General features: G+C 65.3%; 44 protein-coding genes and 5 tRNA genes (1 of these 49 running past the window's edge). 4 read left to right on the top strand and 45 right to left on the bottom strand.

The window, feature by feature from the left end:
• The 3 genes in view from GO707_RS08920 to rpe are tightly spaced (at most 17 nt apart) and all read right to left on the bottom strand, a layout consistent with a single transcriptional unit that may run on beyond the window.
• Positions 1 to 351, bottom strand: the 5' portion of a protein-coding gene (locus GO707_RS08920) for a histidinol-phosphatase HisJ family protein (protein WP_157012834.1). The gene continues 465 nt to the left of window position 1, outside the view; the window shows 351 of its 816 coding nt (coding positions 1-351); the start codon lies at positions 349 to 351; its stop codon lies off the left edge, out of view.
• 9 nt (positions 352 to 360) lie between these two features.
• Positions 361 to 1,659, bottom strand: a complete 1,299-nt coding sequence (locus GO707_RS08915) for a cysteine desulfurase family protein (protein ID WP_306506391.1) — start codon at positions 1,657 to 1,659, stop codon at positions 361 to 363.
• Between the two features lie 17 nt (positions 1,660 to 1,676).
• Positions 1,677 to 2,387 (bottom strand): ribulose-phosphate 3-epimerase, encoded by a 711-nt coding sequence (gene rpe / locus GO707_RS08910; protein WP_157012833.1) that lies wholly within the window; start codon positions 2,385 to 2,387, stop codon positions 1,677 to 1,679.
• Between the two features lie 185 nt (positions 2,388 to 2,572).
• On the opposite strand from rpe, the gene GO707_RS08905 reads away from it, so the two are divergent.
• Complete coding sequence (locus GO707_RS08905) at positions 2,573 to 3,040, top strand: methylated-DNA--[protein]-cysteine S-methyltransferase (RefSeq protein WP_161128437.1); 468 nt, start codon at positions 2,573 to 2,575, stop codon at positions 3,038 to 3,040.
• Between the two features lie 60 nt (positions 3,041 to 3,100).
• Here the strand turns inward: GO707_RS08905 and GO707_RS08900 are convergent, their stop codons facing one another.
• The 29 genes from GO707_RS08900 to GO707_RS08760 form a co-directional block, all read right to left on the bottom strand.
• The gene (locus tag GO707_RS08900) at positions 3,101 to 4,417 is read right to left on the bottom strand and encodes an ABC transporter substrate-binding protein (RefSeq protein ID WP_157012831.1); all 1,317 of its coding nucleotides are present in this window, start codon (positions 4,415 to 4,417) and stop codon (positions 3,101 to 3,103) included.
• Positions 4,414 to 6,972: a hybrid sensor histidine kinase/response regulator gene (locus GO707_RS08895; RefSeq protein ID WP_157012830.1), complete on the bottom strand. Its 2,559-nt coding sequence runs from the start codon at positions 6,970 to 6,972 to the stop codon at positions 4,414 to 4,416. The genes GO707_RS08900 and GO707_RS08895 overlap by 4 nt, the downstream gene beginning before the upstream one ends.
• A 617-nt stretch (positions 6,973 to 7,589) precedes the next feature.
• Positions 7,590 to 8,588, bottom strand: coding sequence for an NAD(P)H-dependent glycerol-3-phosphate dehydrogenase (locus GO707_RS08890; protein ID WP_157012829.1), 999 nt, complete (start codon positions 8,586 to 8,588; stop codon positions 7,590 to 7,592).
• A gap of 171 nt (positions 8,589 to 8,759) precedes the next feature.
• Positions 8,760 to 9,464, bottom strand: a complete 705-nt coding sequence (gene plsY / locus GO707_RS08885) for a glycerol-3-phosphate 1-O-acyltransferase PlsY (protein ID WP_237974047.1) — start codon at positions 9,462 to 9,464, stop codon at positions 8,760 to 8,762.
• Positions 9,465 to 9,467: 3 nt separating this feature from the next.
• A complete protein-coding gene (gene der / locus GO707_RS08880) occupies positions 9,468 to 10,781 on the bottom strand; it encodes a ribosome biogenesis GTPase Der (RefSeq protein ID WP_157012828.1) in 1,314 nt (437 codons plus the stop codon).
• Between the two features lie 18 nt (positions 10,782 to 10,799).
• Positions 10,800 to 12,260 carry a DUF512 domain-containing protein gene (locus GO707_RS08875; protein ID WP_157012827.1) on the bottom strand — a complete coding sequence of 487 codons (1,461 nt, stop codon included), beginning with the start codon at positions 12,258 to 12,260 and terminating at the stop codon, positions 10,800 to 10,802.
• A 2-nt stretch (positions 12,261 to 12,262) separates the two neighbouring features.
• Positions 12,263 to 13,159 (bottom strand): 4-hydroxy-3-methylbut-2-enyl diphosphate reductase, encoded by an 897-nt coding sequence (ispH, locus tag GO707_RS08870; protein ID WP_161127448.1) that lies wholly within the window; start codon positions 13,157 to 13,159, stop codon positions 12,263 to 12,265.
• Positions 13,160 to 13,161: 2 nt separating this feature from the next.
• Positions 13,162 to 14,031, bottom strand: a complete 870-nt coding sequence (locus GO707_RS08865) for a lysophospholipid acyltransferase family protein (protein ID WP_157012826.1) — start codon at positions 14,029 to 14,031, stop codon at positions 13,162 to 13,164.
• The gene (gene cmk / locus GO707_RS08860) at positions 14,031 to 14,702 is read right to left on the bottom strand and encodes a (d)CMP kinase (RefSeq protein WP_161127447.1); all 672 of its coding nucleotides are present in this window, start codon (positions 14,700 to 14,702) and stop codon (positions 14,031 to 14,033) included. Before cmk ends, GO707_RS08865 begins: the two co-directional genes overlap by 1 nt.
• Positions 14,702 to 16,039 (bottom strand): 3-phosphoshikimate 1-carboxyvinyltransferase, encoded by a 1,338-nt coding sequence (gene aroA, locus GO707_RS08855; RefSeq protein WP_157012824.1) that lies wholly within the window; start codon positions 16,037 to 16,039, stop codon positions 14,702 to 14,704. Before aroA ends, cmk begins: the two co-directional genes overlap by 1 nt.
• Positions 16,029 to 17,204, bottom strand: a complete 1,176-nt coding sequence (locus GO707_RS08850) for a prephenate dehydrogenase (RefSeq protein ID WP_157012823.1) — start codon at positions 17,202 to 17,204, stop codon at positions 16,029 to 16,031. The genes aroA and GO707_RS08850 overlap by 11 nt, the downstream gene beginning before the upstream one ends.
• 445 nt (positions 17,205 to 17,649) lie before the next feature.
• A complete protein-coding gene (locus tag GO707_RS08845; RefSeq protein ID WP_157012822.1) occupies positions 17,650 to 19,068 on the bottom strand; it encodes an ABC transporter substrate-binding protein in 1,419 nt (472 codons plus the stop codon).
• The gene (locus tag GO707_RS08840) at positions 19,065 to 21,329 is read right to left on the bottom strand and encodes a hybrid sensor histidine kinase/response regulator (RefSeq protein ID WP_157012821.1); all 2,265 of its coding nucleotides are present in this window, start codon (positions 21,327 to 21,329) and stop codon (positions 19,065 to 19,067) included. Before GO707_RS08840 ends, GO707_RS08845 begins: the two co-directional genes overlap by 4 nt.
• 180 nt (positions 21,330 to 21,509) lie before the next feature.
• A complete protein-coding gene (locus tag GO707_RS08835) occupies positions 21,510 to 22,454 on the bottom strand; it encodes a ketopantoate reductase family protein (protein ID WP_157012820.1) in 945 nt (314 codons plus the stop codon).
• A gap of 189 nt (positions 22,455 to 22,643) precedes the next feature.
• Positions 22,644 to 23,042, bottom strand: a complete 399-nt coding sequence (panD, locus tag GO707_RS08830; protein ID WP_157012819.1) for an aspartate 1-decarboxylase — start codon at positions 23,040 to 23,042, stop codon at positions 22,644 to 22,646.
• Between the two features lie 3 nt (positions 23,043 to 23,045).
• Positions 23,046 to 23,897, bottom strand: a complete 852-nt coding sequence (panC, locus tag GO707_RS08825; protein ID WP_114549692.1) for a pantoate--beta-alanine ligase — start codon at positions 23,895 to 23,897, stop codon at positions 23,046 to 23,048.
• Positions 23,898 to 23,907: 10 nt separating this feature from the next.
• Complete coding sequence (gene panB / locus GO707_RS08820) at positions 23,908 to 24,732, bottom strand: 3-methyl-2-oxobutanoate hydroxymethyltransferase (RefSeq protein ID WP_022739666.1); 825 nt, start codon at positions 24,730 to 24,732, stop codon at positions 23,908 to 23,910.
• Between the two features lie 290 nt (positions 24,733 to 25,022).
• On the bottom strand, positions 25,023 to 25,850 hold the full coding sequence (locus GO707_RS08815) for a pseudouridine synthase (RefSeq protein WP_157012818.1): 828 nt from the start codon (positions 25,848 to 25,850) through the stop codon (positions 25,023 to 25,025).
• A 10-nt stretch (positions 25,851 to 25,860) separates the two neighbouring features.
• Positions 25,861 to 26,841, bottom strand: a complete 981-nt coding sequence (scpB, locus tag GO707_RS08810) for an SMC-Scp complex subunit ScpB (RefSeq protein ID WP_198161063.1) — start codon at positions 26,839 to 26,841, stop codon at positions 25,861 to 25,863.
• Positions 26,842 to 26,847: 6 nt separating this feature from the next.
• The gene (locus GO707_RS08805; RefSeq protein WP_022739663.1) at positions 26,848 to 27,639 is read right to left on the bottom strand and encodes a segregation and condensation protein A; all 792 of its coding nucleotides are present in this window, start codon (positions 27,637 to 27,639) and stop codon (positions 26,848 to 26,850) included.
• 15 nt (positions 27,640 to 27,654) lie between these two features.
• Entirely contained in the window at positions 27,655 to 28,335 is a 681-nt protein-coding gene (locus GO707_RS08800) for a site-2 protease family protein (protein WP_157012817.1), read from the bottom strand.
• A gap of 141 nt (positions 28,336 to 28,476) precedes the next feature.
• On the bottom strand, positions 28,477 to 30,384 hold the full coding sequence (locus tag GO707_RS08795) for a flavocytochrome c (RefSeq protein ID WP_232325747.1): 1,908 nt from the start codon (positions 30,382 to 30,384) through the stop codon (positions 28,477 to 28,479).
• Positions 30,385 to 30,638: 254 nt separating this feature from the next.
• Positions 30,639 to 32,096 carry a helix-turn-helix domain-containing protein gene (locus GO707_RS08790; RefSeq protein ID WP_306506396.1) on the bottom strand — a complete coding sequence of 486 codons (1,458 nt, stop codon included), beginning with the start codon at positions 32,094 to 32,096 and terminating at the stop codon, positions 30,639 to 30,641.
• Positions 32,097 to 32,169: 73 nt separating this feature from the next.
• Positions 32,170 to 33,966 carry a cation:proton antiporter gene (locus GO707_RS08785; RefSeq protein ID WP_157012815.1) on the bottom strand — a complete coding sequence of 599 codons (1,797 nt, stop codon included), beginning with the start codon at positions 33,964 to 33,966 and terminating at the stop codon, positions 32,170 to 32,172.
• Entirely contained in the window at positions 33,967 to 34,428 is a 462-nt protein-coding gene (locus GO707_RS08780; protein WP_157012814.1) for a tRNA (cytidine(34)-2'-O)-methyltransferase, read from the bottom strand.
• A 158-nt stretch (positions 34,429 to 34,586) separates the two neighbouring features.
• A complete protein-coding gene (locus GO707_RS08775) occupies positions 34,587 to 36,779 on the bottom strand; it encodes an ABC-F family ATP-binding cassette domain-containing protein (RefSeq protein WP_157012813.1) in 2,193 nt (730 codons plus the stop codon).
• A gap of 156 nt (positions 36,780 to 36,935) precedes the next feature.
• The gene (locus tag GO707_RS08770; RefSeq protein WP_157012812.1) at positions 36,936 to 37,397 is read right to left on the bottom strand and encodes an NUDIX domain-containing protein; all 462 of its coding nucleotides are present in this window, start codon (positions 37,395 to 37,397) and stop codon (positions 36,936 to 36,938) included.
• 440 nt (positions 37,398 to 37,837) lie between these two features.
• Positions 37,838 to 39,112: a chloride channel protein gene (locus GO707_RS08765; protein WP_227070169.1), complete on the bottom strand. Its 1,275-nt coding sequence runs from the start codon at positions 39,110 to 39,112 to the stop codon at positions 37,838 to 37,840.
• 73 nt (positions 39,113 to 39,185) lie between these two features.
• Positions 39,186 to 39,260 (bottom strand) — tRNA-Val (locus GO707_RS08760).
• Between the two features lie 195 nt (positions 39,261 to 39,455).
• On the opposite strand from GO707_RS08760, the gene trpS reads away from it, so the two are divergent.
• Entirely contained in the window at positions 39,456 to 40,514 is a 1,059-nt protein-coding gene (trpS, locus tag GO707_RS08755; protein ID WP_157012811.1) for a tryptophan--tRNA ligase, read from the top strand.
• Between the two features lie 68 nt (positions 40,515 to 40,582).
• Here the strand turns inward: trpS and GO707_RS08750 are convergent, their stop codons facing one another.
• The 5 genes from GO707_RS08750 to GO707_RS08730 all read right to left on the bottom strand — a co-directional run bounded on the left by GO707_RS08750 (position 40,583) and on the right by GO707_RS08730 (position 45,655).
• Positions 40,583 to 42,625 (bottom strand): Na+/H+ antiporter, encoded by a 2,043-nt coding sequence (locus GO707_RS08750; RefSeq protein WP_335878776.1) that lies wholly within the window; start codon positions 42,623 to 42,625, stop codon positions 40,583 to 40,585.
• A gap of 60 nt (positions 42,626 to 42,685) precedes the next feature.
• Entirely contained in the window at positions 42,686 to 44,344 is a 1,659-nt protein-coding gene (locus tag GO707_RS08745) for an NYN domain-containing protein (protein WP_157012810.1), read from the bottom strand.
• Positions 44,345 to 44,554: 210 nt separating this feature from the next.
• Positions 44,555 to 44,630 (bottom strand) — tRNA-Lys (locus GO707_RS08740).
• Between the two features lie 78 nt (positions 44,631 to 44,708).
• Positions 44,709 to 44,785: transfer RNA gene (locus GO707_RS08735), tRNA-His, on the bottom strand.
• A 156-nt stretch (positions 44,786 to 44,941) separates the two neighbouring features.
• The gene (locus tag GO707_RS08730; protein ID WP_114539687.1) at positions 44,942 to 45,655 is read right to left on the bottom strand and encodes a tRNA threonylcarbamoyladenosine dehydratase; all 714 of its coding nucleotides are present in this window, start codon (positions 45,653 to 45,655) and stop codon (positions 44,942 to 44,944) included.
• A 269-nt stretch (positions 45,656 to 45,924) separates the two neighbouring features.
• Between GO707_RS08730 and GO707_RS08725 the strand changes: the two genes are divergently transcribed.
• Entirely contained in the window at positions 45,925 to 47,058 is a 1,134-nt protein-coding gene (locus tag GO707_RS08725; protein ID WP_114539686.1) for a DNA/RNA non-specific endonuclease, read from the top strand.
• Positions 47,059 to 47,201: 143 nt separating this feature from the next.
• On the opposite strand, the gene GO707_RS08720 is transcribed toward GO707_RS08725, so the two are convergent.
• From GO707_RS08720 to GO707_RS08695, 6 genes are all read right to left on the bottom strand, one after another.
• Positions 47,202 to 47,276, bottom strand: a tRNA-Ile gene (locus tag GO707_RS08720).
• Between the two features lie 45 nt (positions 47,277 to 47,321).
• The gene (gene argS, locus GO707_RS08715) at positions 47,322 to 49,049 is read right to left on the bottom strand and encodes an arginine--tRNA ligase (RefSeq protein ID WP_157012809.1); all 1,728 of its coding nucleotides are present in this window, start codon (positions 49,047 to 49,049) and stop codon (positions 47,322 to 47,324) included.
• 212 nt (positions 49,050 to 49,261) lie between these two features.
• Complete coding sequence (locus tag GO707_RS08710) at positions 49,262 to 50,866, bottom strand: YfcC family protein (RefSeq protein ID WP_157012808.1); 1,605 nt, start codon at positions 50,864 to 50,866, stop codon at positions 49,262 to 49,264.
• Between the two features lie 117 nt (positions 50,867 to 50,983).
• On the bottom strand, positions 50,984 to 51,979 hold the full coding sequence (argF, locus tag GO707_RS08705) for an ornithine carbamoyltransferase (RefSeq protein ID WP_114539683.1): 996 nt from the start codon (positions 51,977 to 51,979) through the stop codon (positions 50,984 to 50,986).
• Positions 51,980 to 52,077: 98 nt separating this feature from the next.
• Complete coding sequence (arcA, locus tag GO707_RS08700) at positions 52,078 to 53,301, bottom strand: arginine deiminase (protein WP_114539682.1); 1,224 nt, start codon at positions 53,299 to 53,301, stop codon at positions 52,078 to 52,080.
• Between the two features lie 308 nt (positions 53,302 to 53,609).
• Positions 53,610 to 53,686, bottom strand: a tRNA-Pro gene (locus GO707_RS08695).
• A gap of 255 nt (positions 53,687 to 53,941) precedes the next feature.
• Here GO707_RS08695 and GO707_RS08690 point away from each other — a divergent pair.
• Complete coding sequence (locus GO707_RS08690; protein ID WP_114539681.1) at positions 53,942 to 55,141, top strand: DUF3810 domain-containing protein; 1,200 nt, start codon at positions 53,942 to 53,944, stop codon at positions 55,139 to 55,141.
• Here the strand turns inward: GO707_RS08690 and cimA are convergent.
• Together cimA and GO707_RS08680 are read right to left on the bottom strand one after the other, a co-directional pair.
• Positions 55,138 to 56,733, bottom strand: coding sequence for a citramalate synthase (gene cimA / locus GO707_RS08685; RefSeq protein ID WP_114539680.1), 1,596 nt, complete (start codon positions 56,731 to 56,733; stop codon positions 55,138 to 55,140). The genes GO707_RS08690 and cimA overlap by 4 nt on opposite strands.
• A gap of 104 nt (positions 56,734 to 56,837) precedes the next feature.
• Positions 56,838 to 57,353 carry a GNAT family N-acetyltransferase gene (locus GO707_RS08680; RefSeq protein WP_181869692.1) on the bottom strand — a complete coding sequence of 172 codons (516 nt, stop codon included), beginning with the start codon at positions 57,351 to 57,353 and terminating at the stop codon, positions 56,838 to 56,840.
• Positions 57,354 to 57,671: the final 318 nt, after the last annotated feature.

Here is a 57,671-nt window from a genome sequence, read left to right as displayed (position 1 = left end):
CCAGCCGTCGATGAAGTGCACCGAAAGAAGGCGGAAGCGGAAGGGGGCCAGGGCCTCCTCGGTGAGCTGGCGGTCCTCCAAGGCGCCGAGGTAGTCCATCTCGGTGCCGGTGACGAATTCGATCTGCGGGTGCCGGGCGCGGGCCTCGTCGATCTCGGCCAGGTAGGCATTCACCATCTGCGGCCTCATGGAGAGGTACTCGTCCGGGTCGAAGGCCGCAGAGAGCGGGAAGTGCTCGGTGAAGGCGAGGGTGGTGAGGCCGGCGGCCGCGGCGGCGTCGGCGTACTCGGCGATGCTTCCGGTGCCGTGGCCGGAATAGACGCAATGGCAATGGGTGTTTACGAGTTCCATACTCTTCCTTTACCAGTTTAGTACCTTCTTTAATGCCTTCTCGAAGGCCGCTATATCGGCCTCGGTGGTGTATCTTCCCATGGAGATGCGCAGGGCGTTGTAGGACGTATCTCCGGTGACGCCCATGGCGCGCAGGACGTGGCTCGGCTCCAGGGAGTGGCTGGAGCAGGCGCTGCCGCCGGCGACGCAGATGCCGAGCTGGTCGAAGCGCAGTACCATGGTCTCGCTCTCCCACTCATCGGCCAGGCCGTGGACGATGTTGGGGAGAAAGTCGCGGCTGCCCGCATCCACCTCCACCGTGGGCTGGATGCCGCCGATGGAGCCCATGGCCGCATAGAGGCGGTCGCGCAGGGCGCGCAGGCGGGCGGACTCCTCCGGCTCGGCTTCCTGGGCCGCCTCCAGGGCGGCGACGAAGCCGGTGACGCCGGCGACGTTCTGGGTGCCGCTGCGGCGACCGGATTCCTGACCGCCGCCCAAAAGGTAGGGGGCGAAGGGAGTGCGGGCCTTCAGGTACAGGGCGCCCACGCCCTTGGGGCCGCCGATCTTGTGGGCCGAGAAGGAAGCCGCATCCACGCCGAGCTTCTGCACATCGAGCGGCATCTTGCCCAGGGCCTGCACGGCATCGGTGTGGAAGAGGGCGCCGCGCTCGTGGGCCAGCGCCGCCAGCTCGCGGATGGGCTGGATGGCGCCCACCTCGGAATTCGCCGCTTGCACTGAGACGAGCACCGTGTCGTCGGTGAGCGCCTCGGCCAGCGACGAGGCCTCGATGAAGCCCTGGCGGTTGGGGCGCAGGTAGGTGACGAGCACGCCCTCGCCCTCGAGGCGCCGGCAGGGCGCGAGCACGGCATCGTGCTCGATGGCGGAGGTGATGACGTGCAGGGCGCGGTCCTTCTGGCCGGTAAGGCGCCGCTGCTCGGCAGCCGCCTGCACAAGGCCGAGGATGGCCGCGTCGTCGGCCTCGGTGGCGCCGGAGGTGAAGACGATCTCATCGGGGCGCCGGGCGCCCAGGGCCCGGGCCGCGCGGCGCCGGGCGCTTTCCAGAAGGTCGAAGGCGGCGCGCCCCACCCCGTACAGGGCGTTGGCATTGGCATTCACGGCCAAGTTCGCAGGCCCGGGCACCTGGAAGGGCGCCATGGCACCGGCCGCCTCGGCGCACAGGGGGGCGGTGGCGGCGTAGTCCAGGTAGATGAAGCCCGCCGCCGGCTCGGGCAGGGTGGCGTCCTCGGCATCGGCGCGCCCCTCGGCCATGGCCACATCGGCCGCCAATTCGCGCTCGACGGCCGCAAGGTTTTCCTCGGTGTTGCTCATCGCGCTTCTTCTTCCTCTTAATTCCATTGGCCACGGGCCAAGGCAGCCTCGCGGGCCTCATCGGCCGCGCCCTTCACGGCGCCAATGGCCGCCCGCGGGTCGTCGGCCTTGAACACGGCGTTGCCGCAGACGAGCACATCAGCCCCGGCGGCGGCCACAAGCGGCGCCGTGGCCAGACCGATGCCGCCATCCACCTGGATGAGCAGCTCCTCGTTGCCGGCCGCCCGCGCCATCTGCACCACCTCGGCCACCTTCAAATCGGACCCCGCGATGTAGCTTTGCCCGGAAAAGCCCGGCTCCACCGACATGACGAGCGCCATGTCCAGCTCGGCGATGACCGGCGAAAGCGCGCTCACGGGCGTCTTGGGCTTTAAGGCCGCCGCCGCCAGAAGGCCCGCCTCGTGGATCTGGGCGATGGCCCGCGCCAGATCGGCCTCGTCCAGCGCCTCCACGTGCACGTTCAAAAGGTCGGCGCCGGCGTCAATGAACCAGGGCAGCTCGTCCAGCGGATTGTCGATCATGAGGTGCACGTCGCACAGAAGGTTCGTGGCGGGCTTGAGCTGCTTCAAGAGCGGCACACCCATGGTGAGGTTCGGCACGAAGTGGCCATCCATGACGTCGATATGGACGAAGGCGGCGCCGCCCTCCTCGATCATGCGAATGTCCTGCCCGAGGTTCATGAAATCGGCGGACAAGATAGACGGGGCGATTTTCACAGGTTGGTACATAGGACGCATCCTCATCTCGCGGCTTTCCGATGGCGACATTCTACCGCGACGACGGTGCTCCGACGGCCTATAATGGCCATCAGCGGCAAACCTGCACGGAGCGGCCCGACGCCCACGGCCGGCCCCGCAGATGCGCCCGCGCCCCGATGGGGCGCCGACGCCTTCCGACGAGAGCGAGGACACCCATGCCCAGCACGACTCGCAGCACCTTCTTCACCTATCCGACGAAGTTCGGGCCCGTCACCATCGCCGCCGACGGCACCGCCGTAACCGCCGTCAGCTTCGGCGAGCAGAACCTCCCCGGCGACCGGCAGCCCACAGCGCTCACCACCGAGGCCGCCAACCAGATCATGGCCTACCTCGCCGGCCAGCGATCGGCGTTCACCGTTCCCATGCGCCCCGAGGGCAGCGCCTTCCAGCAGGAGGTATGGAAGGCCGCGGCGAACATCCCCTACGGGCACACGACCACGGCCCGCGCCCTCGCCGAGACCCTGGGCCGCCCCGGCTCCTTCCGCTCCGTCGGAGCCGCCCTGCGCGCCTGCCCCACTCCCCTGCTCGTACCAACGCACCGCATCGTCACCGCCACCGGCAAGCCCACCGACGACATCAACGCCGCCCTCCTGAAACTAGAGCAGCAGCCTCTCACCAGGTAGCGCTCCCAGGCGCCGGGGCAAGCCGAGACCCCGTAGCGTCCGAGAGCGCGGACAGGTCGATCAGGCCGCCGCGTCCTGCAGGGCGTCCAGCTTCGCCATGCACTCGTCAACGGTCGCCCCACCGAGCAAATCGCGCACGATGAGGCACACATTGCCCCACTGTTCCACGTCCATACCCGCGTTCGAGGCGAGCACGTAGGTATCGGCCTGCACCAAATCGTTCAAGGGGCGAAGCGGCTCGGCGCAATCCACTTCCACGTTCTTCGAAGGCGAGATAACGCGGTTGGTCTCGGCGTACAGCTGCAGGGCCTCGTCCGAGCAGATGACGTCCACCACCTTGAGAGCCTCGTCGCGGTGCTCGGCCCGCTCGCCCACGGCGCATCCGGTCATGGAGAGCACGGGCATCTGGCCGCGCGCGCTCGGGAAGCCGATAACCTCCATATCGAATGAGGGGCTGCCGTAGGCGGTATCGGTGTTGGCCGCGCCCCAGTAGGCCATGACGATGGGGCACGTTCCCGCCATGAAGTCCTCGCCCTCGCCGGCCCCCTCGAAGGCCTCGCTCACCAGCGCGTTCTCGGCGTCGACGTAGCCGAGGCCGATCAGCGTCTTCAAGAACTCGAATCCGGGGCGCATGTAGTCGCTGTAACGGGTCTCGCCGGCGTTGAGAGCCTGCACCTCGGCGGCCACATCTCCTCCGTTGTACAGATCGGCGTAGGCCTGGGCGAAAACGAAGGTCTCCAGCCACCAGCGGTTGGCGCCGACGGGCGTCTCATAGCCCTTCTCTTTGAGAACCCGGCAGCATTCCAGAAACTCCTCGGGCGTGTTCGGCAGCGAAAGCTCGCATTCGTCGAAGATATCCTTGTTCACGAACAGGCCGTAGGCCACCACCTCTTGGGGAATGGCCACGAGCTTGCCGTCGACCGTGTTGGCCGTGCGCACCACCTCCCGCAGGTTCTGGGCGCAGGAAAGCCCCGACAAGTCGGCGAGGTGCCCCTCCGACCCGAGGGTCACGATGGTGTCGGTGTTCAGCAGGTACAGATCGTCCGAATTATTGCGGGCCCGCTCCAGGCACACCTCGTCGTAGGTCTTGTCCTGGTAGTTCTCGGCCGTGTAGGTGTGATAGGCCAGCGTGAGCCCGAGCCGCTCCTCCGCCATGGCGATCGTCAGGTCGCTGGCCGTGCGGGCCGTGTTCTCGGTGTCGGGGCTGATCTTCTCCATGGGGCTGAAGAAGTTCACCGTCCTCTCCTCGTCGACATCCTGCACGGCCAAATTCTCCGCCGGCGCCGAGGTGCTGCAGGCTCCGAGCACCAGAGCGCCGACGAGCGCGACGACTGCCACGGCCCCCTTGCGGACGCGCTTGCTCGCGATAGGTCTCATGATCGTCCTTTCTCGACGAAGCGGTCGACGGCGCGCCGCAGCTCGTCTATCTCCAAGGGCTTCGCCACATGGGCGTTCATGCCGGCGGCCAGCGCCGCCTTCTCGTCTTCCACGAAGGCATCGGCGGTCATGGCGAAGATGGGAATAGTCGCCGCATCCGCCCGCGCGAGCGCCCGGATGGCCTGGGCGGCCGCATGCCCGTTCATGACTGGCATCTGCACGTCCATGAGGATGGCGTCGAACTCGCCGGGCTCGCAGCGCTCGAAGCGCTCGACGGCCAGCTTGCCGTTCTCGACGATCTCCACCGTGGCGCCCTCCATCTCCAGCAGATCCGTGAGGATGCCGGCGTTGAGGAAATTGTCCTCGGCGGCGAGGAAGTGCTTGCCGGAAAGTACCTGGGCCAGATCGTCGTCCTCGTCAGTGCCCACGCCGCGCACGGTCTCGATCTTCTGCTTCAGCATGGAGGGGAAGAAGGGCTTGGTCAGCACCGCCGCGCCTTGCGGCAGCACCACATCGTCGTCTTGGTCGAAGGTGTGCTCGAGCATGAACAGAAGCGGCGTCTCCGCGCTCGCCCGCAGGTCGTCGGCCGCGCGCACGGCGGCGTCATTAAGCCACGGGACGCCGACGAGCACCACGTCGTAGCTGCCGCGCGCCTCCACCAGCTTGCGAGCCGCATCGGCACTGGCCGCCCCGTCCACTTCCACGCCCGTGCCCTCCATGAACTCGGCGATGGCCCCGTGCGCCGCAGGCGAGGCGTCCGCCACGAGCATGCCCTTGATGCCGGCGCGCTCCCAGAAGTATCCGGCAGCCTGCTCCTCGGGGATGCGCAGCTCCAGATCGACCCGGAACAACGACCCCTTCCCCACCTCGCTTTCCACCTCGATGGTACCGCCCATGAGGTCGACGAGGCTCTTGGTGATGGACATGCCGAGCCCCGTGCCCTGCACTTTGTTGGTGGTGGAGTTCTCGGCGCGCGTGAACGAGTCGAAGATGGTCTTAAGGAACTCCGGCGTCATGCCGTAGCCATCGTCCTCAACCTCGATGCGCAGATGCTCCAGTGCGTTGGAATGCGCCGGAAGCCCGATGAAGCGCAGCCAGATGCGACCGCCCTCCGGGGTGTACTTCACGGCATTCGACAGCAAGTTCAGCAGAATTTGGTTGAGGTGCGTCTCGTCGCCGATGAGGCGCTCGTGGCGGACAGAGCGGATCTCCGCGCAGAACGTCTGCCCCTTGTCCCGGGCCATGGGCGCGATGATGGATTCCGCCGCCGCCAGAGAGTCGCCCAAATCGAACTCCGCCAAGGTGAGCGACGCTTTGCCGCTCTCGATCTTCGAGATGTCCAGCACGTCGTTGATGAGGTCGAGCAGATGGCGCCCCGAGGCCATGATCTTGCCGGCGCAGTCGCGCACCTTCGCGGGGTTGTCGGCCTCCTTCTCGATGATGGTGGTGAAGCCAAGCACGGCGTTCATAGGGGTGCGGATGTCGTGGGACATGTTGGCAAGGAAGGCCGACTTCGACTCGTTGGCCACCTCGGCCGCCCGAAGCGCCTGGGCGAGCTGCTCGGCGTGCAGCGCGCGTTCCTCCTCCCGTGCCCGCTGGGCCCGGGCCTGCTTGCGCCGGTTGAAGCCGTAGAGGATGACGCACAGGCAGAAGGCCGCAATCGTGATGGAAGCCACCATGACCAGAGCGACGTTCACCGCCTGGGCCTCGCGCTGGATGGCCTCCATGGGCACATAGCCCACCAGATAGGTGGTGCCATCTCCGATGGACCACAAATAGCACAGGGCCTCAGTGCCCTTCACCTTATGGGCGAACATGATGTTCTCGCGGTTCGCGATGCCGTCTTCCACCATGGCGAGAATGGCCGGGTCAGTGATGTTGTTGGCCCGGTAGAAGTCCTCCAGATTCACATGCCCCGCATCACGCTCGCCCATGCCCTCGGGCTTCAGCACGAAGCGCTCCGTGGCGGCGTCCATGAGATAGAGCACGGCCCGCTGGCCGTAGAAGCCCTGGGGCAGCGACTGGTCGATGGCATCGAAGGTGTACTCGGTGTACAGCTCGGCGATGGGGACGCCGTCGCGCTCGATGGGACACTTCACCGTGTAAGCCCAGCTGCCCTCGGCGTTCACATAGGCCTGGGAGACGGGCAGCCCCCCGATGGCTCCCCCGCCGCTGAAATCGAGCGACGCCGGATCGAAGGGGGCGCCGTCGTTGGAGACGCCGACGTCGGCCCCCTGGGGCACGACGGAGATGAGCGCGGCGGCATCGCTTTTGCCCAAGCGCTCCACAGCGGCGGCCGGATCGCCCGCAGCGGCCAGCTCGGTGGCCAAAAGCCGTTGGAACTGCGCCTCGCTGTCCTGAATGGCCTCCACCGTGCTTTCCATGAGGTTCAAGTTCTCGTTGAGGTTCAGAATGGCGGCATCGGCCATGTCGTCGGAGGTCTTCTTCGAGACGGCCCAGATAGAGGCCCCCATGACCGCAAAGATGAGCACGATGACCAAGGTCAGGCGCGCGAAGCCCTTCCGATCCCGGACGGCGTTCTCGGTCGTCTTCATAGCGGCGGCGCACCCTTCCCCTTCGAAATTTGCTTGCTTAACAGTACGTCATCAGAGGGGAAACTGCAAGGCGAAAACGGCATACGACAAGGGGAAAACGAGGCGCGGCCGCAAAGAGATGCCCATAAAAAAGCTCCTCCGGCAGGGGAACCGGAGGAGCTTTGCTCAGTACGCACGGAGGAGAAGGGGATAACGTGCGCATGGAAATCGTTTCCGCCGCGAGGGTTTTGAGAGAGGAGAGAGGAGGGTTCACGCAGGAGACGGTGCGACGGAAAGCTCGAATTGGTTGTCAAGGACCTCGCGGTACGGGCGCCCGGTTGCCCGGATTTCCGCCCTTCCGCTCGGCTGATGACAACAATAAGGCCTTCCCGTCCTCGTGAAAGCGGGAAGGCCCGACGGTTGCGACCATGTATGCACCCCGTTTACCTGGCGAAATCTTAAGGCAATCGCTCGTATTTTACGAAGCAAACCCGAGATTCGGGGCGGGGGTGCCGCGCGCAGTTCGGTCTATGGCAAACGGAAAGGCCCGAACCCCCAGACGAGAAGTGCCATAGACCGCTGTTTGAGCACGGCACCCCCGTCCCGGCGTTAAAGGCCGGACAACCTGAAAGATCGCTCTAGTAGAACTCGCTCTTCAGCGGCCGATCGATGAGGGCGGCCGCGGCCTCGCGCGGGTTCACCCCTTCCCACACGACGCTGCGCACCGTATCAGTCAGAGGCAAATCGACCCCGTAGCGGGCCTCGAGCGTGGCCAGGGTCTTGCAGGCGATGGCCCCTTCCACCACCATGTGGGTCTGCGCCGTGAAATCGTCCAGGGTAAGGCCGCGGGCCACGTACTGCTCGCCGAACCGCCGGTTGCGCGAGTGCTGCGACATGCAGGTGACCACCATGTCGCCGGCGCCCCCGAGCCCCATGCAGGTGAGTGCCTCTCCCCCGGCGGCCACCACCATGCGGCTCATCTCGGCGAGACCGCGGGTGATCAGCATCGCCGCAGTGTTGTCGCCGAAGCCCATGCCGTAGGAGATGCCCACGGCAATGGCGATGACGTTCTTGAAGGCGGCGCACAGCTCCACCCCGACCGGGTCGTCGGAGGTGTAGGTGCGGAAGAACCGCGTGGCGAACAGGTCGCGGAAGAACAGCGCCGTCCCCTCGTCGGCCGACGCCACCACCGCGGCCGACGGCTTGCGACAAATAACCTCCTCGGCATGGGTGGGGCCCGACAGCACCGCCATGCGCCCGGCGTTCCCCAGCTCGGCGGCGAAGGTATCGATGGGAAGCAGGCCCGTCTTTTCCTCCACGCCCTTCGAGCAGATGACGATGGGGGTCGCAGGCGCAATGAGCTCTCGCAGGTCGGCGGCCACCGAGCGCAGGGCGGCCGAGGGCGTCACGATGACCACGGCCTCAGCGCCCTCGCAGGCACACGCGTAGTCGGCGGTGGCGCGGATGGCGGAAGGAAGGCGGTAGTCCGAGAGGTACCGAGGGTTGCGGTGCTCCTCGTTGATGGCACGGGCCACCTCGGGCGTGCGGGCCCAGAGCACCACCTCGTGGCCTGCTTCCGCCAGCACGAGCGCCAACGCCGTTCCCCAGCTGCCGGCCCCAATCACTGCTACGCGCATATCAATCCTCTCTCTTGGTCGCAACTCCCCCAGAGCGGAGCTACGCGGTATTCTGATTCGCTCAGACAGTCCTCGCTTTGTGAAACAGGACATTGAGTCCTGTTTCAGTCGCTGCGGAACTCGCTCGGTCAGAACACCCCGTATCTCCGCTTCGCTCAACCATGGTTGATGCTAGGCTGCTTTCTTACCACCTATCTTGTTCTCCGTGCCCGCGCGCAGGCGGGCGATGTTGGCGCGGTGGGCCCAGATGACGACGCAGGCCGTGGCAGCGATGATGAGCCAAGGTACCCACTGGCCCCAGTAGAAGTATAGGGCGAGCAGCGGGCAGATGGCCGCCGCGGCGATGGAGCCCACGGACACGCAGCGGGTGATGGCGATGCCGAGGGCGAACGCGGCGATCTCGATGAAAAAACCCACCGGACCGAATACGAACCACAGGCAAGCGGCGGCCACCGCGATACCCTTGCCGCCCTTGAACTTGAGCCAGGGGCTGAAGATGTGGCCGAGCGTGCAGCCCGCGAAAGCGAGGGCCAAAGCGAGGCCCACCGGATTCAAAGCCGGATTGCCGAAGATGCCGAGAAGCAGCTGGCCGTCGGGAGTGACGGCGTCCACCGGCACCGCAGCTATGGCCGGGGCGAACACAAAGGCCGCGAGCCAGCCGGACAAAAGCCCCTTCCCGAAATCGAGCACGAACACGAGCGCACCCCCGACCTTCCCCATGGCCCTGAAGGCGTTGGTGGTGCCGATGTTTCCCGATCCCTCGTCGCGGATGTCCTTGTGAAAGGCCAGCTTCGAGACGATGACGCCCCAGGGGATGGAGCCCAGCAAAAACGAGACGATGAACGACAGGGTCAGATACGTGATGACGGTGTCCACGGGTTAGTCCTTCTTCTTGAACTTGAGGCGGATGGGGGTGCCCTCCAAGGGGAAGGCCTCGCGCATGCGGTTCTCAAGGTAGCGCTCGTAGTTGTCGTCCACGACATCGGGGCGATTCACGAAGAAGGTGAAGTGCGGCGGGCAGGTGCCGGTCTGGGTGAGGTACTTCATGCGTAACACCGCTTTGCCCTTCGACACGGTGTGCCCCGTCTCGCGGATACCGGCGAGCCAGGTGTTCAAACGGGCCGTGGGGATGGTGCGGCTGTAGTTGGCATACACGTCGTCGATGGCACTCCAGATGCGGTCGACGCGCTTGCCGGTGAGCGCAGAGATGGCCACCACCGGCGCGTAGCCCACGAACGTCATGCGGTCCTCGATGCGCTCGCGGATCTTCGCCTTCTCCTCGGGGCCCTCCACGATATCCCACTTGTTCAGCACGATCACCATGGCGCACCCGCGCTCGGCGGCATACCCGGCCACGCGCTGGTCCTCGTTGGTGAGGCCCAGGGTGCCGTCGATGACGAGCAGGGCCACGTCGGCGCGGTCGATGGCGCGCATGGCTCGCACGAAGCCGTAGTATTCCACGTCCTCGTCGATCTGGCTCTTGCGGCGCAGGCCCGCGGTGTCCACGATACGGTACATCTGCCCCTCGTGCTCGACCAGGGTGTCGATGGCGTCGCGCGTGGTGCCGGCCACATCGGACACGATGGAGCGGTTGTTGTTGGTGAGCTTGTTGGTGAGCGAGCTTTTCCCCGCATTCGGGCGGCCGATGATGGCCACGTTGATGGCCTCGACCTCCTCTTCCGGAACGACCTCTACCTTTCGCAGCTCGTTCACGACCTCATCCAACAAGTCGCCCGTGCCGTTGCCGTGCTGGGCGCTCACCGGCCACGGGTCGCCCAGGCCGAGCGCGTAGAACTCCCACACTTCATCCATGCGGGCCGGGTTGTCCATCTTGTTCACGGCGACGAACACCGGCTTGCCCGCCTTCTGCAGGATGCGGGCCACCTCCTCGTCGTCGGTGTTGATGCCGGCCTTGCCGTCCACGAGGAAGATGATGACGTCGGCCTCGCGCGCCCCCTCGAAGGCCTGGGCGCGGATGGAGCCTTGGAAGGCGTCGTCGCCGCCCATCTCGATGCCGCCGGTGTCGATGAGCATGAACTCGACGCCGTTCCAGTCGGCCTTATGATAGCTGCGGTCGCGGGTGACGCCGCGCATCTCGTGCACGATGGCGTCGCCGGTTTGGGCGATGCGGTTGACCAAGGTGGACTTGCCCACGTTCGGGCGGCCCACGATGGCGACGATGGGAAGGGCCATGGGTATCCTCGCTATTCTTTACGACTCGTCTTGGGCGAGCTTTATGATCTCAGGCAGATAATCGAGCGGGTTACAGGATACCACGGACACCGGGGCGCCGGCCGCGTTTTCGATATCCTGCACGGTCATGTCATCGAGCGTCACGCCGTTGTCGTTGAAGATGACTTTAGGGAGAAGGAAGAGCTGGTGGGTCCCTTCTTCTTCCTCGCTGGCGGCCTTGATGGCGGGGGCGATGTCGGAGGCGGTGAGGAGGCCGGTGACGTTGACGTTGCCGCCGAAGTAGTCGTTTCTCACCGTGAGGGGGACGAGGCGGCCGGCCAGGGAGCTGTTCGCGATCATGGCGTCCAGGAAGGGCTGCATGGCCTCGCCGATGATGTAGCGGGCCGTGAGGTTTCGAGCGGCCAGCGCCTCAGCGGCGCGGGCAGCCAGGCCGTTTTCGCAGACCTCTTCGAACTCGTCCACATAGGAGCGGACGATGCCGATGCCGTCCTCGAACATGTCGTAGTCGCCGTAGTCGGAGGCCGGCGGGATATGGGCCGGGGTGTCGGCGCCGAAGGCGTTCACGTAGAACTCGTCGGCGGCGAAGACCCAGGGGCCTCCGCGCTCGGCCCGGGCGCGCTGCTGGAAGGGGGCGATCACATCGATGACGCCGCGGGCGGCCTCGGGCGTCGTGAAGCTCTCGTGCAGGGCCGTTTGGTGCTTGGTGAAGCCCAGAGGCACGATGCCCACGCCGTTTATGCCGGGGCGCTCCCAGGCCCATTCCAAGGTCTCGCGCAAAGCGTCGCCGTCGTTCACGCCGGGCATGAGCACGATTTGCGCATGGGCCTCGATGCCGGCCGCCAGGAGACGGTCGAGGGCCGCCAGGCCATGGGCGGCGTGCTTGCCGATCATGCGGCGGCGCAGATCCGGCTCGCTCGCGTGCAGGCTCACCCGCAAGGGGCTGATGTGCTGCTCGATGATGCGGGTCTCGTCTTCCGGCTTCAAGTTCGTGAGCGTGACGAAGGTGCCCGAAAGGAAGCTCAGACGGAAGTCGTCGTCGCGCAGCACGAGCGAGGGGCGCACGCCGTCGGGCAGCTGACGCATGAAGCAGAACACGCAGGCGTTGCGGCAGAGCTTCACACGGTCGAACAGGACGCCGTCGAATTCAAAGCCCCACCGTTCACCCGGCTCCCGCTCCAGCTCCACCTCCCCGGCCTCGCCATCCAAATCGATGTAGCCCACAGTGATAACGTCGTCGGCGGCAAGCCAGCGCCAGTCGATGATGTCGCGCAAAGGCTCGCCGTCCACAGTCGTGAGGTAGCAGCCGGGCGCAAAGCCGGCGTCGTCGGCGGGGCTTTCCGGCTCCACGGCGATAATGCGCGCCGCCGGCCCCGCCCAGGCCGCGGCCGCCGCCTCGGCAGGAGTGAGGGTCGCCTGCTCGCAGGCGGCACAGGGCGCATTGGCCTCGCGCTCGATGTCTTTTCCGGGGTAGGTGGCCATGGCTACAGGGCGCGCAAGAATTTTTCCACGGCGGCGATCTGGTTCTCAGGGGTGCTCGCGCCGGCCGTGACGCCCACGCGGCGGCAACCGGCAAAGGCGGCCGGATCCAGCTCGTCGGCCGATTCGATGTGGAAGGTGCGCGGGCAGGTGAGCGCGCACACCTCGGCCAGCCGCGTGGTGTTCGACGAGTTGCGGCCGCCGATGACCACCATAGCGTCCACGGCCGAAGCCAGATCGGCTGCGGCCTCCTGGCGCTGGCGCGTGGCCGAGCAGATGGTGTTCTTCACGATGGGCTCAAGCCCCGCCGCGCGCAGGGCGGCCACCACCGCCTCCAAGTTCTCGCGGCGCTGGGTCGTCTGGGCCACCACGCCCACCGGATCGTACAGGCCCTCCGGGATCTCCTCGGGCGCGGCCACCACGTCCACCTTGCCGCCGGCTTCCTCGGCCCAGGCAGTGAGCCCCTCCACTTCCGGGTGCCCCGCCTCCCCCACCACGATGACGCGGCAGCCCTCGCCGGCCAGCTCCGCGGCGGCGTGCTGGGCCCGGGACACATGGGGGCAGGTGGCATCGACCACAGTGAACCCGCGATCTTCCACAGCGGCGAGCACCTGGGGCGTCACCCCATGAGAACGGATGACCACCGCCGGCACGTCCCCGGCTGCGGAAGCTGACCCTTCCGCTGACGCGTCCCCGGCTGCGGCACCTTCCCAGCAGATATCTTCCACGGAACCAACGGCCTCGGCGCCGCGGGCGGCCAGATCGGCCACCACCTGCGGATTGTGGATGAGTGGCCCGAGCGTGTAGGCCCGGCTCCCGTCGGCGATGACCTCGTCGGCCATGTCCAGCGCCCGCTGCACCCCGTAGCAGGCCCCGGCCCGCTTCGCGCGAATCACTTCCACGGTTAGCTCTCCTTCGCTTTCGCGGCGGCCTTGGCGGCTTTCTCGGCGCGAGCGGTGCGGGCGGCGCGGGCCAGCTCCTCGCTCGTGTGGCGCGGGATAGGATGCTCGGCGAACACCGGGGCGTAGTCGCGCGTCTCGGGGAACAGCGCCGCCATGTCCACGTCCTCGGGAGCGCAGCGGTAGTACAGCGCGAAGCACTCGCGCATGGCGTACCAGGTGCAGGCTTCCACGCGCTCGTCCTTCGGCAGGAAGTCGAAATCGCCGACGAGAATGGGATCGCCGTAGTCGACGGTCACCTTCGGGAAATGGACGCGCTGGCCCTTCTGCTTGATGCGCTCCACGCCGCGCACGGTCATGGGCAGGATGGGCACCTTCGCCATGCGGGCGATCACCGACACGCCGGCATGGATGGAGGGCACCCGGTCGGTCTTGCCACGGCGCGTGCCCTCGGGTAGGATGCCCACGAGCTCCTGGCGCTTGAGCATGCGCACGGCGCGCTTGATGGAGGTCATATCGGCGGTGTCGCGCTTCACGGGGAAGGCGCCCACCCGCGAGAGCGCCTGGCCGAGCAGGCCGTGGGCGTTGTCGAAGAGGCTGTCGCGGCCCATGAGGCGCACCCATTGCTTCGGGCGCGCGGCCAGGTACATGAAGACGACGTCGAAGAACGACGTGTGGTTGCAGATGACGAGCGCCCCTTCCGCGCCTTGGAAAGCGCGCAGCTTGTCGCGGTTGTCCACCCGGTAGCGGAACAGCAGCTTGCACAGGCCGCCCACCACCACGTAGGCCGCATTGCCGAACCAGTGCGGGATCTCGTTCTTGCTGGGTTCGCCACCCAGATCCATGTCCCACATTTCGGAGTATTTTAGGAACATCAGCGCGCCTCTCGGGCTAGCGTGCAGATCTGCTCGATGACTTCCTCGATGTAGTGAGCGGTGGAGTCGATGTGCACGGCGTCGTCGGCGGGGCGCAAGGGCGCTGTGGCGCGGGAGGAGTCGGCCGCATCGCGCCGGCGCAGGTCGGCCAGCACCTCGTCGTAGTCGATGGAACCGATGCCGCGATCGACGTTCTGGCGCACCCGGCGATGGGCGCGCTCCTCGTCGGAGGCGGTGAGGAACACCTTCACGGCCGCATCGGGAAACACCACGGTACCGATGTCGCGGCCCTCCACCACGTAGTCGCCGGCGTTGCCGATGCGGCGCTGCTGGTCGAGCAGCGCCTCGCGCACGGCGGGCGCGGCGGACACCGGGCTCACCGCGCGGTCGATCTCGGCGGTGCGGATGGCGTCGGTCACCTCATCGTCGCCGATGAATACGCGGCGCGGCACCGGGTCGCCTTCCACATGCCCGAAGGCAATGTCGTAGGTGCGGGCGATAACTCCCAAGGCCGACTCGTCGTCGAGCGCGACGCCGTCCTGCAGCGCGCGCCAGGCGATAGCGCGGTACATGGCCCCGGTATCGAGGCAGGAGAAGCCGAGCTCTTTGGCCACGGCCTTGGCCACGGTGGACTTTCCGGCCCCGGAGGGCCCGTCGATGGCGACGATCACTATTTCACCAGTCCCTTCAAGTCGGCGAGGAAGTCGGGGTAGCTCACGGCCACGCAGGTGAAGCGGGTCACCGATACGGGCACGCGCCCGCAGGCGCCCACGAGCGCCCAGGTCATGGCCAGACGGTGGTCACCGTAAGACTCGAAGACGAGACCTTGGGGCACCTGCAGCTGCGGGTTGCCTTCGACGAACAAATCGTCGCCCTCTTCCCAGGCGTCCACGCCGAGAAGCGCCAGGCCGTCGATGATGGCCTTGAGGCGGTCGGATTCCTTCACGCGCAGCTCCCCCACCTCGTGAAACACCGTGATGCCCCGGGCATGGGCCGCCACCAGGGCGAGCACGGGGATCTCGTCGATGACCGAGGCGATGTGCTGGGAGGGGATCTCGCAGCCGCGCAGCACGGGCGTGTAGTTCACCGTGATGGTGCCGCGGGGCTCCTTGCCCTCATGCCCGCCGTAGGACTCGCGGATGTCGGCGCCCATGCGCTCCAGCGTGCGCACGAACCCGATGCGGGCCGGATTCAGCGACACGTTCTGAATGGTGACGGAGCTGCCCGGCTTCAGCAGGGCGGCCGCGGCCACGAAGGCGGCCGAGGAGGGGTCGCCCGGCACGACGACGTCGGAGGCGAGCATCTCGGCGGGGCCGGTCACCGTGGCCACGCGGGTGCCGGCGGTGGTGGGCACGTTGAACTCCGGCAGCATGAGCTCGGTGTGGTTGCGCGAGGGCGCTGGCTCGTTCACGGTGGTGGTGCCGTCGGCGAAAACGCCGGCCAAGAGCACGGCGGTCTTCAGCTGAGCGGAGGCCATGGGGCTCGCGTAGTCGATGGCGCGCAGGGCGCGGTTGCCGCACACGGTGATGGGCAGCGTCTCCGGCGTCTCGGGCTTGAAATCGACGCCCATCTTCGCCAGGGGCGCCACGATGCGGCGCATGGGGCGCTTCTTGAGCGACTCGTCGCCGGTGATGGTCACCTCGATGTCCCACGGGGCCACAATGCCCATGAGCAGGCGCGCCGTGGTGCCCGAGTTGCCGCAGTCGATGGGGGCGGCAGGCTGGCTGGGCCCCTCGGCGCCCCAGCCGGTGACGGTGCCGGAAAGCGACCCGTCGGGCTGGGCCTTCAAATCGACCTCGGCGCCCAGAGCCTCCACAGCGCGAATGGAGGCGCGCACGTCCTCGGAATCGAGTACGCCGGAAAGATGCGAGGTGCCCTCGGCCATGGCCGCGAACAGCACGGCGCGGTGCGAGATGGACTTGTCGCCCGGCACCGTGACGTCACCTTTGAAGGGCCCCCCGAAAGGCTCGATGATCGTGTAGGGTTCTGCGAATTCGCTATTCGACATGAGCGTACTCCTTCGGCATGAGCGGACTGAACGATACGGAGAAACCGGCGTTGATCAGCTGCATCGAAAGCTGGCCGATATCGCCTTCATCGGTGAGGATGAGGGAGAGCACGGCGTTGCCCTCGCTGATGTGGTCGATGTCAATAGATTGTATATTGCAACCCACCGAGCTGGCAATGGTGCAGACCTCCGCGACCACGCCGGTGCGGTTCACCATGGGGATGCGCACCTCGAGCAGCTTCTCGGTGGAGGGCACCCAGGCGGCCGGCAGCGCGCGGCGGGCGTCGGCGGCCTCGGCGAGCAGGCGCGTGAACGTCTCGCGGTCGCCGGTTTCCAGCGCGGCGGCGAACGAGCCCAGGATGGAGGCCATCTCGTCCAGGCCGCTTTTCAGGGCGCAGGCGTTGTCGAAGGCGATGCCGCACCACAGCTTCGGGCTGCCCGCGGCGATGCGCGTGGTGTCCTTGAAGCCGCCGGCGGCCAGCCGCATGATGGAGCCGGTGTCGTCGGCGTGCGCGCTCGCCAGCTGCATGAGGGAGGAGGCCACCATGTGCGGCACGTGGCTCACCACGGCCACGGCGGCGTCGTGCTCCTCGCGGCGCAGCGACACCACGCGGGCATCGAGGCCGGTCACCAGCTCGTGCAGGTGCTGGAAGTCCTCGGGAACGGTGGACTCGTCGGGGCAGAGGATCCAGTTCGCGCCCTCGAAGAGATCGGCGCGGGCGCCGGCGATGCCGCTCTGCTCGGAGCCGGCCATGGGGTGGCCCGGCACATAGCGTGCAGGCGCCGGCAGAAGCTCGGCGGCCGCGGCGAGGATGTGGCCTTTAGTGGAGATGGTGTCGGTGACGACGCCGGTGTAGCCCCAGTCGCGCAGGCGGGCGAGGTAGTCGTCCACAGCGGCCACCGGCGTGGCGATGACCACGAGCTCGCAGTCGTTTTCGATGAAAGCGCGGAAGGCGGGGTCGTCGGGGCCCGAGGCCGCGTCGCACCAGCCGCGATCGGTGGCGGCGGCGCAGGTGGCGGCGTCGGTATCCACCCCGAAGACGCGCGCGCCGGGCATCTTGGCCGCAAGCGCCCCGGCCAACGACGCCCCGATGAGCCCGAGACCTATGACGGCCACGGCCGAGAAGGGGGCGTTGGCGCCGTTCAGTTCAGCAGATTCAGTCATGGGAGTGTCTGTTTCCTCAATCGATCAGGTACCAGTCACCACCCATTGTATACGAACGAACCGCCCCCGCGCCCAAACACCCGCCAGCGCCGCATTTTCCGCACGTCTCTCCGCCTCCGCAATGTTTGACAGGATTCCGTTTGGGGTTATATACTGACGGGGCTGGGTGGCTTGCCGGGGCGAACGGCGGCTACCTCGTTTTCAAGTTTGTAGCTTGGCGAAGTAGCCGTTTTCCGTACTTACCGGGAGCGGCTATTTCACTTTCTGGCCCTTACGGTCAGATCGATCACCGCAATAATCACGAGGACGAATGTCAGCAATTGCGTCCAAGTAACCATGGCAACCTCCTTATCTGAGGCAACCATGCCACCCAGCCAGTTATATGGTACCATAATGCAACGTACATTTGTACTAGTATTTTAGAGAAACTTTGCTATACTTCTCTCTACTCATGCAGCTGGCTTTTGGCCCAGCCTTCGTCGATGGCGGCGTTGCAGCGCTCGTCCAAAAAGGCGGCGCACTCCTCGGGAGTCGTCTTGCCCATGAGCAGATCGTGGATGCCCGTATAGAAGATTTCGCGCACTGTTTGGGTGTCGGGGTTGTTGCCCGTGAAATCCCATACGTTGCCGGCATTGGCGCGGAACAGATCGTAGAAGGGAATGTCGGCCCCGTAGCGGTCGGACACGCGCTTGCTCGCCGGTATCGCGCCCGCCGCGTAGTCGAGCCAGCACCCATCGCCGTACACAAAGGAGAGGAAATCCCTCGCCACCTGCAGCTTCTCAGCATCGCCGTTGTCGAAGATCTGGAAGCCCGAGGCGAAGGCAGTGGCGCTGCCGTCGGCATCGGGCCCCGGGAAGTTCACGAGCCCCACCGCATCGCCGTAGCGGGTGATGGAGGCGTTGTTCACCATGTAGATGGCCAACTGCCCCTGGCGGAACAAACTGGAGCAGTCTTCGATCTCGAGATTCTCCGCATGGGGCGGGAACCAGCCGCGTCCCACGCCGTCCTGAATCCACCGGAACGCCGACACACCCTCGGGTGCCGAGAGATTGAAGTGGCCAGCCTCGTCGTAGATGTTGGATCCGGCCGAGCGCAGAAGCGTCACGATATGGGTGTCGCCTTGGGAACTGCCCGCGTACATCATCATCGGGAAGCTTCCCTCGGGAAGCGAGGCGGAAAGCGCGTCCAAGATGCGCGTCCACTCGCTCAGCGACCAGGCGGTGATTTCCCCTTCGGCGATGAACTCCCCAAGCCCCGCGTTGCGGAACATCTCCTTGTTGTAGGCGAGCACGTTCTGGCGCGCCAGATAGGGCATCATATACGCGCGGCCCTCCACCACGCCCATGTTCCACAAATCGTCGAAGAGGTCGTCGCGGATAGCCGGAGTGGCGACATCGTCCAACGGCACGACGCGCCCGGTGCGAATGTAGGTGGAGATGTTGAAGTAGTCGCCGTAAAGCACGTCCGGTGACTTATCCGTATCGAACGACCCCTCGACGGCCTCGTCGTACTGGTTCTGCTCGAAGACGATGACCTCGACGTCGACGGGGCGCGCGTAGGTGCGCTGGAACTCGTCGGCCATGCCCTGGATGACCATCTCCACCTGACTGATGGAGTCGTCGAAGACGACATCGTGGCCCGTGCGGGGCACCTTGACCACCAGACGAACGGGCGCGGCACCCGTGAAGGGCAGGCCGCTGCAACCGGCAAGGGGCAGCGCCCCCGCGGCCGCGAGGAAGGCCGCTCCCGCGCAGAAGGCGCGGCGGGTCATGCCGCGACGAGGGATCGGCGGCGCGACGCTTTGCGTCGGCGACAATGCCGGCTCGATCATCCTGCGATGCGTTCTGCGGCTCTCGCTACTCATGAGGCACCGCTCTTCCGAACGGCCTCAAGCTTTTGCAGCATGACCGTCACGTTCAAAGGCTTGCTGAGGAAGTCGTCCATGCCCGATGCCAGAGCGCGATTGCGATCTTCGGCGAACGTGGAGGCCGTGCAGGCGAAGATGCGCACCGTCTTGGCATCGGCTCGCTTCAGATCGCGGATCGCGCGAGAGGCCTCGTAGCCGTCCATGACCGGCATCTGGGCGTCCATGAGGATGGCCGCGAAATGTCCCACCGGCGATTCGGAGAACAGGCGCACGGCCTCCTCGCCGTTTTCGGCCACGGTGATGGAGAAGCCCTCCTCGGTGAGGATGGACGAGATGATGTCGGCGTTCAGCTCGTTGTCCTCGGCCACGAGGATCTCGACGGGCACCCGAGCGGCTTCGGCACCAGACGGCGAGGAGACAGCCCGAACGGCTCCGGGGGCCCCGGGGGCTTCGACGGCTTCGGCGGTTTCGGCGACTTCGGCTTCCACCTTTTCCGCGCGTTCTGAGCCTCCCACGCCTTCCGCGCTTTCTACGCTCGACGAAATCAGCGAGGGCGCCTGAGCAGGCGTCGACCCATCACCATTCGCGACAGTAGGAAGCGTCACGATGACGGTGAAGCAGGAACCGCACCCCGGCTCGCTTTCCACCGTGATGGAGCCGCCCATCTGCGTCATGAGCAGGTAGCTGATGGACATGCCCAGCCCCGTGCCCTTCTGGGAATCGCTGTTGCGGTTGCGCTCTTGCGTGAAGGCGTCGAAGACGTGCTCGGCGAACTCCTTGGTCATGCCGCAGCCGGTATCGGCGATCGACACCGTGAGCACGGCCTCATTTCCCGACGCGTACACCGCCTCGTGCACCTTCATGGTGATGCGGCCGTCCTCGGGCGTGAACTTCACCGCATTCGACAGGATGTTCATGAGAACCTGCGACAGGCGCACCTCGTCGCCTCGAAGCCACGGGTGCTCGACCGTGCGCGACAGCTCGAAGCGGATCCCGCGGTCAGCCATGGGCCCACGCTGCATCTCGCAGACATTGTCGACCAGCGCGTTCACGTCGAAAGGCTCGCTCGTCAAATCGACCTTGCCGGCCTGCAGCTTCGACATGTCCAGGATGTCGTTCACGAGCGATAGCAGGTACTGGGCGGCCTTGCCGAGCCGATTCACGTAGTCGCGCATGGCGGCGGCGTCGTCCACGTGCCGCTCCATCAGATGGTTCAGGCCGATGATGCCGTTTAAGGGCGTGCGGATCTCGTGGCTCATGTTCGAAAGGAACTCCGTGCGCGCGACGGCCTCCGCCCGAGCCTGGATCGACTGCCTCATGAACCGGTAGATGACCGCCAGCATGACGGAGATGACCGCCACCATGGCCCCGAGCATGCCCACCGTCATGGCGATAAAGGGGGCGAAGCGCTGGCTGAACACCTCCGTCGGAACCGTCATGATGAACGACCACTCGGTACCTGCGACCGGCGCGAAGGACATGACGAGATCCTCGCCGGCGCTCGTTGTGCAATTGATGACGAAGCTCTCGCCCGCGGCGATGTTGCGGCGGATGTCCTCCACCGTGACGCCGTCGTCGATGCGCCCGGCCTCGAGCGTGTCGTAGAAGTTGTCGCGCCCGGCGAGGTCGGTGGCAGGGCTGGCGCTCACGATGTAATAGCCCCGCGCGTTCACGACCGAGGAGACGCCCTGGCCGTCGAAGCTCTCGATGACCAGCTGGCTGGAGATGGTGGACAAGTCGCTGCGGGCGAGCATGGCCACGAAGGTTCGCCCGCCGATTTCCGTATCGGGCAGACGGATGCCGAAGATGAGGGACTCCTTGGTGGTTTCCAGCCGGCCGTTCTCGTCGTCGTAGAGCATGGCGAAGTGCTCGCGCCCGTCTTCCATAAGCTCGTCGTAGGCGTGCTCGTCGGCACCGAGGCACACGTACGAGCTGCTGTAGAGCGTGCCGTCGGCTTCCATGAGATAGACCGCGTTGAACATGGCCGATGAGGCCGCCTCCAGGTTCAGCTGCTCCTGGGCCTCGTGCACCGTCTGCACGTCGTAGACCTCGAGGCGGTCGGCCACCGAGCCCAGGCGCGCGTAGCAATTGTTCAGCGTGCCCTCGATGGTCTCCACGTCGTGGCGGGATATCTCGTCCACGGAGGTCATGAGGTTGCCGGCGACCGTCGCGGAGAGTTGGGCCAGGTAGACGCAGACCGCGACGACGATGACGACCGCCGCGGCCGATACGATGGCGATGTACTTTCTGCGCTCCAAAAGCCGTCCTTGTGCATGCTTGTTATTCCTGCGCCAGTTTATCACTGAAAACAAGCGGTCACGAGAACGTAACTCGACGGTGAACTTGAAAGGGCCCGCAACCCAACCGTAGGGGGCGACCTTGGTCGCTCCTCTCAGGCGAGATCAACGTGCTTGACGAGGGCGAATCGAGGTTCGCCCCTACGAGAAGGAGCTTTCGAGTTCCTTGATGGCGGCGTAGAAGCGCTCGTTTTGCGGCGTGGGGATGCCGTGGGCCGCGCCCAGGCGGTTGATGGTGCCCGAGAAGAGCTCCACCTCGGTGGGACGGCGCGCCAGCACATCCTGGCGCAGGCTCGGCAGACCCTCCGGGTTCAAGTGGTCGATGATGTCGAGCCAGTAGGCCACGTCCTCTTCGGTGAGATCCACGCCTTCCGCCCGACCCACCGCCGCCACCTCGCGCATGGCGGCGATCATGGCCTCGCGCGCCTCGCCGGGTGCGTGGATGCCGCTGAAGCAGCAGTCGTAGACGGCACAGGCCTGGTTCACCCCCACGTTGCAGATGAGCTTGCCCCACAGCTGGTGCCGGATGTCATCCGGCGTGATGAAGGGCTGGTCGATGGCGGTGAGCCATTCCGTGACGCGCTCGAGGTTCGCCCGCTGGGCCGCGTCCTCGGCATCGTGGACGCCCAGGGCCATCACGCCCACGCAGCCGGCGGTCACCGTGGCGCCCACCTTGCGGGAGTCCATCTGCTGGGCGACGCACAAAAGGACGCGATCCCACCCGAAGCGCTCGGCGAGCACCTCCTCGCTCGTGACGCCGTTGAGCACCGAGATGATGGCGGTATCGGGGCCGATGAGCGGCGCCGACTGCTCGATGGCCTCGGGCAGTGCGCCGTACTTCACGGCGTACAAGACGACATTGAAGGGTTCCTCCGCGGCGCGCTCGGCAGCCTCATCGTAGGTCAGATAGGTGACGCGGATGGGCTCGCCGTTGAACGTGGCGGCCTCGGCGCGATAGCGCTCGGTGCGGGCCGTATCGGCGACCACGAAAACGCGCTCGGGCCCCATGGCGGCCCCGAAGCAGCCGGCATACATGGCCCCCAGCGACCCGAACCCGACAATGGCAACATTTTCAATAGGCCTCATAAGAGCCTCCTTGCTATATTCAACGGTGGCAATGCGCAGCGGGAACACGGGGCGCCTTGACCGAGCGAGTTCCGCAGATGGTATCGAAGGCGCAACGACGCAGGGAAAAGGCGACCTTGGGCCTTCGATACCATCGAGGACTGTCTGAGCGAATCAAGGTGCCCCGTGGTCCCGCCCCCCGAGGAGTCGCTACTGCATATCTTCCAAACGTCCGTGTTTCTCGTAGCGGGTGACGCGGGCGATGCGGTTGTCGTCATCCACGAACACCACGCGCGGGGCGTTGTCGGGATCGGCGAACTCCTCGGGAGTCATCTGCGCGTAGCACATGATGATGACCTTGTGCCCCGGCTCCACGCAGTGGGCCGCCGCGCCGTTCACGCAGATCATGCCGCTTCCCGGCTCGCCGGCGATGACGTAGGTCTCGAAGCGGTTGCCGTTGTCGATGTCGACGACCTGCACCTTCTCGTACTCCAAGATGCCCGCCGCGCGGGCAAGCTCGGCGTCCACGGTGATGGAGCCGACATAGTCAAGCTCGGCCTGCACCACCCGGGCGCGGTGGATCTTCCCCTTCAGGACGTTCAGCAGCATGGGCTACTCCCCTTCCTCGTACAGGAAGTTGTCGATGAGGCGCGTGCTCCCGATGTAGACGGCCATGGCCACGAGCGCCATGGCGCCGATGGCGTCGGTCGGCTGCATGGTCACACCGTCGACGACTTCCACGTAATCGATGCGCGCGAGCGGCTCGGCCTCGATGATGCCGCCCATGAGCGCCTTGAGCGCCGCGGCGTCGCGCTCCCCCGCCTCCACGGCCGCCTTCCCGGCGAAGATGGCCCGCGACAGCACGAGAGCCGCCTGGCGCTCCTCCGCGCTCAGGTAGGCGTTGCGCGAGCTTTTGGCCAGACCGTCGGCCTCGCGCACGATGGGACAGCCGACGACGGTCACGTTCATGTTCAAGTCGGCCACCATGCGCTTGATGATGGCGAGCTGCTGGGCGTCCTTCTGCCCGAAGAAGGCGCGATGCGGCTGCACGATGTTGAAGAGCTTCGTGACCACCGTGCACACGCCGCGGAAGTGCCCCGGGCGCGAGGCGCCGCACAGCGAGTCGGTGAGCGTTTCCATGACCACGAAGGTGTTGTGGGCCGGGGCGTACATGTCGTCCACTTCCGGGTGGAAGACGACGTCGACGCCGTGGCGCTCGCAGATGCGCGCATCGCGCTCGAGATCGCGCGGGTAGGCCTCGTAGTCCTCGCCCGGTCCGAACTGGATGGGGTTGACGAATACCGAGACGACGACGCGGTCGCTCGCCGCGCGGGCGGCGTCCATGAGGCTCTCGTGGCCCTCGTGCAGCGACCCCATGGTGGGCACGAGCCCGATGGAGAGCCCCTCGGCCTTCCAGGCGGCCGCGCGGGCCTTCATGTCCGCAACAGTGCGAATGATCTCCATGGCCGGCCTCCTAGAGGTTTTCCAGCACGCCCGCGGGGGCGGCGTAGGTGTGCTCGGCGGCGGGGAACGAGCCGTCCTTCACAGCGGCGTCGTAGGCGCGGTAGGCCTCGAGCATGACGTCGCCCACCTCGGCGAAGCGGCGCACGAACTTCGGCGTGAAGTCGTGGAACATGCCGAGCATGTCCTGGTTCACGAGCACCTGGCCGTCGCAGCCCGCGCCGGCGCCGATACCGATGGTGGGGATGGTCAGCTCCGCCGACACGCGTTCGGCGAGCTCGGCGGGAATGGCCTCGAGGACCACGGCGAAGGCGCCGGCCTCCTCCACGGCATGGGCATCCTCCAGAAGCTTGCGGGCCGAATCGGCCGTCTTGCCCTGCACCTTGAAGCCGCCCAGCGCGTTGATGCCCTGGGGCGTGAGCCCGATATGGGCGCACACGGGGATCTGGCAGTCGACGATGGCACGGATGCGGTCCGCCACTTCCACACCGCCTTCCAGCTTCACGGCGTTGGCGCGCGCCTCCTTCATGAGGCGGCCGGCGTTCACCACCGCGTCGTAGACGCTGGACTGATACGACATGAAGGGCATATCGACGACGACGAGCGCGTTCTTCGTGCCGCGGGCCACAGCGGCCCCGTGGTGGATCATGTCCTCCATCGTCACCGATACGGTGTCGCCCAGACCGAGCATGACGTTGCCGAGCGAGTCGCCGACGAGGATGGAATCAATGCCGGACTCGTCCACGAGCCGTGCCGTGGTGTAGTCGTAGGCGGTGATCATCGAGATCTTCTTGCCCTCGGCCTTCATTTTGAGAAACGTCGATACGGTAACACTCATGGTTACTTCCTTTCGATCCTGTCGCCCCGAGCCTTCCCGGGTGCAACGGTATCCTTCACTGGCGCGTATTATAAGCGCTGACGCCGACGCGGCATCCCAAAATGTTGGTGATTTCGATCAGATTTGCCGATACTGCCATTCTTGCGATCTATAAGAAAGCCGGCTGCGACCCGCGCCCCGACAAGAGGTCGACGTTGGCGCGCGTCGCGGATCGCGCCGGGACGCGGATCGGCTCAGATACTCGCAGACGCCGGAACATGGGCCAAACCAAGCCCTCGCCGGCATCCGGGCTAGGACGCGAGTTCCTTGAGGCGCGCCACTTCCTCTTCCGCGAGCGGACGCGAGGCGCCCCGGGGCAGATCCCCCAGGACGAGCGGGCCGAAGGCCTCGCGGTGCAGGGCGATCACCGGATGCCCCACGGCTTCCAGCATGCGACGCACTTGGCGGTTGCGGCCCTCGCGCAGGCGCACTTCCACGTAAGATCCCCTGGCGGCCAGCGCGTCGCGGCCGCGCTTGCCCCCGTGGCGCTGGCGGTACCCGCTGGCTCCGGCCCCCTCGCCGATAAGCTGCGCGGCCCGGCAGGCGTCGGCGCCCTCGAGCACGCGCACGGCCGCCGGCAGCGTGGGGCCGTCATCCAGCAGAACCCCTTCGCGCAAGCGCCGCACGTCGCCCGCGTCGGGCACCCCTTCCACCAGGGCCAGATACGTCTTCTCCACATGGCGTCGCGGGTGCAGAAGGCCATGGCCCAGCTGTCCGTCGTCGGTGAACAGCAGAAGCCCCGTGGTGTCGGTGTCCAGCCGCCCCACGGGGAAAAGCCCCGGATGGGCAAGCAGCTCGTCGGCCATGAGCGCAGCCACGGTGGGACGTCCCTGGGGATCGCTCATGGTGGTCACATAGCCGGCGGGCTTGTGCAGCAGGAACGTGGCGTTCTCCTCGGGCAGCGCGACGGGCGCGCCGTCCACGGCCACCATGTCCGCAGCAGGATCAACCTTCACGCCCATCTCGGTCACCCGCGCGCCGTTCACGGTCACGCGACCAGCCACGATCAGTTCCTCGGCATGGCGCCGCGAGGCCACCCCGGCCCGGGCCAGAAACTTCTGCAACCTCATTTCGGCCATGGCAGGGGACCTACTCGTCGTCGGTCTCGAAGACGAGGGAGTCGAAGTCGATCTTGTCGACGACGCCTAGCGTGGATGCGATGGCGCGAGCGAACATGGCGTCGGCGTCTGCGGTGCCGAGCGCGTCGGCGGCAGCGCCGGGCACGGCGATACGGGCAGCTCCGGCATCCTCTCCACCCCCAGCAGCCTCGGCAGCCTCGTCGTCCTCGATCTTCGCTCGACCAGCTGCTATCGCTGCCGCTTCCTCACCGCGCTCCTCCTCCAGGGCGTCCGCGAGCACCTCGGCCGCCGCATCCGTGCCCTGGGCCAGCTCCTCGTCAGTTAGCATGGCCTCGCCGTCGTCGGCCTCGAAGTCCTCCCCCATGAGCGCGCGGGCCATGGTGCGGGCCTGCTCGTCGGAGACAACCGCGTCCTTGCGCGTGGCCGACAACCGCTCCGTGATGAGCCGACGCGTCTCCGCATCGGGCGCGAAATCGGCCAAATCGGGCAGGTCGGCAGGGCTGCGCAGACCAAACTTCTCCAGAAAGCCCCGAGTCGTGCCGTAGAGCACCGGGTTGCCCGGCGCGTCTTCTGTACCCACCTCGCGCACGAGCCCCTTCTCCACCAGCGAGTTGATGGAACTATCGGAGTTCACGCCGCGTACCGAGGCCACCCCGGCACGGGTCACCGGCTGGGTATAGGCCACGATGGCCAGCGTCTCCATGGCCGCCGCGGAAAGCTTGCGCGTGTCCCAGGACAGCACGTACTTCTCGATGAGCTCGTGGTAGGCCGGATGCGTGAACAAACGCCAGCCGCCGGCCACTTCGCGCAGCTGGATGCCGGAGCCGCGGGCCTCCAGATCGTCCCGTAGCCGCACGAGCGCCGCCTCCACTGCGCCCACCTCGCACTCGAGCATCTCGGCAAGCGCGATGGTACCCACGGGCTCGTCGGTCACGAAGAGCATCGCCTCCAGGGCGCCCGCCAGCTGGTCTTCCTGCAATCCTTGAAACATGTGCCTCTACTCCTCCCCCACCGACGTGAGGGCGTCGTCGCCTTCCAAACGCAAATCGCCCGAACCCTCGATGTAGTCGATCGCGATATCGCCGAACAGCTCGTCCTGCTCGAGCCTCACCATGACGCGCTTGTACAGCTCGAGGATGGCCAGAAACGTCACTACCGCCACATCCTTGGGGGTGCCCGGGCCCACAAGCTGCGAGAAACGCAGGTGCTTGGCCGTGCGAATGCGCTGATGAATGGCGCGCACGTGCACCTCCACGGGAATGGGCTTGGCGGCAATGTGCTCGCTTTCCAGCAGGAACACCTCGCGGCGGGCCAGGGCCGCGGCCGCCTGGTAGGCCAGCGCGTCCAGCGACACCCCTTCCAGGAAGTCGGGCATGAGGCCGAGGAAGTCGGCATCGGGGCCGAAGGGGCGCGTGTGCATGCGACCCTCGGCTATGAAGCGGTTGTGGAGCACCGCGGCGGCGTTCTTGAACTTCTTGTATTCCATGAGGCGCTCGACCAGCATATCGCGGGCCTCGGAAGGCGCGAGCTCCGCCAAGTCGTCGTCAAGCTCGTCGCGCTCGCGCGGGATGAGGCTTTGGGCCTTGATCTCGAGCAGCGTAGAGGCCACCAGCAAAAAGTCGCTCGCCACGTCCAGATCGAGGGTCTCCATGCGCGACACCTCGGCGAGGTACTGGTCGGCGATCTCGGTGATGGAGATAGCGCCGATATCCACCTTCTGGCGGCTCACGAGGTAAAGCAGCAGGTCGAAGGGGCCCTCGAAGCTGTCGATGCGGACTTTGTAGGACATGGGCGGCGCCGTCTCTTAGGAGAAAAACGGCGGGAACATGAAATCGAACAGATTGCCGGCCGTGACCCCCAGATACCACGAGAACGGGTTGAAGTTGAACACGTAGGGCAGCACCACGATGGCGATCATGAACACGGGGAAGGCGTACTGCTGGATCTGGTAGTACTTCGGCAGGTACTTCGGCGGCAGCAGGATGGCGAAGATGGAGGAGCCGTCCAGCGGCGGAATAGGCAGCAGGTTGAAGAACATAAGGTACAGGTTGATGAGAGCGAACGTGGGCAAGAACATCACGTAGAAGTAGGCGAACAGCTCGTTGTTGGCGAAGGCGGGGTTGGCGACGAGCCCCGAGCAGCCCCAGGCCACCGCTGCGGCGAGCGCGGCCATGGCGAGGTTGGCGGACGGGCCGGCCAAGCCCACGATGACGTCGTCGCGGCGCGGGTCCTTGAAGTAGCGCGGATTGTAGGGCACCGGCTTCGCGTAGCCGAACACCGGCCAGCCCATGACCATGAGCAGAAGCGGCAGAATGACCGTGCCGAAGGGGTCGATGTGCTTGAGCGGGTTCAGCGAAAGGCGTCCGGAGCGCTTAGCCGTGGGATCGCCCAGCTTGTAGGCCGCAAAGCCGTGGGCCACCTCATGCAGCACGAGGGCCGGGATGAAGCTCAGCACCGAGCAGATGATGTAGGGAATGTTAACCATAGCGCATAAGTGTAGCGCACCGCGCGCCCTCATCATCGCGCCGCTTTCCAAACCCACAGAAACCGCCGATGAACGACAGCGGGCCCCGCGACGGAGGGAGGGGGACGTCGCGGGGCTCAAAAGAGGAGGGGCGCAGGGATCTTAGGCGGCAGCGGCGGCCGAGGCGCCGGCGATGCGGCCGAACACGATCAGATCGGTGTAGGAGTTGCCGCCCAGGCGGTTGGCCCCCTGCACGCCGCCGGTCACCTCGCCAGCGGCGAACAGGCCGGGAATGGCCTCGCCCGCAGCGGTGAGCACCTGCGCCTCGGGACTAATGCACACGCCGCCCATGGTGTAGTGGATGGTCGGGATGCGCTTGGAGGCGTAGAAGGAGGGATCGGACACCGCGTCGCCCAAAAGTTCCTTGCCGGGCGCGATCTGCGTGTCCTTGCCGGCGGCCACGCAGGCGTTGTAGCCCTCGATGGTCTCGGCGAGCGTCGAGGGATCCACGCCGATCTGGGTCGCCAAGTCCTCGATGGTGTCGGCCTTGAAGCTGTGGCCCTTCGCCACCAGGTCGGCGATCTCCTCCAAGCGGTCGTCCTTGATGTTCGTGGAATCCACCAGAAGCCACATCTCGTCGTTCGGCTGCTCCAGGATGGCATCGGCGATGGTGTCGCGGCGCTCGTCCTCGCGGACGAAGCGGACGGCATCGTCGTTGACCATCACGTAGTCCTCCACACCCAGCCAGTTGCCCACGAAGGTGGCCACGCCGCCGTTCTGCGGGTCGCCCAAGGGGTGAATCTGCACGAGTTCCATGTTGCGCAGCCCCGCGCCGGCGGCCTCGGCCAAAGCCAGGCCGTCGCCGGTGGAGGAGCACACGTTAGAGGAGGGCATCGATTCGGTCACGCGCTTGTCGTACTGCATGGCGAGCTCCGCGTTGCGGGAATAGCCGCCCGTGGCGAGCACCACGGACTTTCCGCGCACTTCCACGGCCTCGCCGGAGGACGGACGGGTGCCGCGCACGCCTACGACCGCGCCGCCTTCCACGATGAGCTCTTCGATCTTCGCATCGGTGTACAGGGTGAAGTTGCCCGTGGCCTGGGCGGCGTCCATCAGGCAGGAGACGTAGTAGCTGCCGCCCTGCTCGCCCTTGCGCTCGACCTCGACCGCGTGCCCGCGCTGCCACAGGCCGCCGATGGCCGTGAAGACCTCCTTCTCGTAGACAAGGCCGTGGTCTTCCATCCAGTGCACGGCGTCCAGCGCGTTGTCGGCGAGGATGCGCACGAGGGCCGGGTCGCCCGCCGAGTCGCCGCCCTCGAAGGTCTGGGTGTAGTAGAAGTCCGGCGAGTCCTCGATGCCCATGGGCTCCTGGCGCTCCGGATCCGGCGCGTTCAGCGTGCCCTCGCCGGCGTTGGTGTTGCCACCGTAGATGTCCATCTTCTCAAGCATGACGACGGACTTGCCCGCCTCGGCGGCCGTCACGGCGGCGGCCAGCGCCGCGCCGCCGGAGCCGATGACGACCACGTCGGCCTCATCGCTTATGGGCTCGGCAGCGTTCACGGAGGCGTCGCCCTTCATGATGGCGCGCATGTCGGCGCCCGCGGCCTCGGCGCACTCGGCCACGGCCGTGGCGAAGGCCATGGAGGTGAGGGTGGCGCCGGTCACGGTATCGACGGAGAGCTTCTGGGTCTCCAGGTAGTTGTCGGTCAGAAGGCGCACGGCGGCATCGCCGATGTTGCGGCTCTCCATGTGGTCGGCCTCGATGGAGGCGACGCGGTCGGCCTCGAAGGTCACCGACACTTTGATCTCGCCGTTGCGGCCCTGAGCGGTCGCCTCGTAGGTGCCGGGAGTGAAGGCCGGCGCGGCATCGCCCGTGGAGGCCGCCGGGGTCTTCGGCGCGCAACCGGAAAGACCGAGCGCGGCGAGCGCCATGGTGGCGAGGCTGCCGCTGATGAACTGGCGGCGGTTCAGCTGGAACTTCTCCGTGATGTTGCGATGGATACGGGCGAGGGCGCGCTGACGACGCGTGAAGGCCTCGATCTCGTTGGGGTTCTGAATCATAGTGCTCATGGTGTCCTCCTCGGGTCTCCCTATGTCCTTGGGCGGTTGAGCCGTCTGCTCGCCGCCGATGAGGCCATCCTAGGGCCCGGCCCGGCGGGCGGACTAGTACACGAACGGTGTGTTTTCGCGGAGAACCCCTATGACACGAAGGGGGTGATACGGACGTTTCCCCAGTTCATTGAGAATACGGGCAAAACCCGAAAGCGTTGTCGAAGGAAAAGGCCGCACCGTGGCGGCCGGGGGGGACGATGCGGGGCGGCATCTCAGTCGCCAAGACCGAGCAAGTCGAGCACCTCTTGCTTGGAGTGAACGCCAAGCTTATGGTAGATGTGCTTCGAATGGGATCGCACGGTGTTCTCGGAAATGAACAGCGTCTCGGCGATATAAGATTTGGAACGGCCCTTCACGAGCATCTGGAGCACCTCCACCTCGCGCACCGTGAGGCCGCACTCGGCGCCGAGGCGCTCGCAGCCCGCATCCAAACTTTCGAAGACCGCAGGCACCGGAGCGGCGACGTCCAGATCGGCGAAGATGCGCCGCTGCGCGAAGGCGCTGTCGTTCAAGGCCAGCACCACCGTCACCGTGACGACATAGGCCAGCACCGTCACGGCAATCGCAGGAGATTCCAACTGCCCGAGGAGCGCGCCCGCCGTCTCGCCCAGGGCCAAGGGTAGCGAGTAGGCGAGCCATCCCGAGGCGAAGATCACGAGGGGCGAGGCCGTGGAATGGTGGGCCACATCGGCGAGCATTGCCCACAGCAGCATGACCACGAGGGTTTGGGCGATACCGGCGCCGAGAAGCAACCAGGGCACGGCCGCGGGGCCGGCCACGGGCAGAAAGAACAGCGCCGCCGCCGTGAACAGCAGCACGGCGCGCCACAGCCCCGAGAAGTTAATGAGCCGCCCGCGCACGAGCACCCACCACAGCATGGCTGCGGCAAGAACGATCTCGACGCCGTGGTGCACAACGGTGAGCGCCACGAAGGGCACGGGGTCGGATTGCACGGGGACACCCTTCACGGCCCCAATGGCAAAGCTGTAGACGGCCACGCCGAAGAGAATCTTCCAGGGAATCGCCGTGGGATTCACCTCGTGGAACATGCGCGGCGCGCGCCCTGCGGGCACGGGGCGGGCATCGGCGCGGCGCGCGAGGGCCACCGAGACGGCCGGAAGCAGCGCCAGCACGATGGCCGCAGCGGGAGCCGGCAGCATATCGAGGGGCACCTTCAACGCGGAACCTACCGCCATGGCGATGAACACGCAGGCGATGACATCTTTGGCTCCCGAGCTGGCGAAGAACGGCGCCCATTGCAGATAGAGCCACGCGACGCCCGCGCCCGCGAGCGCGGCGGCGACCGCATAAAAGATCGAAGCTGAGGGTGATGCTGGGAGCAGCGGCACCACCAAAGCGACGCTGGCAAGCCCCTGCACAACGGCCAAGGGCCACGCGAGGCGCCGGAGACTCGGCACGCACCCCCTCAGCACCAGCATCATAACGACGGCCATCGTCGCCGAAAGGGCCAAATACAAAGGCACGCCCAACGCGACCTCGCCGAGGGCCCCGTCGCTGCGATGGGCGATGCAGTAGATCCATATCTGCGGCGCGCACACCCCGATGTAGGAAATGTCGAAATTGCGCAGCACGGCCGGCCGGCGCTCCTTACCAGCCGCCGCACTGTCCGTCGCGCGGTCCCTCGCCGACCCCTGTTCTCCGATGCCCACATTCCCTCCTTGCGCTACGTCATCTGCGCCATTATACCGACTCGGCTCCCATCTGGGCAAATAGGAGAAAGCGCTAGTCGAGTACCAGCTGCTGGATGTAGACGTCATTGCGCAGGTCCTTGGCATGGGCCGCGTCGATGGAGTCATCGGCGACCATGGCCTTGATGAGCTGCAGCTCGCGGACGAGGGCTTGGGCCTGCACGTCCTCCACAGCGTCATGGGTCTCGCGCATCTGATGGAACTGGTCGGACAGGCTGGGGGCAGCCGAGGAACGTGAGCTCGGGCGATCGTCTGGGCCCTCCTCCATGTCGTCCTCGCTCTCGTCCCACCGCGCCGCTCTGCGGGCGATGTCGTCCAGCTGATCGTAAAGGCCGCGCACCCGAGCGACTTCCGCACGGGCCCGGGCCGCCGCCGCGGGCGATGCCGCGGGCGCGAGATCTTCCAGCATCTCGGCATAGCGGTGCATGACGACGACCGTGGCCGGCTCATCGACAGCGTCGGCGACAGCGCCCTTCACCGCTCCAGTGAGATGCGCATCGGCCTCGATGGAGGCGATCACGCCCAGGGCGAGGTCGATCTCGGCGTCCACCCGATCGCGGGTGCGCTTCGCCGAACGCTTCGAGGGCGTAAGCGCCGGCACCGCGAAATCAGCCAACACCAACGTCAGCACGATCATGCCCGAGGCGATGGAGACGAGCGTGGCCCGGCCCGCGGCAGAAAGCGCCGCACTCGCCGTCAGCGTCAGCATGAGGGAAAGCGTGATGCCGCCCTTGGCGCCGGCCAGTGCCATGGCGAGCGTGCCGCGCAGAGCCTCGGGCGCAAAGCAACTGCGGACGCCGTCGCCCCGAGCGGCCGCAGCCCTCACGTCCATGGCGAGCAGCCACGCGAAGCGCACCCCTTCCAACACGAGAGTCAGCGCCACCACGACGCCCAGCAGCGTCGCTGGATCGCCCAAGCTCCCCTCGGCCGCCGGTTCCAGAAGGCGCGGCAGCTGCATGCCCAGCACGACGAAGATGATCCCGTTCAGCACGAACTCCAAGGTCGTCCACACGCTTTGGGCCTGCAGCTTGGTGCGGGCCGTGGCAGCCGTGTGGCGCTGGGGCAGTAGGGACAGCATAAGCCCCGAAGCCACCACGGCGATGACCGCGCCGATGTGCAGCGATTTCGCCGCCAGATAGATGACGAAGGGCAAAAGCAGCTCCAGCATCACGTGGAGCGTGGGGTTGTCGAGTCCCGTGCGCCGCAGCACCTGCAGAAGGCCCCAAGCAAGAAGCCCCATGACAAGACCGCCGAAGAAGCCGCCGAACAGATCGAGGGCGAACTCCTCGCCCGCGTGCAAAAGCGAGAACGATCCCGTGGCCAGAATCGTCAGGCAGCATTGGAACACCACGGTGCCCGTCACGTCGTTGAACAGGGCCTCGCCCTTGAGCAGCGCCTCGTGACGGCGGCCGAACCGGCGGTCGTGGGTCAGCGCCGTGACGGCCACGGCATCGGTGGATCCCATGGCGCCGCCGAGCGCGCAGGCAGCCGCCAGGGGCACGGCGGGCAAAAGCGCGTGCAACGTCGCCCCGCAGGCAGCAACGATGGCGAAAACAAGCCCCACGGAAAGCGACGCGATGCCCCAGCGGTTTTTCCACAGGGCTCCGGAGTCCACGTGGCGCGACTCGTTGAAGTGCAGAGGCGCGATGAACAGGATGAGCAGCAACTCCGGATCGATGCCCCATTCCAACGGCGTGGGCACCGCCAGCGCGAGCGCGGCGCCGAGGGCGATCTGCACAAGCGGCAGCGACAGCGGCGGCAGGAACTTGTCCAGAATGCTGGAGGCGATGACCGCCGTCAGCAGAAATAGGATCAGCTCGAAGGTCTCCATCTACACCAACCCCGGGAAGCTCCGCTGGGCCAAGGCATCGTAGGCGGCGATGGCGACGGCGTTGGAAAGGTTCAGCGAGCGGGCTCCCTCGCGCATGGGGATGCGGCGACAGCAGTCGGCGAAACGGTCGATGAGCCCTTGGTCGAGCCCGCGGCTTTCGCGCCCGAACAGCAGAAACGCATCCGGCCCGTAGACGACATCGCGGTAGCCGCACGAAGCTTGCCCCGTGAACAGATGCAGCTCATCTTCGCCATGGGCTTCCAGAAACGCCTCGACGCAGGGCCATCGCACCACTTCGACATCATCCCAGTAGTCGCAACCGGCCCGGCGCAAGTTCTTCTCCGTCAGCCGAAACCCCATCGGCTCCACCAAATGCAGCCGCGCCCCCACACACGCGCACGTGCGAGCGATGTTCCCCGTATTCTGAGGAATCTCCGGTTCCACAAGAACAATGTTCAACATTGCAACCCTTTCATAGTTGGTAGAGCAGGTTCGAGATGCGGGGTGCCGTTCACCAAGCGAGTTCCGCAGCGAACGGAAATGCCCAGTGGGCATTTCCGCCGAGCGAGGACTGTCTGAGCGACTGAACGGTACCCCGCAGCCCGAACCGGAGGGATCCCCTAAGCCCGCTCCTGTTGGCGGGCCATTTCGGCTTCCAGCTCCTCAGTGAGGGTGAACCACTCCTCCTCGGCGGCGGCCAGGCGCTGCTTCAGTTTGGCATGCTCGGCGATGGCGTCGGAGGAGGCATCCTCGTTCACGTAGAAGTCGGGGTCGGCCATCATGGCAAGCAGCTCCTCCATGCGGGCGTTGTCTCGCTCCATCTGCTCGTCCAGCTGGGCGATGCGCTTGCGGTGGTTCTTCAGGGCCGCGTAGGCGCGGTTGCGGGCCTCGGCCTCGCGGCGCTTCTGCTCCTTGGTCTTCGGCGCGCTGCCTTTGGGCGCGGTGAGCTGCACATCACCGCCCTTGGGGGCCGGCGTGACCCCGGAGCCCTTGACAGCTGCGGAGGACTGACCGAGGTCAGCCCCTACGGAACCATCCCGAGCAGCCGTCGAGCTCGAGCCTTGGCGGTCGCGGCGGCGGTTCACGGTGATCTTCGTGGGGGCCGCCGCACCAGCGCGGCGCTTCTCGGGGGCCGCGCCGCTCCCCTTCCCGTGGATGCCCGCATCGGCCAGGGCCTCGTCCACCACCGAGCGGTCGGCGTCCACGTCGCCATCGAGCTGGCCCGACTTGTACAGGTAGTAGTCGTAGTCGCCCTCGTAGTTGGTGATCTGGCCGTCCTTCACCTCCACGATGCGGTTGGCCACCCCGCGAATGAGGTGCCGGTCGTGGGTGATGAACAGGATGGTGCCGTCGAAGTGCTGCAGGGCCTGCTCAAGCACGTCGGCGCTGGAGATGTCCAGATGGTTGGTCGGCTCGTCCAAGCACAGCAGGGGCTTGGGGGCCACGAGCATCTTCGCCAGGGCAAGCCGCCCCTTCTCGCCGCCGGAGAGCACCGACACTTTCTTGTCCACGGCGTCCCCCGTGAACAGAAACGCGCCCAGCAGGCTGCGCACCTGGGAGATGGACCAGCCGGGCGCGGCATGATCCAGCTCCTCGAAGACGGTGTTGCCCGCGTGCAGCTCTTCCAGCTGGTGCTGGGCGTAGTAGGTGAGATCGACGTTCACGCCATAGTCGATGGTGCCCGCATCGGGCTTTTCCACCCCGGCGATCATCTTCAAGAGCGTGGATTTGCCCGCGCCGTTGGGGCCCACGAGCGCCACCTTGTCGCCGCGGTACATCGTGAAGTCGATGCCGTCGTACACCGTGTGGTCGCCGTAGCGCTTCACGAGGCCGCGCGCCCGCACCACCTCATCTCCCGTGCGCGGCGGCTGCACGAAGTTGAAGTGCACCGTCTTCTTCTCCTCGGGGATGACCGGCAGCGTCTCCTTGATCTTCTCGATGCGCCGCTCGCGCTCCTGGGCCTGCTTGGCCTTGGTGGCCTTGTAGCGGAAGCGGTCGACGAAGGCTTGCAGGTGCGCGATCTCCTCCAACGATTTCGCACGCTCTGCCTTGATGCGCTCCAAGCGCTCCTCGCGTGCCACCAGGTATTTCGAGTAGTTGCCCTTGTACAGGTTCACTTCCCCGTTGTCGATTTCCGCCACGCGGTCTACCATGTTGTCCATGAAGGCGCGGTCGTGGGAGACGACGATGACCGTGCCGGCATACCCGCGCAGAAAGCCCTCGAGCCACTTCACCGATTCCAAGTCCAGGTGGTTCGTCGGCTCGTCGAGCAAGAGCACCTCGGGATTGCGGATGAGCAGTTTCGCCAGCGCGATGCGCATCTGCCAACCGCCGGAGAACTCGGTGGTGGAGCGGGTCATGTCGCGCTCGGTGAAGCCGAGGCCGAACAACACGCTTCGCACCTTCGACTCCAGAGAGTAGCCGCCGAGCATCTCGTAGGCATCCCGCGCCCGGCCCACGGCCGCCAGCTGCGCTTCCGTGGGGTTCGCGCCCAGTTCCGCCTCCAGCTTGTGCAGGCGCTGCTCGGCTTCGAGCACCTCGGTTTGCGACGAGATGACCTCTTCGAAGACGGGGAGGTCGCCCATCTCGATGGCCTCCTGCTCAAGATAGCCCACGCGCGCGCCCTTGGCGAAGAGCACGCGGCCCTCGTCCGGATCGTCCTCGCCGGAGATGATGTTGAGCAGTGTCGTCTTGCCCGCGCCGTTAGGGCCCACAAGCGCCAGCCGGTCGTACTCTTCCAAGCGGAACGTCACGTCGTGGAACAGCGTGCGACCGCCGTAGGATTTCGAAAGATGTTCAGTTTGCAGGACCATAAGCGCTTCCCGAATCAGTCGTCGAGGGACGACGCCAAGCCGCCCCGCTTTTGCCAACTGCATAGTGTAACGCATCCGAGAAACGATGCGCCCCGCTATGCCTTCCGGTACTTCTGAAAACGGCTGTTGGGCTTATCGGGAACCGTCCGCACCCCCTCATGCCTCAACCAATTCGAAGGCCTTCCGGTAGACGGGCTCCGCCTCCCAGCCCTTCGCCTCCACTTCTTCCAGGGTGAGCCATGCGAAGGACTCGTGCTCATGGCTCAGGCGCACGTCGCCGGAGCGCCAGCGGCAAACGAAGTCGACGCCGAGAATCCGTCGCCCCGGGGCGCGCAACGTCCAGGCGTCGAAGGGCTCGCCGACCTCGATCTCCAGACCGGTCTCCTCGCGCACCTCGCGCACCAGCGCCTCCTGCCAGCTCTCGCCCGCTTCCACACATCCCCCCGGAAGATCCTCCTCGAGATCGGGCGCGATGCTGAGACGGCGCGCCGCATCGGGCTTGAACAGGAACAGCATGCGGCCGTCCTTGAAGATGCAGCCTTTTACCGCAACGCGCTCCCTCGGCCTCGACGCCGCGGCTTGATCGAACCCATCAGTATCATATTGCGCGTGCCCCACGGCCGCCTCCTCGAGTAGGTTATTCCAAACACCTCCGTACCATAGCAGAGAGCCCCGCGATTCCTGCGCACGACCTCCTTCGGTTCACGAAGTGCTGCTTTTCTGCACGAGATCTCGAGTTATAAGCGTCTAGAAAAGACAGAATTAACGAATAGCGATATCCCCAGCATCTAATGAAGCAGTTTCCGAGAGAACAGACGCTTACAACTCGAGATTTGCTGCATTTTGCCGGCGGTTCGCCGACCGGAGCCGCCTACAGCTCGTCGACCGAAGCCGTCTACAGCTCCCCGATCTTATCGACTGCGAAAAACGCCATCCATAGAAAGCTAACATCGCGATCGGAATACGAGGCGACGAGGAACGAAACCAGAAGACGGTCGCAAGGAGCGTCGTCCGGGCCAAGAATCAAACCCGACAAGGAGCGCCGCCCGGGCCAAGAATCAAACCCGAGAGAACGCCTTCGGAACCGGAACGGCGGCGCCCAAGCACGCAGCGGCAAGGACGAAGACAACGGCTTTCGCGGGAAAGCACAGGATGAGCAGCAAGGCCACCATTAGCGGCTGGCGCATAGCGGCGCCCAGAAGGGCCGCCGTGCTGACAGAGAGCGCGAAGACCGGGTCGATGCCAAAGAGCCCGGCGGCGGCATAGCCGATGGCGATCCCCGAGAAGATGAGCGGGAAAAAGTGGCCGCCGCGCCAACCGAGTCCGAGGCACACCTGGCTGGCCAGCACCTTGAGAAACCCCGTCGCGAGCAAGACCCCAGCACCGAGGGCCGTCCACTGCTGCGCCAGCATCTCGGTCTGGGCCTCGCCGGCGAACAGGGTAAAGGGGAGGAAGATCCCGAGAACTCCCAGTATCGCGCCGGCAACGACCGCCTTCACTACGACGCGATCGCCGAGCCGCGCGGACAGCTTGCCCACGGCCCAGCCGAAGCCATGAAAGAGCCAGCCGGCGCAGGCGCCGAGCGCGACGACGGGAAGTGCCCAGGCGAGTTCGGATGTCCCCACGGCCATGGCGGAGAAGTGCGGCAGCCCCGAACCGCCGCCAGCCACCTCGTTGAGCAGCATGAACGCCCCCAGCGCCCCGGCCACGGAGAGTAGGTACACCGCCGTTTTGACCGGTTTGGAAACCTGGGGCGCGGAAACCACGGTCGCAGCGGACGCGCCGCCCCCATGCCGACGCCCGTCGGCATCGTCCGCATAGCCGAACAGCGGCGCCGCCAGGCCGAACAACGGGGCCGAGAAGATCGTCGACAGAATGGCCGCCGTGCCCGCGTTCGCCAGCTCGCGCATCTCGGCGCCCACGAACTTGAGTCGGTCCCCCACCCAGCTGCAAAGCCCCGCCACCACGCCGGTGAGGCCGGCCTCGGGCCCGATGCTGCCGCCAAACAAAAGCGGCAGAAGCGCGCCAACGAACATAGCGCCCAGATGCCGATACTCATAGCGCCCGGTTTTCTTCACCTCGGCGAGCACCGTGTTCATATCATCGGGGTACGGCCCCACGTTCTTTTGAAACAATCCAATGGCAACGCCGCCCACAACGCAGAAGGCAAGCGGGTACACGACAGCGGGCATCCCTATCGCCGCCAGCCACGCCGGCGCCTTCACCCACAAAAGATCGAGGCCCGCGTTCATGAGAAAGAAGAACGCCCAGCAAAACGCCCCGGCGCAAGCTCCGAGCATCACGGTCACCACAGCAAACGCAATCCGTTTCACGACGGCTTCCTTTCCCGGGCGAAAAGCTCTTTGGATACGAAAAAGGCCCCTCCGAGGAGGGGCCTGCTGTTTATGGTGGTCGCTACAGGATTTGAACCTGTGACCCCCGCCGTGTGAAGGCGATGCTCTCCCGCTGAGCCAAGCGACCGAAGGGTTTTCGCAATTCACTGGGTGACTTGCGACGGCTGTATATACTACACGGATTCCGCGGCGCGCGCAAGGGGGAATCTTGTATACTATCCCAACATATTCACAATTCCACCGTTTGGCGGCTCTTCCCGCGCTTTCAGTGCCGAAGCCGCCCACCCTGAAACGGCGCACGAGAAAGAGAGGATCCGCCCCCATGGCAAGCGATTTGACGAGTGACACCTTCCTCGCCTCCAAGAAGATCAGCGACGAGATCAAGGCCGATCTGGCCGTACACCCCGAGAAATACACCATGCTCACGGGCGACCGCCCCACGGGGCGCTTGCACATGGGCCACTACTTCGGCACCATCCGCGAGCGCGTCGCCTTGCAGAACGCCGGCGTCACCACCCGCATCATCATCGCCGACTACCAGGTCATCACCGACCGTGACACCACGGCCAACATCGCCGACAACGTGCACAACATGGTCATCGATTATCTGGCCTGCGGCATCGATCCGGAGAAGACCATCATCTTCACCCACTCCGCCGTGCCCGCCCTAAACCAGCTCATGCTCCCCTTCCTGTCGCTCGTCACCGAATCCGAGCTCATGCGCAACCCCACAGTGAAGGCCGAGCAGGAGGCCTCGGGCCACGCGCTCACGGGGCTGCTCCTCAGCTACCCGGTGCACCAGGCCTGCGACATCCTGTTCTGCAAGGGCAACGTCGTGCCCGTCGGCAAGGACCAGCTGCCCCACATCGAGCAGACCCGCCAGATCGCCCGCCGCTTCAACGAACGCTATGGACAGGTGTTCCCCGAGCCCCACGGACTTCTCACCGACGCGGTTGAGATCCCCGGCCTCGACGGCCGCAAGATGTCGAAGAGCTACGGCAACGCCATCGCCCTGTCGGCCACGGAGGAGGAGACCGCCAAGCTCATCAAGAAATCCAAGACCGACTCCGAGCGCATGATCACCTTCGACAAGGAGAACCGCCCCGGCGTGTCGGCCCTGCTGACCACGGCGGCGCTCACCACCGGCCGCACCGAACAGGACATCGCGGCGGAGATCGGCAACGACGGCGCCGGCGCCCTCAAGCGCTACGTGACCGAGTCGGTGAACGCGTATCTGGCCCCCATCCGCGAGCGTCGCCGCGAACTGGAAGGCCAGCCGGAGATGGTGCGCGAGATCCTGCATGAGGGCAACCGCCGCGCTAACGAGATCGCCAACACCACCTTGGACGAGGTGCGCGAGGCCATGGGCATGGTGTACTAGCCGCCGCGGGCAAGCTTATCGATACCGCGCGACCACGGCGTCCCCTTAGCGGAGGGGGCGCCGTTTTTCTATACGGAGTCCTCCAGATCCATCTGCATGAGCTGGACGCTCTCGCGCATGCGCTGGGCATGGGCGCGGGAGAGCCGGTCGTCCTCGTAGGCGCTCTGGATCTGCTCCAGCTCGAAGGTATAGGCCTTGCGCTTGATGTCCTCGGTGCGGTCGCCGGCCTTAATGACCGAGGTCACCGTGGGCCGCGCATCGTGCAGCGCCGCCACCGAGCGCTGGTACTCCACGAGCACCGCCGCTGCGTCCTCGGTGGGCACCTGGCTGGAAGCGACGGCCGCTTCCAAATGCTCCACGGCATAGGTGCGCGTGGCCGTCTGCAGCCAGCGCATTTCCTCGGTCTGCTCGGCCAGCTCCGTGTTGCCCGGCAGCTCGCGCAGCACCGCGCGCACGCCGCGGTGCCACAGCGCCCGGAAGCGGCCGTTCCAACGCTTCAACGTGCCGTGCCCCTTGCCGTGCTGCAGAAGCTGCATGGCCTGCTCGAGACGCCCCATGTAGCGGTAGGCCACCACGCCGGAGACGACGCCGCGCTCCATCAGCTCCATGGCGCGCTCGTACTCCCACATAAGGGCCTGAACGCGCAGCTCCACGTTCATCTCGCTCTCGATGCCGTTGTTGGCCTTGATGCGCGCGAGGCGGTCGTTGTAGGAGCGAATGACCGCCTGGGTCTCCGCGCGGTTCTCCCGCGTCTGCTGGGCCGTCAGCATCTCGATGACCTCGCGCATGATATCCATGGTGGTGGCGGCGTCCTGGTCGATGCGGCGCAGCTCCTCCTCCCCCTTGTCGCGCGCCGGCGCCAGAAGCGGCACGACGAACGTGGCCAGAAGCAGCGTGCACACGATGACGCCGCAGGCGAGGAAGATCAGCAGCTCGCGCTGGGGGAAGGGCACGTTGGGCGGCCCGTAGACGGCATAGGTGGGAATGGAGAACATGATGGAGAGCGTGATGGTGCCCTTGGCCCCGCAAAACGTCGTGATGAGCGCGCTGCGCAAATCGCCTTTCCCGAACCGGCGCTTCTCGTCGCGACGCACATGGTAGAGATCCATGGCGAGCACCCACAGAAATCGCGTGGCCAGAAGCACGAAGGTGAGCCCGAAGACGAGCAGGATGAGCGTGGAGTTCGTGATGCGCACGTTCTCCCACGTATCCTGCATGGCCAAAGGAAGCTGGGTTCCCAGAAGCACGAACACGATGCCGTTCAGAGCATAGGTGAGCACGTGCCACACGCTGCCCGAGACGATGTTCATGCGCGAGACCGAAGGCCCGATGACCCCCTTGGGGGACGTGACGTTGATGAGCCCGGCCACCACCACGGCGATGACGCCGGAGACGTGGCACACGTTGGCCACCAGGTAGATGAGGAAGGGAATGAGCACTTCGAAGAGCACGTGGAAGTTCGTGTTCTCCACACCGATGGAGCGGGCGCGCTTGACGACCCAGTTGCCGAGCAGGCCCAGGAGAACGCCGAGGGTAAGGCCGCCGACGAACTCAACAAGGAAATCGACGCTGGCATCGATCAGCGAGAAGGCGCCCGTGACCACGGCGGCAATGGCGAATTGGAAGGACACGATACCCGAGGCGTCGTTCAAGAGCAGCTCGCCCTTCAACATGGAGGCCTGGCGCTTCGGGATGTCCACCTGCTTCGAAAGCGACGAGACCGCCACGGCGTCGGTGGGGCCCAAGGCCGCGCCCAGGGCGAAGGCCGCCGCCAGCGGAATGGAGGGCACGAACGCGTTCAGCAGGAAGCCGATGACGAGCGTCGTGGCCACCACGAGGCCTATGGCCAGGGAGAGCACGGGCTTGCGCTCGCGCCAGAGCGCCTGCTTGTCGGCGTGCTTCGCCTCGTCGTAGAGCAAAGGCGCGATGAACATGACGAGGAACAGCTCCGGGTCGAGCGTCACCTCCACCTCGCCGCCGGCCACAACGGCAATGAGGAGCCCGATGACGATCTGGATGAGCGGAAGCGAGACGCGCGGGATAATCTGGTCGATGAGCGAGGACGCCAAGACGGCGACGAGCAGGAGCAGACCGAGGGTCAGCGCTTCCACAACTGCATCTCCTTTTGGGTGTCGGCAATGGGCGAATAAGATATTTTAGAGCATGGCGGCCTATTGGGAAAGGCGCACGCGGAAGTTGCGGCCGCTCTTCTCCAGCTCGTAATCTCCCACCGAGGCCATGTACTGGCGCATCTGGGAATAGCCGAGGTCGCGCACCTTGAAGTCCTTGAACTTGGCACGCAGGGCGTCGGTGATGGTGGAGAGCATGATGCCCTCGGCGCCAGCGCCGGCCACCAGCTCGCGGATGTAGCCGGCCGGGGTGTCGCCCGCGGGCTTCTTCTTGCGAGCCGGCGCCTTCTGGGGGACCTCCTTCTTGACCGTGTTCTTCTTCGCGGCAGTCTTCTTGGCGGTCTCCTTCTTCGCGGCAGTCTTCTTGGCGGCCGGGTTCTCCTCCGCCTTCGACTTGGCCGCCTGGCGGCGCCGCGTCGGCTTTTCCGTCTCCGCGGGCTTCTCGGCCTCCGTCGGTTCCTTCGTCTCGCGCGCCTTCGCCTCTTCGGTGGCATCGGCTTTCTTCGTCTGGCGGGTCTTGCGCTCGGCGCGGGCGCGGCGGCCGGGCCGCACGTCCTTCTGAGCCTCCGGTGCCACAGGTTCTGTCTCCGGCGCTGCCTCCACGACCACTTCGACGGCCTCGGACGCCGGCACCTCCACCGCCACTTCGGTGGAGACATCCGACTGCTCCGCTTCGCCCTCGGGCAACGCCGCGGCGGCCTGGCGGCCCTCCGACAAACGCCCCACGGCCTTCGTCGCAACCCGGCGCGTACCGCGATGGCTGCGCGAGCGGCGATTCGGCTTCTCGGGCTTCTCCATCTCGGACTTCTCCATCTCGGGCTTCTCGGCCTCGGCCGAGGACGCCTCAGTCGCGGCCGCCTCTCCATCGAGCTCAGAGGCGACGTCGGCAGCCTCTTCTGCCTTAGCGACCTTCGCGGCCTTCGCGGCCTTCTCGGGCTTCCCCGCACGCTCGGGCTTCTCCGCCTTCTCGGGGCGCTCCTCGCCCTCGGCGAGTTCCACGGTGACCGAACTGTGGTCTTTGGTGATGCGCACCCGCGTGAACTCCTCGAGCAGCTTCGAGAGCAGGTTCGTGCCGTAGCTGCGCACGTCGAAATCGGGGTAGCGCTTCTGCAGGCGGCTGCCGATCTCGCCCAAGCCAGTGGCCTTGCCGTTGTTCTGGTTGTCGGTGATGATGTCCACCACGGCCTGCTCCACGGAGTCCTTCGGCACCGCGTTGCTGCCGCCGCCCTTCTCGTTGCGCTTGTTCTGCACGAGCAGCTCGAGCGTGGTGAACACGTCGCAGGCGCGCCGGAAGGGCGTGGGGGTCTTCTTCTCCCCCATGCCGATGACCATGCGCCCGCTCTCGCGCAAACGGCTGGCCAGGCGCGTGAAGTCCGAGTCGCTGGACACGAGGCAGAAGCCATCGACGTTGTCGGTGTAGAGGATGTCCATGGCGTCGATGATCATGGCGGAATCCGTGGCGTTCTTGCCCTGGGTGTAGCCGAACTGCTGGATGGGCGTGATGGAGTTCTCCAGCAGCGCGTCCTTCCATTTCGCGTGCAGGGTGAGCGTCCAGTCGCCGTAGATGCGCTTGATGGTGACGGTGCCGTACTTCGACAGCTCGTTTAAGATCGGCTTCAAGTAGCGCGCCGACACGTTGTCCGCGTCGATGAGCAGCGCGAAGCGGCGATCCGACGATTCGGTAGTAGTCTTTGGTTCCATAGGAGATAAGTTCCTTGCTTGAGATAAGGGGGCTTTGGCGTTTAGTATGGCACATTTCGGCCCAAAATGCTGCCCCTATCTTGGACTTGGGTCGAGACGTAACGTTGGGAAGGGCCGACGGCCGCCCTTGCGTTGCGGGTAGCTGTGGGATAGGCGCACCCCATGCAGTAAAAAGGCCAGCGACGATGAGCCGCTGGCCTGATGTTTCAGTGGTGCACCATGAAGGACTCGAACCTTCGACCTTGGGATTAAGAGTCCCCTGCTCTACCAACTAAGCTAATGGTGCACTTGGTTCCTGCGCAAAGCGCTTGAATATTCTAGGCGAAGCTTTTCAGAATTGCAAGCCCTAAATTTTCAAACGCGCTGGGGTGGATGATGGGACTCGAACCCACGATCTCCAGAGCCACAATCTGGCGCCTTAGCCAACTAGGCCACACCCACCATTTCGCGCAAGGCAGAATTATAGGCAACGGAGCGTCGGGACGCAAGGATTATTTTTCCCGTGCCACTCCCCGCGCCGTGGGCGCCGCTCCCGCCCTCACTACCCCGCAGCTGATCCGCAAAACGCCAACGCCGAAGAACGGGCGACGTCACTCTCTAGCGTGTCGCCAAATCCTTCACCACTTCGCCGCCGAGGATGAGGCCGGCCACCGAGGGAACGAAAGCGACCGAGCCGGGTGCCGGGCGCGTACCGTTCTTCACCGCCCCATCGTCGCCAAGGGGAGCGAGCGGCGGCTCGGTGGAGTAAACCACCTTCAACGACGGAATGCCACGACGACGCAGTTCGCGGCGCATGACGCGGGCGAGCGGATCGACCGAGGTCTCGTAGACGTCCGCCACTCGAAACGCCGTCGGATCGAGCTTGTTGCCGGCGCCCATAGAAGACACGATGGGCACTCGCGCCGCAAAGGCCGCCTCCACCAGGGCGATCTTCGCACTTACCGTATCTACGGCGTCCACCACGTAGTCGAAGGCCGCGAAATCGAACTGGCCGGCCGTTTCGGGAAGGAAGAAGCATTGGTGCGCCCGCACGACGCACGACGGGTTGATGGAAGCCACGCGCTCAGCTGCCACTTCCACTTTCGAACGCCCGATGGCGTCTACCGTGGCGATGATCTGTCGGTTTAGGTTGGTGGCATCCACCGTGTCGGAGTCGATCAGATCGAGCGCGCCCACGCCGCTGCGGGCCAGCGCCTCCACCACGTAGCCGCCCACGCCGCCAACACCGAACACGGCCACCCGCGCCGCTGCCAAGCGGTCGAGGCCGTCCTGCCCCAGCAGCAATCGCGTCCGCGCGAAGAGGTCGTCCACGGCGCACTCCCACCTTCCCTAAAGAGCGTCGGATGCCGGATGCGTGCGCTCTTGCATAAAGTTTCGCAAAAATTGGTCAAAAAACCGAGTTTTGAGTCTTTCGGGGGAACCAAACTGCCCATTTTTGCCAGCAAACTGCGGAAGAAAGGCGTTAAACTAGGCAAAGTAACGTCGAAATCTTACGATCAGGACTCACAACTCGGTTTTTTGACCATTTTATCGCAATTTTTTGTCGGGAGGGCGCTTGCGACCCCGATTAGGAGAAGATCATGCCCCAACGATCCCCGCAGCAAGAAAACCATACCCCCGTCATCGGCATCGCTCTGACGCTCTTGCTTTCGATTGCCCTTGCGACCGGATGCAGCGCCTCGACGGCAGGCAATGAGGCACCGCCCGGCGAACCGACCCCCGAGCTTGCGAGCACGGGGACGCCCGACGGCCCGCAAGAACCCCAGAGTGCTCCCGCAGAGGATACAAACCAGCAGGAAACTGAGGCTGTTGGCGAAAATCGACCTGTGACCGACGATGGCGTCCTCAGCTATCGCGATGTCCCCGCCTTCGAGGGCAATCCCTACGTCTACGTGAACGACGGCGAGCCGACATTCACCGATGAGCAGCGCGCCGCCGAACCCGGGCACGAGCATTACGGCGAGCTGGATGAGTTGGGCCGTTGCACCGCCGCCTTCGCCGTGGTAGGACCCGAGACCCAGCCAACGGAGAAGCGAGGCTCCATCGGCGAGGTGCGCCCCTCCGGCTGGCAGATGGCCAAGTACGATTTCGTGGAGGGCAAGTACCTGTTCAACCGGTGCCATCTTCTGGGCTACCAGCTCACGGGCGAGAATGCCAACGAGCGAAACCTCATCACCGGTACACGCTATTTAAACGTCCAGGGCATGCTGCCCTTCGAGAATGCCGTGGCCGACTATGTGGATGCCACAGGCAACCACGTACTCATGGCCGTGATGCCCGTCTTCGAGGGAAGCGAGCTGGTGGCCCGCGGCGTGCACATGATGGCGGAGTCCGTGGAAGATGGCGGCGAGGGCGTGGCCTTCAACGTCTTCTGCTACAACGTGCAGCCGGGCGTGGTCATCGACTACGGCACGGGTGAATCGATGCTCGAGGAGGATGCCACCCCCCTCCCCGACGTGTCGGGAGCCGAAAGCGCGCCCGACACCGCAAGCGAAGGCGCCGGCGCCGGCGAAGCGTCCGAGAAGGGCGCGACGGGCTCCGCCGAGGGCAAAGGTACGACCGAGTACGTGCTGAACACGAACTCGAAGAAGTTCCACCTGCCGAGCTGCTCGTCCGTGGATCAGATGAGCCCCAAGAACCGCGAGGACGTCGAGGACACCCGCGAAAACCTCATCGCGAAGGGCTACGACCCCTGCAAGCGCTGCAACCCGTAGGCATCGACATCGGGAAGCGGTGATCCCGCCGTATGCCAAAGAGCTCAGCGGGAAGGTCTGGACCAATTCTGGGTTTTTGCCCGATTTAACCCCCATAAGTAAAGAAAAGGTCGGAAGCAATAAGCTTCCGACCTGGTGTTTCTTGGTAGGGCCGCCCGGATTCGAACCGAGAACCAAGGGATTATGAGTCCCCTGCTCCACCGTTGAGCTACAGCCCCAGATGCGTTGGCTATTCTAGCGCAAGTCGGCCAGGCTCGCCAAACCTACATCTTCACCGGAGCCGACACGCCCAGCAGGTTCAGCGTCAAGGCCAGCACGATGCGGGTGGCGTCGCACAGGGCCAAACGCGCCGTCTGCACGTCGGCGTCGTCGGTGAGCACGTGGCAGTTGGTGTAGAACTGGTGGAACAGCGACGCCAGATCCTGCGCGTAGTGGGTCAGGCGGAACGGCGCGCGGTCGCGGGCCGCCAGGGCGATGAGGTTGCCGAAGTCGGCCATCTTGCGCATGAGCGCCAGCTCGGAGGGATGGGTGAGCGGCGTCAGGTCGCAATCCTCGGGAATGATCTTCTCGGCGAGCTCGCCCATCGTCATCTCCCCCGCCTCGACGGCGGCGGCGTCGGCCTCATCGGCCGCCTTGCGCAGGATGGAGCAGATGCGCGCGTGGGCGTACTGCACGTAGTACACCGGGTTGGAGGCGTCCTTCTTCTTCGCCACCTCGATATCGAAGTCGATGGGCTGGTCAGCCGAGCGGGAGAGCATGAGGTAGCGGGTGGCATCCACGCCCACCTCGTCGATGAGCTCCTCGAAGGTGACCATCTCGCCGGTGCGCTTGGACATGCGCACGGCCTTGCCATCGCGGAACAGGTTCACGAGCTGCCCCAGCTGCACCTCCAGCGCCCCAGGCCAGCCCCAGGCCTCGAGCATGCACTCGCAGCGCTTGATGTAGCCGTGGTGGTCGGCGCCCCACAGATCGATAAGGTGGTCGAAGCCGCGCATCATCTTGTCGTAGTGGTAGGCCACGTCGCTCATGAAATAGGTGGCCTCGCCGTCGCCCTTGATGAGCACGCGGTCCTTGTCGTCGCCCAAATCCGTCGAGCGGAACCACAGCGCGCCGTCCTTCTCGTAGAGGTAGCCCTTCTCGCGCATGGCGTCCAGCGAGCGGGACACGGCGCTCTCGCCGTTCTCGTCCTCCACGTACAGCGAGCGCTCGGAGAACCACTTGTCGAAGGTGGTGCCGAAGTTGGCTAGCACCTCGCGCTGGTTCTTAAGCGTCATGTCGTAGGCCATCTCGCGGAAGGCCTCCACGCGCTCCTCGTCGGAGACGGAAAGCCACTTGTCGCCGTCGCGGTCGATGATGTCCTGGGCGATGTCCTTCACATAGGCGCCGCCGTAGCAGGCCTCGGGCATCTCCACGTCGCGGCCGAGCAGCTGCTGGTAGCGCACGTTCACGGAGTTGCCGAACACGTCCATCTGGTTGCCGTGGTCGTTGATGTAGTACTCCTCGTACACATCATAGCCGCCGTGGCGCATGACGCGCGCCATGGCATCGCCGAGCGACGCCCAGCGGCCATGGCCCACGTGGAAGGGGCCAGTGGGGTTGGCGGACACGTACTCGAGGTTCACGTAGCGCTCGCCCTCGGGGATGGTACCGCGACCGAAATTGTCGCCCTCCTCGCGCACCTCGCGTACCACACCCTGCAGCACCGCATCCGACAGGCGGATGTTAATGAAGCCCGGGCCGGCTATCTCCACGGAGGCGATCATGTCGTTTTCGGGAATGTGATCCACGATGATCTGGGCGATCTCGCGGGGGCTCTTGTGAGCCAGCTTGGACACGCGCAGGGCCACCGTGCTCGCCCAATCGCCGTTGGCCTCGTCGCGGGGTCGCTCGAGGGCCGCCTCGGGTGCCTCCTCCAGCTGCAACGAGCCGTCGGCACGGGCCGCGTCGATCGCGGCGTCGATGATCGCTTCGAGGGATTCGCGAATTTCCATTGATCTAACTTCCTCTTCTGTACGTCTTCAGTACGTCGGCGTTACCACGCGCGCGGGCTGTGCCGTACCCAATCGCGCCTATAAGCGGCCATAATAGCATGAATGGCCCGAGAAAAACAGGAGCGCCCGAGCACTGTGCCCGGGCGCTCCCGCTAACGGTTCCGCAGGTCAGAACTGCGCAACCGCACAAAACCAGTCGCTCGCCTTGGATGCTACGACAGGATCACCATGGCCGCCGTGAGGATCACGATGCAGACCACGCCGAGAGCCACGAACAGCTTGGCGCCGAATTTGAGCCACGTGGAGTACTCCACCTTGGCAAGGGCCAAACCGCCCATGATGGCGCCGGAGGTCGGCGTGAACAGGTTCACAAGACCGTTGCCAGCGGAGTAGATCATGACCATGGTCTCGACCGAGAAGTTCAGCTGGTGGGCCAGGCCGCCCAGAATCGGGATGGAGACCGTCGCCATGCCGGAGGAGGACGGGATCAGGAAGGACAGCACGATGTAGAGCAGGAAGGACAAGGGCGCGAAGATGATCGCCGACATGCCCGTCAGCGCCGCGGCGGCGTTGTTCAGGATCCACATGTCAAGGCCCGTCTTGGCCATGAGCACGGTGATGGAGCGGGCCAGCGCGATGATGAGCACGACCGACATCATGTCGGCGGCGCCGTTAATGAACGCCTTCACGAAGCGGCTCTCGGACACGCCGCCGATGACGCCGATGATGAGCGCCATGAGCAGGAACCACGTGGAGGCCTCGTCGAAGTACCAGCTACCCAGCGGCACGCCGGTCAGGAAGGAAGACCAGGCCGGGGTGACCTCCTCCTCGGATACCGAGGTGGCCTCAACGGGCTCGGCGATGGTGGTCGTAGTGGCGCCGTCGTTGGCGTCGTCGATGAAGGTCGCGATCTCATCGCCGGTCATCGTGGTCGTCACTTCCTGGGTGGTGGCGCCGGCGTCGAAGATGGTGACGCCGAGGTCGGCCCAGGGAATGAACGAGACGATCATGATGACGAAGGTGAGCGCGAATACGATGAGCGACCACTTCTGGCGGCCGGACATCTTGGGCGTCGCAGCGGCATCGTCATCGGCGGCCTCGGTCTCGGACTCCTTCAGCCCCCACTCGTCCATCATCGCCTGCTGCTCCTGCAACGACAGGAAGGTGGAACCCTTGTCGGCCTTCACCTTCTTGGCGTAGCGCATCACGAAGACGATGGCGATGGCCAGCGACACGAGCCAGATGATCACGCCGAGAGCGATGATGATGCCCTGGTTCACGGACACGCCGATGCCGTTCAGGGCATCGACGGCCACGCCGACGGCGAACGGGTTCACGGTGGAGCCCATAACACCGACGCCGGCGCCGAGCAGCACCACGGCCGCGCCGGTCAGGCTGTCGAAGCCGGCGGCCACCATGGTGGCGGCGAGCAGCAGGTAGAAGGGCACCGTCTCCTCGCACATGCCGTAGGTGGTGCCGCCGATGGAGAAGATCGCCATCAAAATCGGGATGAGCACGAGCTCGTTGCCCTTCAGCTTGTGCACGAGGGCCGCGATGCCGGCGTCAAGGGCGCCGGTCTCGGTGACGATGCCCAGAAAGCCGCCCAGGATCATGACGAACAGGCACACGCCGATGGCGTCCTGGAAGCCGAACACGGGCGCGGTGAGCACCTGGGAAAGCGTCGCGCCCTGGACGCCCTCGACGCCCGACGCAGACATGATAACAGTGACAATCGCCAGAACCACCAAGATGATGAGCAAGATGGTGAACGAGGACAGAGGCGCCCTCTTTTTCTTGCCTTTCTCTGCAGCTGCCATGGTTATCCCTCCTTAATCGAATGACTGACAAAACACGGGGGCCGTGCGGTTCCCCTCCCGACTCCGCACGGCCCCGAGGTGTCGAACTATGTGCCAGCTACCGTAGCGGTACGAAAGCTACTGCAGGGTGGCGTACATGACGGCCTTGATGGTGTGCATGCGGTTCTCGGCCTCGTCGAAGACCTTCGACTGCTTCGACTCGAACACGTCGTCTTCCACTTCCATCTCCGTCACGCCGAAGCGCTTCGCGATGTCGGCGCCGGTGGTGGTGTTGGTGTCGTGGAAGGCCGGCAGGCAGTGCAGGAATATGGCCGTGGACTTGGCCATGGCCATGATCTCGGTGGTCACGCGGTAGGGCTCGAGCTGCTTGATGCGCTGCGCCCACACCTCGTCGGGCTCGCCCATGGACACCCACACGTCGGTGTAGATGACGTCGGCGTCGGTGGCGGCTTCCTTCACGTCCTCGGTGCACTTCACGGTGCAGCCGTTCTCAGCGGCGATCTGCTCGCAGGTCTTGATGAGCTCCTCGTCCATCCAGCAGTCCTTCGGGCCGCAGCCGACGAAGTTCATGCCGAGCTTGGCGCACATCACCATGAGCGAGCGGCCCATGTTGTTCTTCAGATCGCCGAAGAAGACGAACTTCAGACCCTTGATGTCGTAGTTGAAGTTCTCCTGCACGGTCAGCGCGTCGGCGAGCATCTGGGTGGGGTGCCACATATCGGTCAGGCCGTTCCACACCGGAACGCCGGCCTTGTCGGCAAGCTCCTCCACGTCGGACTGGGCGAAGCCGCGGAACTCGATGCCGTCGTAGAAGCGGCCGAGCACGCGGGCGGTGTCCTCGATGGACTCCTTCTTGCCCATCTGGGAAGAACCGGGATCAAGGTAGGTCACGCCCATGCCGAGGTCCATGGCGCCCACCTCGAAGGCGCAGCGGGTGCGCGTGGAGGTCTTCTGGAACAAGAGAACGATGTTCTTGCCCTCGAGGTAGCGGTGCGGGGTGCCGGTGCGCTTCAAGTCCTTGAAGTTCTTGGAGAGCTTCAGCAGGTACTCGATCTGCTCGGTGGAGAAATCGAGCAGGCGGAGGTAGGACTGACCGGAAATATTCACGGGCATAATACGTTCCTTTCAATGAGATGGCGGCCGACCGACAGGCCGGCCGCCGGGAAATTCTCAAGCAATGCGCAGCGCTTCAAGCCGCGCGATGGATTGCCTTACAGCGCCTCGCGCCAGGCCGGCATGGACATGCAGCGCGGGCCGCCACGGCCGCGGGAGAGCTCGGCGGACGGCATGACCAGGCAGTTGATGCCGTTCTTGTACAGCACGTCGTTGGTGACGTTGTTGCGCTGATAGACCACCACGGTGCCGGGACGGACGCACAGGGTGTTGGAGCCGTCGTTCCACTGCTCGCGCTCGGCCGCGATGCGGTCGCCGCCGCCGCAGGGGATGAGCGTGACCTTCTCGCCGACGTACTCGGAGAGCACGGACTCCAGATCCTCGTTGCGCTCGCGGATCTTGGTGCCGCCCTTGCCGTCCGGGGTGATCTCGAAGACGGTCAGCGGACCCATGATGCCGGGATGAATGGTGAACTTATCGCGGTCGATCTGCGTGAACACGGTATCGAGGTGCATGAAGGCGCGGGACACCGGGATGTTGAACGCCAGGATGGTGTCGATCGGGCTCGTCTCGTCGTTGAAGATGTTGTGAGCGATGTGGTCGATGGCGTCGGGCTCGGTGCGCTGGGAGATGCCGATGGCCAGCACGTGCTCGTTGATGTTCAGGATGTCGCCGCCCTCGATGTGGAAGGTGTCGTTGCGGCTGTAATACTCGGGGGTGCCCACGAAATCGGGGTGATTCTTGAAGATGTAATCGCCGTAGATGGTCTCGCGGTTACGCGTCTGGCTGTACATGCGGTTGATGGACACGCCGTTGCCGATCATCGCGAACGGGTCGCGGGTGAAGTACAGGTTCGGCATCGGGGCGCAGACCAGCTTGCAGCGGTCGGACACCATGTCGACGAGCAGGTGGGTGTCCTTCTGGGGCAGCTCCTGCAGGTTGATGCCGGCCATGGTCTTCATGACCATTTCCTTGTTGCCGGGGTAGTTGCTCTCGATGTAGTCGGTGATGATGTCGTGGTACATGTCGGTGCGGATGCCGGCCTCATAGATCCACTGATCGAGGAACTGCTTGCGCAGCTCGGGCTTGGCGTCCAGGACCTCGGCCATGAGGTCCTCCAGATACACGACCTCGACGCCCTCGTCGCGAAGGATCTTCGCGAAGGCGTCATGCTCTTCCTGGGCCACGGGAAGGAACGGGATGTCGTCGAACAGCAGCTCTTCCAAGGTGTTCGGGGTGAGGTTCAGCAACTCGTCGCCGGGGCGGTGAAGGATGACCTTCTTGAGATTGCCGATCTCGCTTTTGACGTTTACTCCTTGCATAGAAGCTCTCCTATCCTAGATCGGATACAGATAGAAACGTGCCAGCCACACAAGATCTCACGCGGCTTCGAGAGCAGAGGCTCGCCAAGTCGTAACAAGGTCTGTTGTGTTTGACGGCATCTACTGTCCCACAACTTGTGGGTCGCTCCAGGTGCCCGGGGCTTTAGTTGTCTCAGCGCAAACGAGATGACACCTATTTGTCACCTGCAAATCGGCCGACAGCTCTTTATTTTCGGTGAGCTTTTTGGTAAGGGAAAGGCGAGCCCTGCCAAACGTGATTGCTCGGCAGGGCTCGCAGCCTAAATTCATGGTCGGGACGACAGGATTCGAACCTGCGACATCCTGCTCCCAAAGCAGGCGCGCTACCAGACTGCGCCACGTCCCGAAATAGCGCGGAAAGTATAGCAGAACCCTCGCTAACGAGCAAAAGCGCAGGATTTTGCGTTTGGGAGAGCCTCGGAACTCCTTATGGGCCTTTTCGGTGCAAGATTTTGCGTTTGGGAGAGCTCGCAGGGAGCGTGCGACTCTCCCAAACGCAAAATCCTGCACAAAATCTTTGGGTTCTCAAACACGGAAACAAAACCATTACCATGTAAGTCTTCTTTTGCTTGTGCCCCCGCACACCTGCATAATAGCGTCTATGGAAAAATCCGAGACATACCGGCTGAAGCGGCTTTGGCTTTTGCTGCCCGGCGCGGCCGCGCTTGTGCTGACCTGGGTGGCGAGCGCGAACCCGTCGCTCACCGAGACGTGGTTCTCGCGGGGCATCTACCCGTGGTTGTCATCGGCGTGGGGGTTTCTGCCGTCGCTGGCGCCGTTCTCGGTGGCGCAGTGGATCGTGGTGGCGGCACTCGCGTTCTGCGTCGGATGGCTCGTCTTCTACCTCGTGGCCTTCGTACGTGGACGCGGTCGGCGACGGTTCGTGGCGTGGCGCGCGGTCGCCACAATGCTCGCCGTGCTATCGGTGGCCTACTGCATCTTCGCCCTCATGTGCGGGCTGAACTATTACCGCCACACCTTCGCCGAGGACGCCGGATTCGAGCTGAGGGAATCTTCCACCGCCGAGCTGACAGTGCTCTGCGAGAACCTGGCCGCTAACATGAACGAGACGCGTGCCGAGGTAACTGCGGCAGCCGGCGCGACCAAGGAATCGGAGCCGAATGGCGGCGACGCGACGACGGGCGCCGAAGGCACCGCCCGAACCGACGCCGATGCGGCTGCGATTCCCAATGAGTACGCCGAATCCCGCGGCGGCTTCTGGACCTACTCCCACGAGACCGTCGCGAACATGGAGGCCCTGGCCGAGCGCTATCCGGCACTCGCCCGTCCGCTGTACTCCCCTCCCAAGCCCGTGCTCTTCTCGGAGCTGATGAGCTACGCCGACATCGCCGGCATGTACTTCCCCTTCACCGTGGAGTCGAACATCAACACCGACGGGCCGTTCTTCACCATCCCCGCCACCATGGGACACGAGATGGCCCACCAGTGCGGATTCATGCGCGAGGACGAGGCGAACTTCATCGGATACCTCGCCTGCAAGGACGCAAGTGACCCGCTGACACGCTACAGCGGCTATTCGCTGGCCTACGACTACGCGCTCTCGGCGCTCGTCAAGGCGGATCGCGATACGGCCGTTGCCGTGAACGACGGGCTGTCGGAAGAGGTGAAAGCCGACCGTCGGGCACGCGCTGAGTATCTGAAGCATTTCGAAGGCCCCGTGGCCGAAGCCTCGAACGCCGCCAACAACGCCTATCTGAAGGCCAACCAGCAGCAAGACGGCACCCGCAGCTACGGCCGCATGGTAGACCTCCTCCTCGCCGAGGCCCGACAGGAGGGCTAGGCGCGCACGCGGGCGCGGAAAAGGCCGTATTCCAGGGAATCGACGAGCGCGTTCCAGGAGGCCTCGATGACGTTTTCCGAGACGCCCACGGTGCCCCAGGTATCAACGCCGTCGGTGGCGGTGATGGTCACCCGCGTGATGGCATCGGTGCCTTGGGACTCGTCGAGCAGGCGCACCTTGTAGTCCGTAAGCTCCATGGCCGCCACCTGCGGGTACGACTCCAGGATGGCCATGCGCAGCGCGGCGTCGAGCGCGCCCACGGGGCCGGCGCTCTCGCCCGTGGCCACGAAGCGCCCCTCCCCCACGTGAATCTTCACCGTGGCCTCGGACAGCGCGTCTTTGGCCAGGGCTCCCGTGTCCTCGCGGTCGTCCACGATGACGCGGAAGCTCTCCAGGGTGAAGGCGGGCGCGTACAGCCCCAGATGGCGCATGAGCAGAAGCCCCAACGAGCCATCGGCCACCTCGTAGGTGAACCCGGCCGCCTCCCGCGCCTTGATGTCGTCGAGCACGGCCTGCACGTCCACACCGGCCGCCGCCAGGTCGAACCCGAGGTTTTTCGCCTTCGCGAGCAGCGAGGCCTTCCCCGCCAGCTCGCTCACCACCGTGCGGCTCGCGTTGCCCACCGCCGCCGGGCTCACGTGCTCGTAGGCGGCGGGAAACCGCGCAATGGCGCTCGCGTGCAGGCCACCCTTGTGGGCGAAGGCCGAAGAGCCGGTGTAGGGATGGTGCGCCGGCACCGACACGTTGCAGAGCTCGGCCACGTACTGGGCCACGGACGTGAGCTGGGTGAGGCTGTGGCCTCCCACACAGCGCGCGTCCATTTTCAGCTCCAGATCGGCAATGACCGTGAGCAGATCGGTGTTGCCTACGCGCTCGCCGATGCCGTTCACCGTGCCCTGCACGCTCGTGGCGCCGGCGCACACGGCCGCGAGCGTGTTGGCCACCGCGCAACCGGAGTCGTTGTGGCAGTGGATGCCGAAGGCCTGGCCCGGGAAGGCAGCGCAGGTGGCCGCGACGATCTGCTCCACTTCGAAGGGCAGCGCGCCGCCGTTGGTCTCGCAAAGATCCACCGAGTCAGCGCCCGCCTCCACAGCCGCCTCCACGCAGGCCAGGGCATAGTCGCGGTTCGCTTTGAAGCCGTCGAAGTAGTGCTCGGCATCGAACACCACATGCCGGCCGGCCGCCTTCAAGTGCGCCACCGACTCGCCGATCATGCGCAGGTTCTCCTCGAGCGTCGTCTGCAACGCGCGCTCCACCTGAGCGTCCCACGTCTTCCCCACGATAGTGACCACCGGCGCCCCGCACGCGATGAGGTCGGCCAGCCCGGGGTCGTCGGCCGCCGCCACGCCCTTCTTGCAGGTGGAACCGAAGGCCGCGATTTGGGCGTGCTTCAAGTCCATGGCCGCCACCTCGCGGAAGAACGCCACGTCCTTGGGGTTCGACGCAGGGAAGCCGCCCTCGATGTAGTCGATGCCGAACTCGTCAAGGCGCCGCACGATGGCGAGCTTGTCGGCCAGCGAGAGCGTGATGCCCTCGCATTGCTCCCCATCGCGCAGGGTGGAGTCGTAGGTGTAGATGCGCGTTGCGGTCATAGGTGCCTCCCCGGATCTCTGGTCGGATGCCATTATAGCGCCCGCAAAGTCATCCGCACGTTTTCACCTTCCCGATGCAGTTGAGGACCCCGTTTTTCGACCGCCTAACCCAGCACCTTCTCGAAGGCGATGCGCGGGGCGCCGGCCTCGGGGCCTTCCCTCAGCGTGATGTCGCCGCACGGGATGAAGCCGAACTTCTCCACCGCCCGGCGCATGGGGGCGTTGTCGGCATGGGTGTCGATGCGCACGGAAGCCATGCCCTCGGCAGCCGCCTTTTCGCAGGCGAAGGCGAACAGCTCGCCGATGATGCCGCGCCCCCGACAGGTCGGATCCACGGCGCAGCGGTGCACCGTGGCGTAGGGGCCGTCGGTCAGCCACTCCCCTTCCAGGGTCTCATAGGCGGCTTCGGGCTCGTCGGCGTAGCGGAACACGGCCACCACCCGTCCCTCGTCCAGGGCGACGTAGGCAGCACCTGCCGCCACGTCGGCCTCCCAGGTGCTCCGGTCGGGATAACCGCACTGCCACTGATCGATGCCCATAGCGGCCATGTTGGCCCGGGCCTGCTCGGTGATAGCGACCACGGCATCCACGTGCCCTGGTTGCGCAACAACGATGTCCATGAGCACCTCTTCTCTCGTTTTTGACAACTTCCATGATTTTCTGCCCATTGTATCGCCTGTCTTCCCTAGCTCGCGTAACGGTTTGGGCAAGGAGGGGTCGGGGCGCTTGGAGCGGAGGCGCCGCGACGTACAATCGCCGCGGGAAGCGCGTCCGAAATCGGCGAGAGTCGGACGGACTGCTGAGGTACACCCGACAGACCTGCTATTTGAAGTCAAGAACTAAACCAAAGCTTTTAGATAGGATGTTGATAATAGAATATGGAATAGAAAGGCACGTGGATTTGCTGCTTCGAGGCATCAGGATATAAACCGCCCTGG

It is taken from the genome of Adlercreutzia rubneri (genome assembly GCF_009755265.1).
GTDB classification, from domain to species: domain Bacteria; phylum Actinomycetota; class Coriobacteriia; order Coriobacteriales; family Eggerthellaceae; genus Adlercreutzia; species Adlercreutzia rubneri.
The sequence above is the reverse complement of the archived record's forward strand: the minus strand, read 5'-3'. Positions and strand labels throughout refer to the sequence as shown.

Coding starts and splice junctions, on each gene's coding strand:
- GO707_RS08915 (WP_306506391.1), bottom strand. CDS start 1,659: ATGAGCAACACCGAGGAAAACCTTGCGGCCGTCGAGCGCGAATTGGCG.
- rpe (WP_157012833.1), bottom strand. CDS start 2,387: ATGTACCAACCTGTGAAAATCGCCCCGTCTATCTTGTCCGCCGATTTC.
- GO707_RS08905 (WP_161128437.1), top strand. CDS start 2,573: ATGCCCAGCACGACTCGCAGCACCTTCTTCACCTATCCGACGAAGTTC.
- GO707_RS08900 (WP_157012831.1), bottom strand. CDS start 4,417: ATGAGACCTATCGCGAGCAAGCGCGTCCGCAAGGGGGCCGTGGCAGTC.
- GO707_RS08895 (WP_157012830.1), bottom strand. CDS start 6,972: ATGAAGACGACCGAGAACGCCGTCCGGGATCGGAAGGGCTTCGCGCGC.
- GO707_RS08890 (WP_157012829.1), bottom strand. CDS start 8,588: ATGCGCGTAGCAGTGATTGGGGCCGGCAGCTGGGGAACGGCGTTGGCG.
- der (WP_157012828.1), bottom strand. CDS start 10,781: ATGGCCCTTCCCATCGTCGCCATCGTGGGCCGCCCGAACGTGGGCAAG.
- GO707_RS08875 (WP_157012827.1), bottom strand. CDS start 12,260: ATGGCCACCTACCCCGGAAAAGACATCGAGCGCGAGGCCAATGCGCCC.
- GO707_RS08865 (WP_157012826.1), bottom strand. CDS start 14,031: ATGTTCCTAAAATACTCCGAAATGTGGGACATGGATCTGGGTGGCGAA.
- aroA (WP_157012824.1), bottom strand. CDS start 16,039: ATGTCGAATAGCGAATTCGCAGAACCCTACACGATCATCGAGCCTTTC.
- GO707_RS08850 (WP_157012823.1), bottom strand. CDS start 17,204: ATGACTGAATCTGCTGAACTGAACGGCGCCAACGCCCCCTTCTCGGCC.
- GO707_RS08845 (WP_157012822.1), bottom strand. CDS start 19,068: ATGAGTAGCGAGAGCCGCAGAACGCATCGCAGGATGATCGAGCCGGCA.
- GO707_RS08835 (WP_157012820.1), bottom strand. CDS start 22,454: ATGAGGCCTATTGAAAATGTTGCCATTGTCGGGTTCGGGTCGCTGGGG.
- panD (WP_157012819.1), bottom strand. CDS start 23,042: ATGCTGCTGAACGTCCTGAAGGGGAAGATCCACCGCGCCCGGGTGGTG.
- panC (WP_114549692.1), bottom strand. CDS start 23,897: ATGGAGATCATTCGCACTGTTGCGGACATGAAGGCCCGCGCGGCCGCC.
- panB (WP_022739666.1), bottom strand. CDS start 24,732: ATGAGTGTTACCGTATCGACGTTTCTCAAAATGAAGGCCGAGGGCAAG.
- GO707_RS08815 (WP_157012818.1), bottom strand. CDS start 25,850: ATGGCCGAAATGAGGTTGCAGAAGTTTCTGGCCCGGGCCGGGGTGGCC.
- scpB (WP_198161063.1), bottom strand. CDS start 26,841: ATGTTTCAAGGATTGCAGGAAGACCAGCTGGCGGGCGCCCTGGAGGCG.
- GO707_RS08805 (WP_022739663.1), bottom strand. CDS start 27,639: ATGTCCTACAAAGTCCGCATCGACAGCTTCGAGGGCCCCTTCGACCTG.
- GO707_RS08800 (WP_157012817.1), bottom strand. CDS start 28,335: ATGGTTAACATTCCCTACATCATCTGCTCGGTGCTGAGCTTCATCCCG.
- GO707_RS08795 (WP_232325747.1), bottom strand. CDS start 30,384: ATGAGCACTATGATTCAGAACCCCAACGAGATCGAGGCCTTCACGCGT.
- GO707_RS08785 (WP_157012815.1), bottom strand. CDS start 33,966: ATGGAGACCTTCGAGCTGATCCTATTTCTGCTGACGGCGGTCATCGCC.
- GO707_RS08780 (WP_157012814.1), bottom strand. CDS start 34,428: ATGTTGAACATTGTTCTTGTGGAACCGGAGATTCCTCAGAATACGGGG.
- GO707_RS08775 (WP_157012813.1), bottom strand. CDS start 36,779: ATGGTCCTGCAAACTGAACATCTTTCGAAATCCTACGGCGGTCGCACG.
- trpS (WP_157012811.1), top strand. CDS start 39,456: ATGGCAAGCGATTTGACGAGTGACACCTTCCTCGCCTCCAAGAAGATC.
- GO707_RS08745 (WP_157012810.1), bottom strand. CDS start 44,344: ATGGAACCAAAGACTACTACCGAATCGTCGGATCGCCGCTTCGCGCTG.
- GO707_RS08725 (WP_114539686.1), top strand. CDS start 45,925: ATGCCCCAACGATCCCCGCAGCAAGAAAACCATACCCCCGTCATCGGC.
- argS (WP_157012809.1), bottom strand. CDS start 49,049: ATGGAAATTCGCGAATCCCTCGAAGCGATCATCGACGCCGCGATCGAC.
- GO707_RS08710 (WP_157012808.1), bottom strand. CDS start 50,866: ATGGCAGCTGCAGAGAAAGGCAAGAAAAAGAGGGCGCCTCTGTCCTCG.
- argF (WP_114539683.1), bottom strand. CDS start 51,979: ATGCCCGTGAATATTTCCGGTCAGTCCTACCTCCGCCTGCTCGATTTC.
- arcA (WP_114539682.1), bottom strand. CDS start 53,301: ATGCAAGGAGTAAACGTCAAAAGCGAGATCGGCAATCTCAAGAAGGTC.
- GO707_RS08690 (WP_114539681.1), top strand. CDS start 53,942: ATGGAAAAATCCGAGACATACCGGCTGAAGCGGCTTTGGCTTTTGCTG.
- cimA (WP_114539680.1), bottom strand. CDS start 56,733: ATGACCGCAACGCGCATCTACACCTACGACTCCACCCTGCGCGATGGG.
- GO707_RS08680 (WP_181869692.1), bottom strand. CDS start 57,353: ATGGACATCGTTGTTGCGCAACCAGGGCACGTGGATGCCGTGGTCGCT.